Annotated in this window: 49 protein-coding genes and 1 tRNA gene (2 of these 50 only partly in view); 24 read left to right on the forward strand and 26 right to left on the reverse strand. The window is 65.9% G+C overall.

What is annotated here, in order from left to right; translation table 11 throughout:
- A protein-coding gene (locus DU502_RS09350; RefSeq protein ID WP_121919113.1) for an NUDIX hydrolase crosses the window boundary here: on the forward strand, positions 1-367 show its 3' portion. Its footprint begins 110 nt before the window's first position; only the last 367 of its 477 coding nucleotides appear in the window; the start codon falls outside the window, past its left edge; it ends in the stop codon at positions 365-367.
- On the opposite strand, the gene DU502_RS09355 is transcribed toward DU502_RS09350, so the two are convergent.
- A complete protein-coding gene (locus DU502_RS09355; protein WP_121919471.1) occupies positions 364-1,434 on the reverse strand; it encodes an asparagine synthase C-terminal domain-containing protein in 1,071 nt (356 codons plus the stop codon). The genes DU502_RS09350 and DU502_RS09355 overlap by 4 nt on opposite strands.
- Positions 1,435-1,439: 5 nt before the next feature.
- Positions 1,440-2,123 (reverse strand): PHP domain-containing protein, encoded by a 684-nt coding sequence (locus DU502_RS09360; RefSeq protein ID WP_121919114.1) that lies wholly within the window; start codon positions 2,121-2,123, stop codon positions 1,440-1,442.
- A 42-nt stretch (positions 2,124-2,165) separates the two neighbouring features.
- Here DU502_RS09360 and purL point away from each other — a divergent pair, with 42 nt between their 5' ends.
- Positions 2,166-4,343, forward strand: coding sequence for a phosphoribosylformylglycinamidine synthase subunit PurL (gene purL / locus DU502_RS09365; RefSeq protein ID WP_394338913.1), 2,178 nt, complete (start codon positions 2,166-2,168; stop codon positions 4,341-4,343).
- A 71-nt stretch (positions 4,344-4,414) separates the two neighbouring features.
- On the opposite strand, the gene DU502_RS18260 is transcribed toward purL, so the two are convergent.
- Positions 4,415-4,588 carry a DUF7550 family protein gene (locus tag DU502_RS18260; protein ID WP_166033660.1) on the reverse strand — a complete coding sequence of 58 codons (174 nt, stop codon included), beginning with the start codon at positions 4,586-4,588 and terminating at the stop codon, positions 4,415-4,417.
- Between the two features lie 437 nt (positions 4,589-5,025).
- Here DU502_RS18260 and hisF point away from each other — a divergent pair, with 437 nt between their 5' ends.
- Both hisF and DU502_RS09375 read left to right on the forward strand, forming a co-directional pair.
- The gene (hisF, locus tag DU502_RS09370; protein ID WP_121919116.1) at positions 5,026-5,841 is read left to right on the forward strand and encodes an imidazole glycerol phosphate synthase subunit HisF; all 816 of its coding nucleotides are present in this window, start codon (positions 5,026-5,028) and stop codon (positions 5,839-5,841) included.
- Positions 5,842-5,887: 46 nt separating this feature from the next.
- Positions 5,888-6,736: a carotenoid biosynthesis protein gene (locus DU502_RS09375; RefSeq protein WP_121919117.1), complete on the forward strand. Its 849-nt coding sequence runs from the start codon at positions 5,888-5,890 to the stop codon at positions 6,734-6,736.
- Here DU502_RS09375 and DU502_RS09380 read toward each other — a convergent pair.
- The 4 genes from DU502_RS09380 to DU502_RS09395 all read right to left on the reverse strand — a co-directional run bounded on the left by DU502_RS09380 (position 6,708) and on the right by DU502_RS09395 (position 9,476).
- Positions 6,708-6,992, reverse strand: coding sequence for a DNA-directed RNA polymerase subunit L (locus tag DU502_RS09380; protein ID WP_121919118.1), 285 nt, complete (start codon positions 6,990-6,992; stop codon positions 6,708-6,710). The two genes, DU502_RS09375 and DU502_RS09380, sit on opposite strands and share 29 nt — an antisense overlap.
- A gap of 365 nt (positions 6,993-7,357) precedes the next feature.
- Positions 7,358-7,984 carry a uracil-DNA glycosylase family protein gene (locus DU502_RS09385; RefSeq protein WP_121919119.1) on the reverse strand — a complete coding sequence of 209 codons (627 nt, stop codon included), beginning with the start codon at positions 7,982-7,984 and terminating at the stop codon, positions 7,358-7,360.
- A gap of 6 nt (positions 7,985-7,990) precedes the next feature.
- Entirely contained in the window at positions 7,991-8,464 is a 474-nt protein-coding gene (locus DU502_RS09390) for a DUF5793 family protein (protein ID WP_121919120.1), read from the reverse strand.
- 130 nt (positions 8,465-8,594) lie between these two features.
- Entirely contained in the window at positions 8,595-9,476 is an 882-nt protein-coding gene (locus DU502_RS09395) for a CheF family chemotaxis protein (protein WP_121919121.1), read from the reverse strand.
- 303 nt (positions 9,477-9,779) lie between these two features.
- Between DU502_RS09395 and DU502_RS09400 the strand changes: the two genes are divergently transcribed.
- From DU502_RS09400 to psmA, 11 genes are all read left to right on the forward strand, one after another.
- Positions 9,780-10,283, forward strand: coding sequence for a DUF7549 family protein (locus DU502_RS09400; protein ID WP_121919122.1), 504 nt, complete (start codon positions 9,780-9,782; stop codon positions 10,281-10,283).
- Between the two features lie 248 nt (positions 10,284-10,531).
- Positions 10,532-11,434 carry a 4-hydroxy-tetrahydrodipicolinate synthase gene (dapA, locus tag DU502_RS09405; protein ID WP_121919123.1) on the forward strand — a complete coding sequence of 301 codons (903 nt, stop codon included), beginning with the start codon at positions 10,532-10,534 and terminating at the stop codon, positions 11,432-11,434.
- Complete coding sequence (gene dapB, locus DU502_RS09410) at positions 11,431-12,189, forward strand: 4-hydroxy-tetrahydrodipicolinate reductase (protein WP_394338914.1); 759 nt, start codon at positions 11,431-11,433, stop codon at positions 12,187-12,189. Before dapA ends, dapB begins: the two co-directional genes overlap by 4 nt.
- Positions 12,186-13,064, forward strand: a complete 879-nt coding sequence (locus DU502_RS09415) for a 2,3,4,5-tetrahydropyridine-2,6-dicarboxylate N-succinyltransferase (protein WP_121919124.1) — start codon at positions 12,186-12,188, stop codon at positions 13,062-13,064. Before dapB ends, DU502_RS09415 begins: the two co-directional genes overlap by 4 nt.
- Positions 13,061-14,308 (forward strand): diaminopimelate decarboxylase, encoded by a 1,248-nt coding sequence (gene lysA / locus DU502_RS09420; RefSeq protein WP_121919125.1) that lies wholly within the window; start codon positions 13,061-13,063, stop codon positions 14,306-14,308. The genes DU502_RS09415 and lysA overlap by 4 nt, the downstream gene beginning before the upstream one ends.
- Entirely contained in the window at positions 14,305-15,192 is an 888-nt protein-coding gene (gene dapF, locus DU502_RS09425; RefSeq protein WP_121919126.1) for a diaminopimelate epimerase, read from the forward strand. The genes lysA and dapF overlap by 4 nt, the downstream gene beginning before the upstream one ends.
- Positions 15,189-16,316, forward strand: coding sequence for a M20 family metallopeptidase (locus tag DU502_RS09430; RefSeq protein WP_121919127.1), 1,128 nt, complete (start codon positions 15,189-15,191; stop codon positions 16,314-16,316). The genes dapF and DU502_RS09430 overlap by 4 nt, the downstream gene beginning before the upstream one ends.
- Before the next feature lie 33 nt (positions 16,317-16,349).
- Positions 16,350-16,718 carry a hypothetical protein gene (locus DU502_RS09435; protein WP_121919128.1) on the forward strand — a complete coding sequence of 123 codons (369 nt, stop codon included), beginning with the start codon at positions 16,350-16,352 and terminating at the stop codon, positions 16,716-16,718.
- Between the two features lie 41 nt (positions 16,719-16,759).
- Entirely contained in the window at positions 16,760-17,449 is a 690-nt protein-coding gene (locus tag DU502_RS09440; RefSeq protein WP_121919129.1) for an RNase P subunit p30 family protein, read from the forward strand.
- Positions 17,446-17,937, forward strand: a complete 492-nt coding sequence (locus DU502_RS09445; protein WP_121919130.1) for an Rpp14/Pop5 family protein — start codon at positions 17,446-17,448, stop codon at positions 17,935-17,937. Before DU502_RS09440 ends, DU502_RS09445 begins: the two co-directional genes overlap by 4 nt.
- 4 nt (positions 17,938-17,941) lie before the next feature.
- Positions 17,942-18,703 (forward strand): archaeal proteasome endopeptidase complex subunit alpha, encoded by a 762-nt coding sequence (gene psmA / locus DU502_RS09450; RefSeq protein ID WP_121919131.1) that lies wholly within the window; start codon positions 17,942-17,944, stop codon positions 18,701-18,703.
- Between the two features lie 217 nt (positions 18,704-18,920).
- Here the strand turns inward: psmA and DU502_RS09455 are convergent, their stop codons facing one another.
- From DU502_RS09455 to DU502_RS09475, 5 genes are all read right to left on the reverse strand, one after another.
- Complete coding sequence (locus DU502_RS09455) at positions 18,921-19,271, reverse strand: helix-turn-helix transcriptional regulator (RefSeq protein WP_199722648.1); 351 nt, start codon at positions 19,269-19,271, stop codon at positions 18,921-18,923.
- Positions 19,272-19,328: 57 nt separating this feature from the next.
- Complete coding sequence (locus tag DU502_RS09460; protein ID WP_121919133.1) at positions 19,329-20,102, reverse strand: NRDE family protein; 774 nt, start codon at positions 20,100-20,102, stop codon at positions 19,329-19,331.
- Positions 20,103-20,141: 39 nt separating this feature from the next.
- Positions 20,142-22,616 (reverse strand): dihydropteroate synthase, encoded by a 2,475-nt coding sequence (folP, locus tag DU502_RS09465; RefSeq protein WP_121919134.1) that lies wholly within the window; start codon positions 22,614-22,616, stop codon positions 20,142-20,144.
- A 52-nt stretch (positions 22,617-22,668) separates the two neighbouring features.
- Entirely contained in the window at positions 22,669-24,477 is a 1,809-nt protein-coding gene (locus DU502_RS09470; protein ID WP_121919135.1) for a flippase activity-associated protein Agl23, read from the reverse strand.
- Positions 24,478-24,622: 145 nt separating this feature from the next.
- The gene (locus DU502_RS09475; RefSeq protein ID WP_121919473.1) at positions 24,623-26,446 is read right to left on the reverse strand and encodes a cation:proton antiporter domain-containing protein; all 1,824 of its coding nucleotides are present in this window, start codon (positions 26,444-26,446) and stop codon (positions 24,623-24,625) included.
- Positions 26,447-26,620: 174 nt separating this feature from the next.
- Here DU502_RS09475 and ribH point away from each other — a divergent pair, with 174 nt between their 5' ends.
- Genes ribH through DU502_RS09490 form a run of 3 tightly spaced genes read left to right on the forward strand, consistent with a single transcriptional unit; the run spans position 26,621 to position 30,111 of the window.
- A complete protein-coding gene (gene ribH / locus DU502_RS09480; RefSeq protein ID WP_121919136.1) occupies positions 26,621-27,025 on the forward strand; it encodes a 6,7-dimethyl-8-ribityllumazine synthase in 405 nt (134 codons plus the stop codon).
- A complete protein-coding gene (locus DU502_RS09485) occupies positions 27,022-28,173 on the forward strand; it encodes a pyridoxal phosphate-dependent aminotransferase (protein ID WP_121919137.1) in 1,152 nt (383 codons plus the stop codon). The genes ribH and DU502_RS09485 overlap by 4 nt, the downstream gene beginning before the upstream one ends.
- A 45-nt stretch (positions 28,174-28,218) precedes the next feature.
- Positions 28,219-30,111, forward strand: coding sequence for a DEAD/DEAH box helicase (locus DU502_RS09490; RefSeq protein WP_121919138.1), 1,893 nt, complete (start codon positions 28,219-28,221; stop codon positions 30,109-30,111).
- Here DU502_RS09490 and DU502_RS09495 read toward each other — a convergent pair.
- The 4 genes from DU502_RS09495 to DU502_RS09510 form a co-directional block, all read right to left on the reverse strand.
- Positions 30,108-31,313: an outer membrane protein assembly factor BamB family protein gene (locus tag DU502_RS09495; protein WP_121919139.1), complete on the reverse strand. Its 1,206-nt coding sequence runs from the start codon at positions 31,311-31,313 to the stop codon at positions 30,108-30,110. The two genes, DU502_RS09490 and DU502_RS09495, sit on opposite strands and share 4 nt — an antisense overlap.
- Before the next feature lie 47 nt (positions 31,314-31,360).
- Entirely contained in the window at positions 31,361-31,774 is a 414-nt protein-coding gene (gene trxA, locus DU502_RS09500; protein ID WP_121919474.1) for a thioredoxin, read from the reverse strand.
- Between the two features lie 118 nt (positions 31,775-31,892).
- Entirely contained in the window at positions 31,893-33,185 is a 1,293-nt protein-coding gene (locus tag DU502_RS09505; RefSeq protein WP_121919140.1) for an oxidoreductase, read from the reverse strand.
- 30 nt (positions 33,186-33,215) lie between these two features.
- Entirely contained in the window at positions 33,216-34,160 is a 945-nt protein-coding gene (locus DU502_RS09510; protein ID WP_121919141.1) for a DUF4349 domain-containing protein, read from the reverse strand.
- 278 nt (positions 34,161-34,438) lie between these two features.
- Here DU502_RS09510 and DU502_RS09515 point away from each other — a divergent pair, with 278 nt between their 5' ends.
- The 4 genes from DU502_RS09515 (at position 34,439) to DU502_RS09530 (ending at position 38,496) form a co-directional block, all read left to right on the forward strand.
- Complete coding sequence (locus DU502_RS09515) at positions 34,439-35,182, forward strand: DUF7260 family protein (RefSeq protein ID WP_121919142.1); 744 nt, start codon at positions 34,439-34,441, stop codon at positions 35,180-35,182.
- A 36-nt stretch (positions 35,183-35,218) separates the two neighbouring features.
- On the forward strand, positions 35,219-36,325 hold the full coding sequence (locus tag DU502_RS09520) for an aminotransferase class V-fold PLP-dependent enzyme (RefSeq protein ID WP_121919143.1): 1,107 nt from the start codon (positions 35,219-35,221) through the stop codon (positions 36,323-36,325).
- A 73-nt stretch (positions 36,326-36,398) separates the two neighbouring features.
- Positions 36,399-36,860: a PH domain-containing protein gene (locus DU502_RS09525; protein ID WP_121919475.1), complete on the forward strand. Its 462-nt coding sequence runs from the start codon at positions 36,399-36,401 to the stop codon at positions 36,858-36,860.
- 70 nt (positions 36,861-36,930) lie between these two features.
- Positions 36,931-38,496, forward strand: a complete 1,566-nt coding sequence (locus tag DU502_RS09530; protein WP_121919144.1) for a PH domain-containing protein — start codon at positions 36,931-36,933, stop codon at positions 38,494-38,496.
- A gap of 4 nt (positions 38,497-38,500) precedes the next feature.
- On the opposite strand, the gene DU502_RS09535 is transcribed toward DU502_RS09530, so the two are convergent.
- From DU502_RS09535 to DU502_RS09545, 3 genes are all read right to left on the reverse strand, one after another.
- Complete coding sequence (locus DU502_RS09535; RefSeq protein WP_121919145.1) at positions 38,501-39,253, reverse strand: ABC transporter permease; 753 nt, start codon at positions 39,251-39,253, stop codon at positions 38,501-38,503.
- A complete protein-coding gene (locus DU502_RS09540; RefSeq protein WP_121919146.1) occupies positions 39,250-40,182 on the reverse strand; it encodes an ABC transporter ATP-binding protein in 933 nt (310 codons plus the stop codon). Before DU502_RS09540 ends, DU502_RS09535 begins: the two co-directional genes overlap by 4 nt.
- Before the next feature lie 123 nt (positions 40,183-40,305).
- Complete coding sequence (locus DU502_RS09545) at positions 40,306-40,551, reverse strand: SelT/SelW/SelH family protein (protein ID WP_121919147.1); 246 nt, start codon at positions 40,549-40,551, stop codon at positions 40,306-40,308.
- 95 nt (positions 40,552-40,646) lie between these two features.
- Between DU502_RS09545 and DU502_RS09550 the strand changes: the two genes are divergently transcribed.
- Together DU502_RS09550 and DU502_RS09560 are read left to right on the forward strand one after the other, a co-directional pair.
- A tRNA-Arg gene (locus DU502_RS09550) sits at positions 40,647-40,721 on the forward strand.
- A gap of 975 nt (positions 40,722-41,696) precedes the next feature.
- Positions 41,697-42,110: a PIN domain-containing protein gene (locus DU502_RS09560; protein WP_121919149.1), complete on the forward strand. Its 414-nt coding sequence runs from the start codon at positions 41,697-41,699 to the stop codon at positions 42,108-42,110.
- Positions 42,111-43,321: 1,211 nt separating this feature from the next.
- Here the strand turns inward: DU502_RS09560 and DU502_RS09570 are convergent.
- From DU502_RS09570 to DU502_RS09600, 7 genes are all read right to left on the reverse strand, one after another.
- On the reverse strand, positions 43,322-43,609 hold the full coding sequence (locus DU502_RS09570) for a hypothetical protein (RefSeq protein ID WP_241966756.1): 288 nt from the start codon (positions 43,607-43,609) through the stop codon (positions 43,322-43,324).
- A 552-nt stretch (positions 43,610-44,161) separates the two neighbouring features.
- Positions 44,162-44,563, reverse strand: a complete 402-nt coding sequence (locus DU502_RS09575; RefSeq protein WP_124897054.1) for a hypothetical protein — start codon at positions 44,561-44,563, stop codon at positions 44,162-44,164.
- Positions 44,564-44,968: 405 nt separating this feature from the next.
- A complete protein-coding gene (locus DU502_RS09580) occupies positions 44,969-46,360 on the reverse strand; it encodes an ATP-binding protein (protein ID WP_121919152.1) in 1,392 nt (463 codons plus the stop codon).
- A gap of 171 nt (positions 46,361-46,531) precedes the next feature.
- Positions 46,532-49,987, reverse strand: a complete 3,456-nt coding sequence (locus tag DU502_RS09585; protein ID WP_121919153.1) for an ATP-dependent helicase — start codon at positions 49,985-49,987, stop codon at positions 46,532-46,534.
- Positions 49,984-50,889, reverse strand: a complete 906-nt coding sequence (locus DU502_RS09590; protein ID WP_121919154.1) for a RecB family exonuclease — start codon at positions 50,887-50,889, stop codon at positions 49,984-49,986. The genes DU502_RS09585 and DU502_RS09590 overlap by 4 nt, the downstream gene beginning before the upstream one ends.
- Positions 50,886-52,946 carry a PD-(D/E)XK nuclease family protein gene (locus tag DU502_RS09595; RefSeq protein WP_121919155.1) on the reverse strand — a complete coding sequence of 687 codons (2,061 nt, stop codon included), beginning with the start codon at positions 52,944-52,946 and terminating at the stop codon, positions 50,886-50,888. Before DU502_RS09595 ends, DU502_RS09590 begins: the two co-directional genes overlap by 4 nt.
- A protein-coding gene (locus tag DU502_RS09600; protein ID WP_121919156.1) for a sacsin N-terminal ATP-binding-like domain-containing protein crosses the window boundary here: on the reverse strand, positions 52,939-57,671 show its 3' portion. 148 nt of this gene lie beyond the right edge of the window; 4,733 of the gene's 4,881 nt are visible here — the last part of the coding sequence; its start codon lies off the right edge, out of view; the stop codon is at positions 52,939-52,941. The genes DU502_RS09595 and DU502_RS09600 overlap by 8 nt, the downstream gene beginning before the upstream one ends.

A 57,671-nucleotide genomic window follows, 5' to 3' on the forward strand; every position in this document is an offset into this window, starting at 1 on the left:
CGACCGCGCCGAACTCCCCCACGAGGCGGCGCTCCGCGAGGCCCGCGAGGAGACCGGATTGGAGCCGACGCTCCTGACCGACCACGACGACGTGCGCTCCGATACTGCGCGGGCCATCCCCCGTCCGCGGCACCTGATGCTCGCGGACGTGAACATCTGTGGTGACGAGGTGGGCCACCAGCACATCGACCACGTCTTCTACGCCACCGTCGAACGCCGCGACATCGACCCCGCACCGGACGAACCGGGCGCAGACGCGTGGGCGTGGTACGATCCCGACGCGCTCCGTGCCGCCGACGTGGACCCCGACGTGCGGGAGCTAGGGATCGAAGCCATCGAGACGGCCGTCGAGGCGGCGAGCGACTAGCAGAGCGACCGGATGTACTGCCCAAGGTGGTCGTCCATCCGGCGCTTGTAGCCGGCCTGCCGGGCGAGGCGGTCGAGTTCGCGCGAGACCAGACTGCCGTACTGCACGGCCTTCTTGTCCGCCGTGACGACCGATTCGGGGAGGCGGTCACGGGCTGCCAGCCGGAGCGCGACCTTGCGTTCCGTCCCCGTCGCGAGGAGGTGATCCGGGAGTGGCAGCGCCGCCGTGACGACGGCGTCGGTGAGGAAGGGGGTGATCGGCTCGACGCCCGCTGCCCGGAGCACGAGCGTATCGCGCTCCAACTGACTGGGGAGGCTCCCGATCACCTCCCGGGTCGCACCGCGGACCGTCGTCGCGTCCACCCGGTCGTCGTCGGCCGGATCGACCACCTTCGCGTAGCCGCCGAAGAGTTCGTCGGCCCCCTGCCCGACGGCGAGGCGGTCGAAACCGTCCGCCGCGGCGCGTTCCGCGACGAGATAGAGGGGAAGTGCGATGCACACGTCCATCGCGTTGGTCCGGCCCGTCGCGGTCACCACCTCGGGAACGGCCCGTTCAAGGTCGGCGTGGTCGAGGTCGACAATGCGGAGGTCGCGGTCCATCGCGTCGGCCGCTGCCCGTGCCGCTTCCACGTCGTGCGAGTCGGGAAAGCCGACGACGTAGCAAGGGGCGTCGGGCGCGCCTGTGGCGACGAGTCCTGAGTCGACGCCGCCGGAGAAGGCGATAGCGAGGCCGTCGCCACCGAGGTCGGTCAGCGAGTCGTCGAGGGCGTCGCGGAGGGCGTCGACGGCGGCCGCGTCGTCCGTCGCGACCGGCGGATCGGGTAGCGACCAGACGCGGCGGTCGGTGCCGTCGGAATTGCGGACGTGGCCCGCGGGCACCGGAGACGGGTCGCCGTCTACGTCGGCCGGTGCGAAGCCCCAGTCGTTGGGCGTGCCGAAGACTGGCTGGCGGCCGAGTACGTCACGGACGAGACGCCCTTCGAGTTCGCCGGCGAAGCCGCTCGTACCGGGGAGTGAATCTCCGGAGTCGAGAGCGCGGCGAACCGTCGCCACGTCGGCGCCGCGAATCCGGGTCACAGCAAGTCGCCGAGTGCGCGCACGAGTCGGCGTTTCGCGCCGCCCGCGGCCTGTCGGAAGCTGATCCGCCACGGCGTGCGACGCCCGACGACGCTCGTTCGACCGGCGGCGATGGCGTCGAGGATGCTCTCGGCCGTCCGCTCGTCGGCGTCGACTTCGGTGATCGCCTGCCCGACCATCTCCGCGATGTGCGCGTCGCTGCCGGCGGTCATCGGGAGGTCGTGGAAGGCGGCGAAGCGTTCCGCTTTCCGGTTGGCACGGCCGGTGAGGAGGCGGGAGTTGTACACCTCGATGGCGTCGGCGCTCGCGAGCGTCGCCGCCGAGATGTGGGGCGCGACGCCGTGGCGGGAGGACTGGAACGGGTGGGGAACGACGGCGATGCCTCCCTGTTCGTGGATGCGGTCGAGCGTCGCCTCGAAGGAGAGACCGGCCGGAATCGCCTCACGGACGCCGAACGCGAGGACGTGACCGACGGCGGTCGTGATCTCCATGCCCGGGATGCCGATCAGGCCGTACTCCGGGGCCTGCTCGACCGCGTCGAGGCTGGCGTCGATCTCGTCGTGGTCAGTGACGGCGATGGCGTCGAGACCCACGGAAGCCGCCTGTTCGAGCAGGTGGTCGACCGGGTCCCGGCCGTCGTGTGACAGCGACGAGTGCGTGTGCAACTCGACCGATAACACACGCGGACGGTCGGTACGGGCAGTAAAAAGCGCGCCGATCCTGTGAAGCCGATAGCGGCCGATGGAAAGACATTACCTCCACAGCGTGAAAGACGGAGACGAATGAGCCTGTCCGATCCGGACCACGACCTCGTCGCCGCCGAACTCGGGCGGGACCCCACGCCCGCCGAGGCGGCGCTCTTCGAGAACCTCTGGAGCGAACACTGCGCCTACCGGTCGTCCCGCCCACTGCTGTCGGCGTTCGACAGCGAGGCCGAACAGGTCGTCATCGGTCCCGGCGACGACGCCGCCGTCGTCGCCTTGCCGACCTACGACGACGGCGAGGAGACGTACGTCGCCATGGGTATCGAGAGCCACAACCACCCCTCCTACGTCGACCCGTACGACGGCGCCGCGACCGGCGTCGGCGGCATCGTCCGCGACATCCTCTCGATGGGTGCCTACCCCATCGCGCTGACCGATTCCCTCTATTTCGGCGGATTCGATCGTGAACACTCCCGCTACCTGTTCGAAGGAGTGGTGGAAGGCATCGCGGACTACGGCAACGCCATCGGCGTGCCCACGGTGGGTGGCAGCGTCGAGTTCCACGACGACTACGAGGGCAACCCGCTGGTGAACGTCGCCTGCGTCGGCCTCGTCACGCCGGATCGACTGGTCACCGCGGAGGCCCAGACCCCGGGCAACAAACTCGTCCTCGTCGGCAACGCCACCGGCCGCGACGGCCTCGGCGGCGCCTCCTTCGCCAGCGAGGACCTGAGCGAGGACGCCGAGACTGAGGACCGCCCCGCGGTGCAGGTGGGCGACCCCTACACGGAGAAACTCCTCATCGAGGCCAACGAGGCACTGGTCGACGAGGACCTGATCCGCGCCGCCCGCGACCTCGGTGCCGCGGGACTCGGCGGCGCCTCCAGCGAACTCGTCGCCAAGGGGGGACTGGGTGCCGAGATCGAACTCGACGCGGTCCACCAACGGGAGCCGAACATGTCCGCGCTGGAGATTCTGCTCGCCGAATCGCAGGAGCGGATGTGTTACGAGGTGCGTCCCGAGGACGTGGCACGTGTCGAGGAAATTGCCGAGCGCTACGACCTCGGTTGTTCGGTCATCGGCGAGGTGCGAGAGGGCAACTACGTCTGTACCTTTGAAGGTGAGACGGTCGTCGACGTGCCCGCGCACTTCCTCGCGGAGGGCGCGCCGATGAACGACCTGCCGATGGAGGAACCGGTCGAGGCGAGCCGCGACCTCCCCGACGCGGACCTGGAGGCGGCGTTCGACACCGTCGTGAGCAGTCCGAACACCGCGAGCAAGGAGTGGGTCTACCGCCAGTACGACCACGAGGTCGGCGCGCGGACGGCGCGCCGACCTGGCGACGACGCCGCGATCATGGCGATCCGCGAAGCCGGCACGGGACTGGCACTCTCGGCCGGCGCGATTCCGGCGTGGACGGACGCGAACCCCTACGACGGCGCCCGCGCGGTGGCGCTGGAGAACGCGACCAACCTCGCGGCGAAGGGCGCGAGTCCCCACGCCGCAGTCGACTGCCTCAACGGTGGCAACCCGGAGAAACCGGACGTGTACGGCGGCTTCGGCGCCATCGTCGACGGTCTCGCGGACATGTGCCGCGACCTCTCGGTGCCCGTCGTCGGCGGCAACGTCTCCCTGTACAACGACTCCGCCGCCGGCCCCATCCCGCCGACGCCGACGGTGGCGATGATCGGCGTCCGCGAGGGCTACGACGCGCCGCCGCTGACCGTCTCGGGCGAGGGATCGCTCCTCGAAGTCGGCGCACGCGGTAGTGCGCTCGGCGGGTCGACGTATCTCGCCACGCAGGGCGGCAGCGACGGCTTCCCGGACCTCCCCGCCGATCCGACGGCGACGGTCGACGCCGTCCGAGCGGTCGCCAATCTCGACTCGACGCTCGCTACCCACGACGTGAGCCACGGCGGCCTCGCGGTGACGCTGGCCGAGATGGTCGGCGAGGCCGGGATCAGTGCGACGGTCGAGAGCGTCGAGGTGCTGTTCGACGAGACGCCCGGGCGGATCGTCGTCGAGACGACCGATCCCGAAGCGGTACAGGACGCCGCCGGCGACGTGCCCGTCCGTGACCTCGGTGCAGCGACGGCCGACGGCGAACTGACGCTCTCGGTCGGCGAGGAGCGACTCACGCGGGACGCGGGGACGATCCGCGACCTGCGCGACGTGATCGAGCGGGAATTAGAGTAGCGTTCGAAAGTCATCCCACACCCGTTCGCGAGACTGTGTGCGAGGGTGTGCGGGCAGTTTCGAACGCTACTCTAGAACAGGAGCGGCAGCCCGAACGTTACGGCGAGACCGACGAGGAGGACGACGAAACCGATCCCGACTTGGCTGGTCGTGAAGTCCTGCATCGGCGAGGTGACGCGCCCCTCTTCCTCGTCGCCGTGGGGGTAGTCTTCGTGGTCCGCGTGGTCGTCGTGTGAATCGTCCATACGCGTCCCTGACGTGCGGCGTTACAAAAAGACTCCTGAATGGGGCGAGCGTGCCTGCGCCGGCGACTCGCCGTGGGCGCTGCCCGGGTCGCGTCGGCGGACGCGGTCGCCCCACCGAGACGGCCCGTCGGTGGTCCATGGCTTCGGCCCCCTCGTCGATGCGGAACGAACGGGCGGTGTCGTCTCGGTGAGGCGGCCGGGTACGATGCCCGGTGGTCGCGCCTCGGGGTTGTCTCGGCTCTCGGTAGCGTGATCGGGGTCGTTCGTGTGACCGCGCTCGACCGCGCGTCGATATCCGCACGGATCGACGCGGTCGTGTGCCGATCGGTGCCCACTCGAAAGAGTCTACGCTCGAACGCGTTCGTGACGGGACCTCCATCCACCCACCGTCGTGTCGGACCGCTTTTGGGCGACGACGGTGTACGAACCGACATCGCATGGCCGTAACCAAGCGCATCATCCCCTGTATCGACGTGGATATCGACGAGGACGGCAACGCGGCGGTGTACACCGGCGTCAACTTCGAAAATCTGGAGTACACGGGTGATCCGGTCGAGATGGCCCGCGAGTACAACGAGGCGGGCGCCGACGAGTTCGTCTTCCTCGACATCACGGCCAGTGCCGAGGGGCGCGAGACGATGCTCCACGTCGTCGAGCAGATTGCGGACGAGGTGTTCATCCCCCTCACTGTCGGCGGCGGCATCCGCACCCGCGACGACATCAAGGAGACGCTCCGCGCTGGCGCGGACAAGGTGTCCATCAACACGGCGGCCATCGAGAATCCGGACCTCGTCGACGCCGGCGCCGCCGCGTTCGGAAGCCAGTGCATCGTCATCAGCGTCGACGCCCGGCGGCGCTACGACGAGGACGGCGAGTATTACGAGCAGGTCGACGGCGAGTCCTGCTGGTTCGAGTGTACGATCAAGGGCGGCCGCGAGGGCACCGGTGTCGACGTGGTGGAGTGGGCACGGGAGGTCGAATCCCGCGGCGCGGGCGAACTGTTCGTCAACTCCATCGACGCCGACGGGACGAAAGACGGCTACGACATCCCGCTCACCCGGGCGGTGTGTGAAAACGTCTCGACGCCCGTCATCGCCTCGTCGGGGTGTGGCGGCCCCGAGGACACCTACGAGGTGTTCACCGAGGCCGGCGCGGACGCGGCGCTCGCGGCCTCCATCTTCCACTTCGACGAGTACACCATCCGCGAAGTGAAAGAGTACCTCGACGAACGCGGCGTGCCGGTTCGGCTGTAGGGGTCCGACCGACAGAGTTTACGGCCCCGCGTCGACAGTCGCTCCCGTGCAACCCATCTACCTTCTCTTCACGGGCGTGATGGTGCTCGCGTCGCTCGGCTGTCTGTGGGACGCGTGGGGCGACCGCGAGGGACTGACCCTCTACGCCACCGCCGTCGTCTACGGCCTCATCCTCGAGAAACTGGTCATCGTCGCCTTCGGCGCCTACACCTACCCCGCCGAAGCGTATCTCTTCGACGTGCTGGGGATTCCGCTGGCCATCGCCTTCGGGTGGTCGGCGGTCATCTACGCCGGGACGACCACCGCGCGGGCCTACGGCGTGCCCCTCCGGTCGCTCCCGGGCTTCGTCGCGCTCTACGCCCTCCACATCGACCTGTCGATGGACGCCATCGCCATCCGGGTGCCGTTCTGGACGTGGACGCCGCCGGGGCCGTGGTTCGGCGTCCCCCTCGGCAACTTCTTCGGGTGGTTCTGTGTTGCCTTCCTGTTCGCCGGCTGGTTCGAACTCCTGCGTCGGCGGATTTCGAACCCCCTCGCGCTCGGCGGCGGGACGCTCGTCGCCGCGCTGGCGACGCTGCTCGTCTTGCTCGAACTCTGGACGACGTTCGTCGAGTCGGTGGCGCTCGGGGCCGGCATCCTGATCGGTCTCGGCGTTCTGTCGGCCCTCGCGCTCCTCCGCTGGCCGCCCACGTTCGCCGACAGACCGGCGCGGACGGCGGTGGCCGCGACGCTGCTCTTTCACGGCTTCTTCATCGCGATGTTCGTCGTGACGGGGACCTACCGGACGCTCCCGGTGCTTGGCGTCGTGAGTGTGGCGGCGCTGGGCGTCGGGGTCGGCGTGCACGCCCTGCCGGAGCGAGGAAAGCTTACGCGGCGGCGTCGAACGCGGCCATGAAGTCGTCGGTGAGGTCCTGCACGCGGCGGGAGGCGTCGGCCACGGCGTCGAGGGGGTCGGTGCCCGATTCGGTCTTGACCGAGAGAATGGGGTCGGTCTGGCCGCCCGACTGCTCGGGATTCATGTCGTAGGTCGCCGCGGCGACGCCCGCCGTCTCCAGCAACGCCCCCTTGAGGACGTTCATGAACGTGTGATCCTCGCCCGCAATCTCCATGCGAAGTTCCTCGTCGGTTTTCTCGATGACCCGCAGTTCCATACCCTCCGGTACCGGTGGTTCGCGTTTCAACCTTTCGTAATAAGCGCTCTCCGAACGAACGGGCGACGCCTGAGTGGCGTCCCCCGAACGGAGAACGTACGGGACCACACGAGGTGGTCGTCCGACTGACCAAGCCACTGCGAGGAGCACCTGACTCGCAATGTGCTATGCGATACTATGACGCGCCCGGTGAAACACCGACCACGTCGGTTCCTAGGTTTACGTATGTGCTAAAAAGCCTGTTGGCTAGACCAATATATTCCACAATTTGAACTCTCGGTGTTCGTATGTCTGTATTTCTTGCCGATGGAGGGACATCTACGCATTCGAAGGTTACATCGATTGGCCGACTGGACGTTCGGCCATCAGCGAACGAGATAGGGCTCGTTGCCCGCGACGAATCGGCCGAGGTCGCTCTCGCGACGGTAGTCGGTCGCGCGGAGGCGGTCGAGGGCGGCGACGAGGCTACTCGCGTCGTCGGAGTCCCACGCCGTCGGCTCGCGGATCGGGACGACGAGCCACCCGCTCCCCAGCACTTCCGTCGCGTGCAGGCTGTCGACGTCGAGGTCGGTCGTATCGTGGGCGGTACACGTCTCGAGGACGTGGCGGATCGCCCGTTCGCCTACGGGGAGGAGGACGTGCGCGGCGATGGCGCGGAGTTCGGCGTCGAAGAAGGGTTCCATGGCGGCGTAGTCGTCGTCGGTCGGCTCCCCCTCCGAAACGCACGTGTGGAGGTAGGAGAGGTAGGTCTTGTCCACCTCGGGGTCGTCGCCGGTCGTTTCCAGGAGGTCGGCATCGTGGAGGGCACGCTGGAGTCGCCGGCCGGCGGCGCATCCAGTGAACGGGACGCCCGTCTCGGCGCCCCCGTGGATGCCCGGATGATCACCGATCACGTGAAAGTGAGCGTTGGCGTCGCCGTAGCCCGGGACGAACCGCTCACAGGGAGGCTGCATCCCGAACGGGTTACTGACGCGGTCGGTGACGTTTCGCACGGATATCTAGAGTTCGACGCCGGACGGGATGAGACTCTTGGACCGGAGGAGGCTCCCGTTGGCGTCGTAGACGAGGAACGTACTCTTCGAGTAGGTGGCGACTGTCTCGCCGTCGATGCGGATGACGACGCTGTATCGGCCGCCGTCGTCGTCGGTCGACTGACCGTACTCGCGCGCGGCGCGAACGAACCGCAACACGTCGTCGGCGTCCTCGTTGAGTTCGAGGAGGAAGTCGCCGGTGATGCGGTCGGTGACGCTGACGACGCCTGCCGCGTCCGGATCGTCCAGCGGATCCTGGAGCCGGAAAGTTACGTCCGTCTCGGACGCCTCCAGCAGGTTGCCCTCCGGATCGGTCAGGCGGTCGGTGAGCGTGTCTTTCGGTCCGTCGAAGTCGATAACGACTCGGGGCTCGGCCGGTGGGTCCCCGGTCTCCACCCAGTCGATGTTGTGTACCGCCAACTCGAAGTGGTCGCGCCTCATTCCCTACGCCCTCCTTTGAGTTCAGACGGTATGAACGTAACGCCCCGCGTCAGACACGGATCGTCGCCAGACGCTGGGCGCTCGTCGCGCCCCGCCGTCGCACACAGAAGCCGAGGCGACGCCCACGATTTCAGTCGCTGGTAACTGACTCGTGACTCGCCGTCGTGTCGACGTGTTCGGTGACGAGGATCCAGCCCCGGGAGGTGAGTTCCACTTCGCCATCCGAGAGTCGGACGAGGTCAGCCCTCGAGAGGCCACGGAGGACCGCCAGCGATTCGGTCGGCGACCCGTCGAACAGCGTCGACGGCGTGGCGGTGCCGCGAAGCGAGTAGAGTTTATACAGCGCCTGAACGGCCACGGTGGGGAGGTCCAGCGTCCGAACCGACCGTCGAATCTCGTCGTACTCCTGTCGGAGGTGGCGACCCAGCAGGTGCTGTTTTCGCGGCGGGTCGAGCGACAGTTCCAGCGTGACCGCTCGGCCATCTTTCACGTACTGCACGGAGACCATCGTCCGCCGATCTCCGAGTAGTTCGCCCTCGGACTGCGAGAGGTGGACGATCCGGTCGAGGTTGACCCCGAACGGGTACGTGATTCCCGTACAGCCGACCTTTCCGGGCGTCACCCGCAAGGTGCCGATGTCGAACGTCTCGCCAGTCACGCGACCACCCACCTCCGCCGGGTGGCGGATCGCGACCTCGGTGTCGTCGAGTAACCACCGATAGAGGAGGCCAGCGTACTTCTCGATCGAGCGTCGACTCCCGTCGACGAACAGCACCTCTCGGCGGCCGTCGAGTTCGAACCCGATGGTCAGGACCGTTCCGGTGAAAAATTCCGTGGCCGCCCGTGGCGAGGAGCCGATTTTCACGTCGAACACGGCCGACCGGTCGATGGCGAGCGAACACGCCTCGTTGTCCACGCGGAGGTCGTCGCCGAGCGTGAGGCTGGTCGTGAGGGGCTCCGTCTGGGCGCACTCACAGAACGCCGTCGCCGAAAGCTCGATTGGCGTCGACATACTCAGCCCGCCGTCTCGGTGTCGTGCCCGGAGTCGACCCGTCGATTCATCGCCCCTCCGGCTGTCCGGTCACGTCACGGCGAGAGAACGCACCGAGCGAGTCGTCGCCGTCCGGAGACACAACTGTACAGGAACCGTCGTCGAAGTCGGTCACTTCGCCCCCCATCGCGTCAGTGGATCGTGGATAGGACTATAATCGTTGGGCCACAATTATCAGATATAATATTGTTTGGTCGGCCGATCGGAGTACTGCCGCGTGGATGCCGGTGGGTTTTATCCTACCGCCAGTCGTCGGCCACGCGTATGTGGGTCCGGTCGGAGTACGCCGGCGAACTGGCCGTCCTCCTGACGTGGCTGTCCGCGCTCCTTCCGTGGAACGTGACGTACTCGTCGGGAATCGGCCGCGGCGCCCTCCTGTTCGTCCGCTTTCCACTCGTCCAGATTCGGTACAGTTTCGGCGTCCCACTCGCTCGGGGTACCCGGATCAGCGATCCGCTGTCGGCCACGGCCTTCCAACGGGGACAGTCGCTCGAACTCGTCTATCAGGTCTGGACGGTCGGTGCCGCCATCTTCGCCGTCGCCCTCGTCGTCTCGATTCTCTACTACCGGAAGGAAGCGTGGGCGGAGTCGTGGCCGGTCGATCCGGTCCGCATCCTCGGCGGCCTCCTGTTCGGCACGGGCGCCGCGTTCGCGGGGGCGACGTATCTCCTCCTCTCTCGGGGCTTCCCCGGCCTGCCGATCCCCATCGGCGTGGTCTTCCTGCTTCTGTTCGGCGGTCTCCTGTTGACCGTGGATCGGACGGAGTGACCGAGACGCAAGCTATAAATCCGACGCGCACCCGTGTTTCGGTGTGAACACGCCGCGCGTCGGTTCCGGTGCTCGCTTCTCACCAGCGACGCGTGGCTTCGCGACTCTCCTCGAAAAACGCGGCCGGTAACTTCGCTCGTTGCGGGAGTGGCATCCCCGTCTCGGGCGGCTTTCGGCCGGTAACGACTTACGACGGTCCTCTGGATCGTTCCGACACGACTAACAGCGCAGACGACACCCATCCAACAATGACGCTATCCGAGTTCCGCGGGGTCTACCCCGCCATGACCACGCCGTTCCACGAGGACGGCAGTATCGACTTCGAAACGCTTCGCGCCGATGCCCAGCGACTCACCGACGCCGGCGTCGACGGCCTCGTTCCCGTCGGCTCCACCGGCGAGAGCGCGACCCTCTCCCACGACGAACACATCGAGGTGGTCGAGGCCGTCATCGACGCCGTCGGTGACGACGTGCCCGTCGTCGCCGGGTCCGGGTCGAACAACACCGCCGAAGCCCTCTCGCTCTCCCGGCGCTCCGCCGACGCCGGCGCCGACGGTCTCCTCCTCATCTCGCCGTACTACAACAAGCCCGAACCGCAGGGGATGTACGAACACTACCGGACCATCGCGGACGAGGTGGACCTGCCACAGATCGTCTACAACGTCCCCGGACGGACGGGCCAGAACATCAGCGTCGACACGACGGTCGACCTCGCGTCCCACCCCAACATCATGGGGTACAAGGCGGCCAGCGGCGACCTGAATCAGGTCTCGGAGATCATCGAGCGCACGCAGGACGAGGAGTTCGCGGTCCTCGCCGGCGACGACGGCCTCATCCTCCCGACCCTCTCCGTCGGCGGCATGGGGACGATCAGCGTCGTCGCCAACATCGAGCCAGAACGGACGGTCGATATGGTCCACTCGGCGCTCGACGGCGACTACGAACACGCCCGCGAGCGTCACCACGAACTCGGGCCGCTGATGCGCGCCCTGTTCTGGGAGACCAACCCCATCCCGGTCAACGAGGCGATGGCGATCCGCGGCTACGGTCCCGGTCACGTCCGCCTGCCGCTCACTCGCCTCTCCGAGAACCTGCGTGACGACCTCGAAGCCGTCCTCGCGGACCTCGACCCGGTGGAGGCCGAAGCGTGATTCAGGTCGCCGTCACGGGCGCCGGCGGCCACATGGGCCGCGAGGTGATCGAAGCGGCGACCGATCGTCAGGGGATGGAGGTCGTCCTCGCGATCAACCGCACCGACGTGGGGCCGGTCGCCGGGCACACGGTCGAAGACGAGGCCGAGTTGCCCCGCCTGCTGGACGACCGCGACCCCGACGTGCTGGTCGATTTTACCCTCCCCGATCCGAGCACGCGGTACGTCGAGGCCTGCGCCGACGCTGGCGTCGCCGCCGTCATCGGAACGACGGGGTTCTCCGAGTCGCAACTGGAGGTCATCGCCGACGCCGCCGAGTCCGTGCCCGTCCTCCGCGCGTCGAACTTCGCCCGCGGCGTGATGGCGCTCCGGCGGGTGATCCGCGAGGCCGTCGAAACCCTCCCCGAGTACGACATCGAACTCACCGAAACCCACCACAACCGCAAGCGCGACGCCCCCTCGGGGACGGCGCTGACGATTCTGGACGACATCGACTCGGTTCGGGACGAGGCTGCCGACCGCGTCCACGGCCGCGAGGGTGAACAGCCCCGCGAGGACGGAGAGGTGGGCGTCCACGCGCGCCGTGCCGGCGACGTTACCGGGGAACACGAACTACTACTTGCAGGGAATCACGAGATACTGACGCTCACGCATCGCGCCGAATCCCGCGGCGTCTTCGCCGCGGGGGCGCTCGATGCCGCCGACTGGCTCGTCGGCCGACCCGCCGGCGAGTACGACTTCGAGGACACGATATGACACTGGAATCCGACGTATCCGATCTGTGGCAGCGCTACGACGATAACGACGTCGACGCCGAGACGGCCTCGACCGACGACTACGACACGCTCGATGCCTTCCTCGACGCCCTGGAGGCGGGCGAGATTCGCGCCGCGGAGAAACGCGGCAGCGCCGAGGGAACCTCGGCTGGCTCCCGGCCGTCGGCCGGGAAGGGCGAGTGGGAGGCCAACGAGTGGGTGAAGCAGGGCATCCTGCTCAACTTCGGCCTCCGAGCGACGGAGGCCCGTTCCTACGGGGGCGTCGACTACCACGACGTGCTCCCCCTGCGCGAGACGAGCGATCTGGGCGAGCGCGGCACCCGCAACACGCCCGACGGCACCACGATTCGCCGCGGCGCCTACCTCGGCTCCGACTGCATCATGATGAGCCCCTCCTTCGTCAACGTGGGCGCGTACGTCGGCGACGGCACCCTCGTCGACTCCTGTGACACCGTCGGCTCGTGTGCGCAGATCGGCGAGAACGTCAAATTGGGTGCGAACACGCTCATCGGCGGCGTCCTCGAACCCGTCGAGGACGCGCCGGTCATCGTCGAGGACGGCGTCTCGCTCGGCGCCGGCTGCCGGGTCACGTCCGGCTTCGTCGTCGGGGAAAACACCGTGGTCGGGGAGAACACGCTCCTCTCGCCGCGCATCCCCGTCTACGACCTCGTCGAGGAGGAAGTCCTCTACGGCCACCTGCCGCCGGAGCGCCGCGCCTTCACCCGGATGGTGGAGTCCTCCATCGGCGACCACGACCTGTTCGCGGGCGGCGCCTACAAGCCCGCCGTCGTGGCGATGGACATCGAGGCCGACACGCTGGACGCCACGAAGCGCGAGGAGGCGCTTCGGGAATGAGCGAGGCGGCGGCCGGCCCCGCGATCCGACGCCTCGCCGACTGGTCGGCCGCCGACCTCACGGAGTTGGCCGATGAGTACGGCACGCCCCTGTACGTCACCGACCTCGACCGGGTCCGGGAGAACGCGACGCGCCTCCAGTCGGCGTTCCCCGACGCCGACGTGCGCTACGCCGTCAAGGCACATACGGGCCGGGCGGTCCTCGAAACCGTCCGCGACGCCGGTCTCGGCGCCGAGTGCGCCTCGGCTGGTGAGGTCGTTCGCGCCCTCGATGCGGGGTACGACGAAGTCCAGTACACGGCGGTCATGCCGCCGGCGGAGGACCTCGATATCGTCCTCGACCGCTGGCGCGACGGCGCCGACCTGACCGTCGTCGCCGGCGCGGGCGACACCGTCACCCGCCTCCGCGACCGCGGCTTCGACGGTCGACTCGCCATCCGCGTCGATCCCGGCGTCGGCGCCGGCCACCACGAGAAGGTGACGACCGGCGGCCACGCCAAGTTCGGCGTGCCCTACGACCGCGCGGCGGAACTCGTCAACGACGCCCGCGCCGACTTCGACGTGGTCGGCATCCACGCCCACGCGGGCAGCGGGATCAGCGGAGACGACCTCGCGGCCCACCGCGAACTCGTCTCCCGGATGGGCGACCTCGCTCGTTCCGTCGGCCCGCTGGAGTTCGTCGACGTGGGCGGCGGGTTCGGCGTCCCCTACCACGAGGACGAACCGCCACTGGATCTGGAGGCCGTCGCCGAGGCGACCCGCGAGTCGCTGGGCGACGTGGACGCCGAACTGGCTATCGAACCCGGTCGCTACGTCGTCGCCGACGCGGGCGTCCTCCTGACGCGGGTGAACACGGTGAAGGCCGTCGACGACGCGGGCGCGACGGGCAAGGTGCCGGTCGTCGCCGGTGTCGACGCCGGTATGACCACCCTGCTTCGCCCGGCGATGTACGACGCTTACCACGCCATCCGCAACCTGACCGACGAGCGTCCGGCGCGCCCGGTCACCGTCGCCGGTCCCGTCTGCGAGACGTCGGACCTGTTCTGCGAGGAGCGATCCATGCCGGCCCCGCGCCGCGGCGACCTCCTCGCCATCGGCAACGCCGGCGCCTACGGCTACGAGATGGCCAGTACGTACAACTCCCGGCCCCGACCGGCGGAAATCGTGCTGGCGGGTGAGGAAGCCCGCATTGCCCGCGAACGCGAGACCATCGACGACGTGACCGCGCTGGAGGTGGAGCGATGACGGGGACGACCGTCACCGCCGAGAAGTACCACGGGACCGAGAACGACTTCCTCGTCCTCCCGGCCGACGCGCCGGTCCCCGACCGCGCGGCGTTCGCGAAGACGCACTGCGACCGCGAGACGGGCGTCGGCGGCGAGCGAACCGGCGCCGACGGCGTCCTCTTTCTGGACCTCGATCCCTCGGCGTCCCCCGTCCGGGTGACGATGACGCTCGTCCAGCCGGACGGCTCTATCGCCGAGATGTGCGGCAACGGTGCGCGCGTCACCGCCGTCTGGGCGGCCCGCGCCACCGGCGCCAGCGAGGTGGTCATCGAGACGCCAGCGGGCGACCGCCACGCCGTCGTTCAGAGCGAGGGCGTCACCGTCGAGATGGGTCGCCCCTCGTTCGACCCCGCGGACGTGCCTCTCGCACACGACGCCGACGGCCCGCTGATCGAGACGGACGTGGAGGGGCTGACCGTCACGGCCGTCAACACGGGCGTCCCTCACGCCGTCGCGTTCGTCGACGACGTGGACGCCGTGGACCTCGAAACCGTCGCCCCGCCGGTCCGTCACGCCGACGTGTTCCCCGAGGGGGCGAACGTCACGCTCGCCTCGCGGGCCAGCCTCGGCGACGCCCGCGAGGGTGCGCCCGGCGCCCCGGCCGCCTTCCGCCAGCGCACCTTCGAGCGCGGCGTCGAGGGCGAGACGCTGGCCTGCGGGACGGGCGCCGTCGCCGTCGTCGCCGCCGCGAAGCGCACCGGCCGTCTCGACACCGAGGGCCCGGTTCGGGTGTCGCCACCGGGCGGCGACCTCGTCATCGTCGTCCCCGACGACGGCCCCGCGACGCTCACCGGTCCGGTCGAACGCGAGTTCGAGGTCGATCTGGAGGTGCCGGCGTCGTGACGGCCGCGTCGTCGGCGTTCGACCCTATCGACTTCCTCGATTCGGCCGTTCGCATCCAGTCCCACGAGGACGTGACCGAGATGCGCGACGTGTTGGTCGAGACGCTCTCGGACCACGGCGTCGACCCCCTCGTCGACGACGCGGGCAACACGCTCGCCACGAAGGGGTCGGGGTCGCCCCACGTCGTGCTCAACACCCACATCGACACCGTGTCGCCGCACGTCCCCTACGACCGCGAGGACGGCGTAATCCACGGCCGCGGCTCCTGTGACGCGAAAGGCCCGCTCGCGGCCATCCTGTCGGCGTTTCTCGCGTTCGACGCCGACGCCCACGACGGCCGCCTCACCCTCGCGATCACCCCCGACGAAGAGGTGTACTCCACCGGCGCGGCGGCGCTCGACCTCACCACTCTCTCCGGTGTCTCCGATCCCACCGCCGACGCCTACATCGTCGGCGAGCCGACCGGATTGGACGTGTGCACCGCGGCGAAGGGCCGGTTCGAGGGAACGATCGACCTCTCGGGGCGGAACGCTCACGCCGCCGAACCCGAGTCGGGAGTCAACGCCGTCGCCGCGGCGGAGGGCGCCCTCGAAGCGATCCGCACCTTCGACGCCGACCGCGACCCACACCCGGACCTCGGCCCGGCGACGCTCACACCGACGGTGATCGAGGGCGGCGAGGCGACGAATCAGGTGCCCGCCGACTGCGCGATCACGGTCGACCGCCGGAGCGTTCCGCCGGAGTCCGCGGACGGCTTTCGCGCCGGTCTGGAGACGGCCGTCGACGACGCCACGCCCGAGTCCGTCGGCGTCGATTTCGAGCTGACCGAGCGTCCGACGCCCTTCCTCGAAGCCTTCGCCACGGACGCGGACGAACCGGTCGTCCGGCACCTCGCCGCGGCGGCAGAGCGCGTGACCGACGGCGCGGCCGGCACCGTCCGCCCCTTCACCGCCGCCACCGAGGCCTCCTACTTCGCGCCCGCGCCGACCGTCGTCTTCGGACCGGGCGTCCTCGCGGACGACGCCGGGCCGGTCGCTCACGCCGACCGCGAGTACGTCCGGGTCGCGGAGGTGGAGCGCGCGGCGACGGCACTCTCCGACGCCCTCTCGGCCCTGTTCGGCTGAGCTTTTTCCGACTGGATGGTGTTGTCCGGGTGTATGGTCCTCACGCGCCGCGCGGCCCTGTCGGCCTGTGCGACGATGCCACTCGCCGGCTGTCTCGACGCCTTCCGGTCCGGGCAGGTCGGCGTCCGCGTCGACAATCGCGACGACCGGCGACACGCCGTGGATGTCGAATTCCTGTCGGAGGGCGAACTCGTCGCCGAGAAGCGGTTCACCGTCGATGCCGGGACGGAACGGGCGGCCGAGAACGTCGTCGCCGCCGGCGAATACACCGTGGACGTGACGCTGGACGGCGCGGCGAGTACGAGCGTCGAGTTCACCATGCAGGGCTGTACCGACAACACACTCTTCGTCTCGGTGAGCGAGGAGGCCGCCGTCGAGGCCGGCGTACTGGACGAGTGCTGACAATCGCAACCCCCAAGCAACCGGGGCCACTCTCCCGACCCATGTACGAGGCGGTCCACGCCCACCCCGACGGCGAGAGTACGGCGGCGCGGTTCGCCGCGACGGCGGCCCGCATGGGCTACGAGGGCGTCGTGGTCCGGGCGCGGGACGCGACGCCGGACTACGCGGCGGTCCGCGAGGCGTCGGGCATCGACGTGGTCGACGCCGTCGAAATCGTTGCGTCCGACCCCGAACGCGCCAGCGGCGCCGTCGGCGGCCTCCGCCCCGACCACACCGTCCTCTGTGTCCGCGGCGGGACGAACCGCCTCAACCGCTTCGCCGTCGAGAACGAACGCGTCGACGTGCTCACACGGCCGATGGCCGACGAGGGCGACGTGAACCACGTCCTCGCCAACCGCGCTGCGGCGAACGGCGTCCGCATCGAGTTCGACTTCGGGCCGGTCCTTCGCGCGACGGGCGGCGAACGCGTGCAGGCGCTTCGCCACCTCCGCAAACTCCGCGAACTCGTCGCGGACGCGGACGCCCCCTTCGTCGTCAGCGCGAACCCGCACTCGCACCTGCAACTCCGGGCACCCCGCGAACTGATCGCCGTGGGCGAGGCGGTGGGGTTCGACCCCGACACCGTGCGGGACGGGTTACGGGAGTGGGGTGACCTCGCGGCGCGCAACCGCCACCGACAGTCCGAGTCGTTCATCGGTCCGGGCGTCGAACGGGGTCGATACGAGGAATGAAACACCTGCCCAAACATCTCCGGCCGCGGTGGCGCTACCTCGCCGTGGGACTGGAGGCGTGGCCCGACGCCGACTGCTCCCGGGGCGCGTTCCAGCGGGCGGTGTGGTACGCGGCGGGGAACCTCCTCGGCGACGCCGGGAGTGCGGACGCCGACCTTCGCGTCCTGCAGTTCTCCTTTGCCGGCGGCACGGGCGAGGCCATCGTGCGCGTCCGTCGCGGCGAGGTGGGGCCGGCCCGGGCGGCGCTCGCGTGCGTGAGCGAGGTGGAGGGCCACCCGATCGGCCTCCGCGTCCGCGGCGTCTCCGGAACGATCCGGGCCTGTGAAGAAAGGTATTTAGGACGCCGGACCGGAGTCCCGGCCGAGAGACGCGTCGTGTTCGAGAACGACCGTCGGTGTGGCTACGTTCGCGACGGCAACGTGGACGTATCCGGGCCGGCGGGCTTCACGGGCGCGACCGAACTCGATCTCGAGTCAGAGTCAACGTGATACAATGCAGGGACAAGCCCAACAGCAGGCATACGACCGCGGGATAACGATCTTCTCGCCCGATGGCCGCCTCTACCAGGTCGAATACGCCCGAGAGGCCGTCAAGCGAGGGACAGCGAGTATCGGCATCCGAACCGAAGACGGCGTGGTACTGGCGGCCGATAAGCGCTCCCGGTCGCCGCTGATGGAGCCGACAAGCGTCGAAAAGATCCACAAGGCCGACGACCACGCGGGCATCGCCTCGGCGGGCCACGTCGCGGACGCCCGTCAGCTGATCGACTTCGCCCGCCGGCAGGCCCAGATCAACCGCCTCCGGTACAGCGAACCGATCGGCATCGAGACGCTCACGAAGGAAGTCACCGACCACATCCAGCAGTACACGCAGGTCGGTGGCGCCCGCCCCTTCGGTGTCGCCCTCCTCATCGGCGGCATCGAGGACGGCGAGCCCCGTCTCTACGAGACCGACCCCTCGGGGACGCCCTACGAGTGGAAGGCCGTCTCCATCGGCGCCAACCGCGGCGACCTTCAGGAGTACCTCGAAGAGAACTACGAGGACGACCTCGACCTCGACAGCGGCATCGCGCTCGCACTTCGCGCGCTCGCCTCGACGAACGAGGACACGCTCGAACCCGCCGGCGTGGACGTGGCGACCGTCGACGTCGAGAGCGAGGAGTTCCACGAACTCGACAACGACGAGATCGAGACCCACCTCACCGACCTCGACCTCCTGCCGAGCGAGGACGAGGACGAGGGCGACGAGGAGTAATCGGGTCGGCACCGCGAATCTATCGCGGCTTCTGCCGATTCATAGGGTCCGTAGATTCTCGTCGAACCGTCCCGGCGAGAATCTCTGCTGACTTCCGATAATCCCTATCAGACGACTCTTCCGTCCTGCGGTCACATCCAAACTGTCGTACGTCCGTTCTCGGCCGCTCGGGTCCACACCGGTTCGTCGACGACGTAGTGACCGCGGTCGCCGTCACTCAGTACTCTTCGTACGCGAGATTCATCAGCCACTGCGAGAAGGCGTCGCTCCGGGGATCGACCTCCTCCTCGCCGATGAATGGCGAGAGCATGTCGCCGGCCATCAGCAGGGAGAAGTCGAGGTCGCGGGCCGTGGGCATCAGGAAGTAGGTGTTGTGGCCCTCGTAGACGGTCTCTTCGCGCTGGATCAGGTCCTTCTCGACGAGCGATTCGGCGAGCCGACTCCCCTTTCGCGACGAGACGTCGAGTTCCTTCCACAGTTCGCTCTGGTGGATACCCCGCGTTTCGAGGATGAGTTCCAGCGCTGCGCGCTCGTCCTCCGACAGGTCGACCTCGTCGGCGGCGCTCATCGGCACACCCCCCAGTCTACGATCCGGAACATACAGTCACGAACTGGCGGGGCAGGTTTAAACCTGACTTTCGGCTACCCACTGGTACGCCGTCTCGCAGGGCGGGCCGGGCGCGAACCGGTACGCCGTCTCGCCGTCGGCGCTCAACCGGATCAGCGACGACGACCGGGTGCCGTAGCCGTTCTCGTGGATACAGACGCCGTACTCGTGGTCCGCGAGGACCGTCCCCGCGCGGTCGAGCCACGCCGTCACGTCCTCGCCGGGTTCGGGCGTCAGCGCCGTGCGCACCGCGCGGGCGTTCTCGGCCTGCTCCGTCGCCCGGTCGGCGCGTTCGGGGTCGTCGGGCACGACGAACGTGTCGGTGACCGCGCCGCCGCCACCCAGCGCCGCCCCCGTGTTGACGACGACGTGGACGCCCGGTTCGAGCTGATTCACCCGGAACTGGCCGCCCCACTCGAACAGGAAGGCGGCGTTCTCGTCGGCGACGACGAGGTTGAAGCCGTCGTACTCGTGGGCGTCGACCGACCGCTCGACGAGACGAGCGGCCGACAGCGCGTCGGGTTCCCGGAGGGCGTCCGCGACGAGGAGGCCGCGGGAGCGCTCGGCGTCGAGGCCGTCGACCCAGCGGTTCGTGATGCCGACGAACAGGCCGGCCTCGTTGTAGCCGATCCACGTCCCGCCGGCGCGGGTGTCGCGCGGGGCGACGACGACTGGATCGGCTTCCGTCCGCTGGGGGGACTCCGAGGGGCGGTCACGCCGCTCGTCGCGGTTGGCGGCGACGACGACCGGATCGTCCGGGAACACCTGCCACGCGAGAGTCAGGGTACACACGGGGGTCGATAGGAGAGCGAGGCGGTTAAACTCGGCGCGCTAGGCTCGCCACTCGTCGGGGACGCCCGCGGCGTCGCCGGTGGCGACGGCCGTCCGCACGGCCGCCACGTTCTCGGGCACGTCGTGGACGCGGACGATGTCGGCGCCGCGGTCCACGGCGAGTGCCGTCGCCGCAATCGTCGCGGGGAGGCGCTCGCCCGCCTCCTGTCCCACGTGGGCGTACATCGACTTGTGGGAGTGGCCGACGAGGATCGGACAGCCGAGCGCCCGGAACTCGTCGAGGCGGTCGAGGAGTTCGAAGTTCTCGACGGCGTCTTTCCCGAAGCCGAGGCCGGGGTCGACGATGACGTTGTCACGGCTCAGGCCGGCCCGCTCCGCCAGCGCCACCCGCTCTGCCAGTTCGTCGATCACGTCCGACACCACGTCGTCGTAGGTGACGGTCTTGCCGGGGACGACCGGCGCGTCGATGCTGTGCATCACGACGACCGGCACGTCGAACTCGGCGGCGAGGAATCGCATCTCGGGGTCTGCGAGGCCGGTCACGTCGTTGAGGATGTCGGCGCCTGCCTCCAGTGCCGCCCGACCCACCTCCGCTTTCCGCGTGTCGATCGACACCAGTACGTCGAGGTCGGCGAGTGCCTCGATCACCGGGCGGACGCGCTCGATTTCCTCGGCCGGCGGCACGGGGTCGGCGCCGGGACGCGTACTCTCGCCGCCCACGTCGATCACGTCCGCCCCGGCCTCGACCATCGCCTCGGCGCGTTCGACGGCCGCCGACTCGTCGAAGAAGTCGCCGCCGTCGTGGAAACTGTCCGGCGTGACGTTCAGGATGCTCATGACGGCGGGCGACTCGGTCCACGGGTAGGCGTGGGTGTCGCCGTCCGGTGCGTCACCGTCGCCGTCCGGTGCGTCACCGTCGCCGATCTGTCGGCGGAGCGTGTCGGCCACGTTCCCCAGTCCGCGACCGTCGAGCGCCGCCAGCAACGCCTGCAGGTCGGCGTCCGTCCCCGCAATCACCGCATCTCGGAGCTCTCGGCCGGTGCGGTAGTCGGCGGTGACGGCGGTGGCGCCCACCTGTCCCGCAGCGCGGTCGAGCGCTCGCGCCTCCCGTCGGTCGAGTCGCGTCGTCACGAGGCGGTGGACGCTCTCCCCCACCACGTCGGCGTCTGCGGCGTGGGCGTGGTCGAGGACTGCCCGCGCGTCGTCGGCGTCGTCGATCCGTCGGCCGATGGCGAGTCGGGACCACGTCCGTCGCGCCTCCGCGACGGCGAACAGCGACCCGACGACGAGGACGCAGTCCTCCGGGCCGGCGGCGTTACGGGCGTCGTCGAGTGCGGCGGCGACGGATGTGGCTGTCTCCACGACGTCGGCGTCGCCGGCCGCCTCGAACGCGGCCGCGAGGACCGCGGGGTCGGAGGCGCGTTCGTGCGCCGGTGCGCAAGTTCGCACCGACGCGGCCGGCGGCAACGCCGCGGCCATCGACCGATGGTCCTTGTCGTGCATCGCGCCGAAGACGAGGTGGAGGTCGCCGTAGTCGTACTCCCCGAGCGTCGTCGCCAGCGCCTCGCAGGCGCCGGGGTTGTGCGCGCCGTCGAGGACGACCAGCGGATCGTACTCGACCACCTCGAACCGGCCGGGCCAGTGGGCGTTCCGCAGGCCGCGCGCGAGGGCGGGTTCGGTCACGTGGTCATCACCCACCTGCCGGGCGAGGACGGACGCGACGCCCGCGTTTCGGGCCTGATACGCGCCGGCCATCGGGACGCGTGTCTCGACGCCCCAGTCGTCCCCCTCGACGGCGATTCCCGCCTCGGTGTGGTTGACTAGCCCGTCGTAGCGGACGGTCACGTCCGGCGACTCGTCGGCGAAGCCGACGGACAGGGCGTCGGGTGCGTGCCGGCGGACGGCGCGGAGCGACTCGTCGGTCGCGCCCGTCACCAGCGGCGCGTCGTCCGGGGCGACAGTCACCTTCTCGGCCGCAATCTCGTCCAACGTGTCGCCGAGGATGTCGGTGTGTTCGAGGCTCACCGCCGTCACCGCGGCGGCGACGGGATCGACGACGCTCGTCGCGTCGAGGCGACCGCCCATGCCGACTTCGAGCACCGCCACGTCCACGTCCGAGCGGCCGAAGTACCAGAGACTCATCGCGGTGAGCGTCTCGAACGAGGTGAGCGGGTCACCCTCGACCGCTCGGTCGACGAGGAACGGCCGGACTTCCTCGACGAACTCGATGACGGCGGACTCGGTGATCTTCCGGCCGTCGACGCGGATGCGTTCGCGCAGGTCGTCGAAATGGGGCGAGGTGTAGAGGCCGACCCGGTAGCCCGCTTCCCGGAGGATCGACTCGGTCATTCGCGCCGTGCTTCCTTTGCCGTTCGATCCGGCGACTTGGACGAACGCCACGTCCTCGTGGGGGTCACCGAGATGGGCTAGTAGCTCTCGGGTCGACCCCGTGCCCGGATCGAGCGCGAATCGGCGGAGATCGGAGAGAAAGTCCGCCGCGGCGTGATAATCCATGACTCACGGTTTTGCGGGCCGAGGTTTTATACTGTCGACTGCGCCCAGGCGCTCAGACGTACCCGCGCTCGCGGGCCTGCTCCAGCGCCGACTCGTCGATAAACACGACGATCTCGTCGCTCCAGAGCCGGAAGTCGTGACGGTGGCGTTCGTAGCCCGACACCTGCCGGGCCACGCGGTCCTCGTCCCACCCGGCGGCGAAAATGACCGGCGGCGGATCGTCGCTCAGGTTCGCGCCGGGGGCGATGCTCGTCACCTCCGCGTCGTAGCGTTCGAGATACCACGGGAGCGGCAGGCGGGTGTGCCACGACGGCCCGCCGGGTCGGGGCTGGCGGAGCGACGACTCGTTCTCGACGTAGAAGCGCACGTCGCTCGGGTTGTTCGGCGCGTGCGTGCCGACGAAGAGTACGTCCGTTCCGTCGTTGACGCGGACGACGCCGTGGACGAGGTGGAGGGTATCCTTGAGGTCGTTCTCGGGTTGGGCCCACTGGATGATCTGGCCGGCCTCGGCGTCGGACGTGCTGTTCGCGTACGTGGCGTTGGCGCCGACGACGCCGACGGCCGCGCCACAGAGCAGGAGTGCCGCGAGGAGGGCCGGGACCGTCCACGCCGATGAGGAGGTGATTGCGGCGAGCGGTGCCGTCTCGCTCCCACCGTCGTCCGCTTCGGTCCGAGCCTGCGAAATCGCGCCCTTGACGCGCCGGGCGAGGGCCGCGACGCCGACGGCGGCAGGGATGGCGAGGGGGAGGACGGCGTGAATCGCGGCCCACGGCGCCCGGATGTCCGTCGCGATGGGGTAGCCGAGGACGCTCACGGCGCCCCAGTACGTCGCGAAGGCGACGATGTCGCGGTAGCCACCCTCGCTCCCGTAGCCGTCCGCGACGAACCCGATGGCGGCGAACAGACAGACGAAGGGCGCGCCGTACAGCAGGGTTTCGAGGTAGTCGTAGAGGAAGGGCAGGTAGTCGTGGTTCTGGTGGCTGCCGGCCACCCAGAGGTTGTAGAAGGATTCCCACGACCCGACCGTCGCTTCCTCGACGACGCCGGGGAGTTGGCTCGGCGTCGCGAGCGCCTGCCACAACTCGGGACGCGGGGCGTAGAAGAACGTGACGACGGCGAGGAAGACGACGACGGCACCGACGGTGTGGAGGAGGGCGCGGCCGATCCCGCCACGGACGGAGCCACCCCACGTCTGGAGGCGGTACGCAGCGTCCCGCCGCCAGTCACGGGTGACGAGGTGGGGGACCGACCGATCCGAGCGGGCGGCGTGGAACAGGCGGTGATCGACTAGGAGGGCACCGGCGCCGAGGAAGCAGAGCAGGTAGACGACGGCGTTCTCCTTGGTGGTGAAGGCGAGGCCGAAGACGGCGGCGGCGGGGTAGACGAGGCGGGCGTCGCTACGGTCGATGGCGCGGACGAAGATGGCGAGGGCGGCGAAGGCGAACGCGCCCACGAGCATGTCGTTGCGCATGAATCGCGAGTAGTAGACTAGAAGCGGGTTGACCGCGAGGACGACGGCGAGGGCGACGACTTCCACGTCGTTCAGGCGGTCACGGAGCAGCCACGCCGAGAGGGGGAGGAGGCCGCCGACGAGGGCGACGATCAGGCGCGCACTGAAGTCCGAGGCGCCGAGGCCGGGGATGTCGAACACCCAGTCGTTGACGATAAAGAGGAAGGGGCCGTGAACGATGGGGCGGTAGCTGAACTGCCCCGTCTCGTGATAGCGGAGGATCCAGTAGGCGACGCGGCCTTCGTCCCAGTGGAAGATTCGCGTGCCGAGGCCGACGAGACGGACGGCGAGGGCGAGGGCGGTGATCGCGAGGACCGCCGGAAGAGTTCGGCGGCGACCGTCGAAACGCATCGCTAATCCCTGTCGCCTCGGCGGTAACAATTCTTTTGTTTTGGGGGGCGCCGACCAATCGCTGGTCGGCGGCAGGAAACACGACGTCTGTTGGGTCGGTGCCGACGGGACGGCTACGTACGTCGACTCACCCGCTCGCCCCGCCTCAGTCCGTGCAGTACGCGATGGCGTCGCGGACGGCCTCGCGTCGGCCGATGAACGTCAGGTGGTCGCCGAGTTCGATCCGGTCGTCCGGGTGTGGTAGATGGTTGGTCCCGTCGCGGCTGATCAGTGCCAGGTGACAGCTCTCCGGCAGTTCGTCGCTCAGTTCGGCCACCGTCTTGCCGGCCCGTGTCGGGTCGGACACCTCGATCTCCTGTACGTCGCCGTCGCGGTTGAGTTCCCGCATCCACTGGGAGATCCCGGGTCGTTCGATGACGTTGTCCATCGACCACGCGATAGAGGAGGAGGTAGAGATGGCCTCGACGTCCAGATCGTCGAACGCCGCGACGTTCCCCGGGTCGTTCACGCGGGCGACGACCGTCTCGACGCCGTACGCGTTTGCGAGTTGTCCGACGAGGAGGTTCAGATCGTCGTCTCGGGTCGCCGCGACGACGACTTTCGCGTTCTCGATTCCGGCCCGTTCCAGCACGTCCCGTTCCCCGCCGTCGCCGTTGTGGACGGTGAATCCTTGCTCGCGCAGGCGTTCGATCACTTCCGTGTCTTGCTCGACGATGACCACGGATTCGCCGCGCTCTTCGAGTCGCTCCGCGAGTTCCGTCCCGACTCGCCCGCCGCCGACGACGATCACACGTTTCGGAATCACGTCGAGTGCCTGAGCGATGTGACGGGCCAGCCCCCCTTCAAACACGACGGTTACGAGGATGACGAGAAAGACCGTCCCGACGAGCGTCGTCGCCGCCGCCGGATTCCGAGGCTGGAGTTCGAGCGCGAACAGCGTCGCGACGCTCGCGGGGACGATGCCGCGGGGACCGAGCGCACTGACGAACAGCCGTTCTCGGAGGGTCAGGCGCTCACCGACGGTACAGAGCAGGACGACTGCCGGCCGGACGAGTACCGCGATGGCGACGACGGCGACGAGGCCGCCGACGCCGAGGCCGAGGAGGTCGTCGACCGAGAGCAGGGAGGCGAGCGTGATGAACACGAACGCGATGACGAGCAGCGACACGTCGCCTTTGAACTGCTCGACGGTGTCGCGGTAGGGGATGTCGGCGTTGCCGAGGACGAACCCGCCCGCCGCGACGGCGGCGATGCCGGCTTCGGACGCCCCGATCCGTGCGCCAAGCACCTCCGCGATGCCGTACATCACGAGCGACGACACGAGCACCATGAGCCGGGCGTTCTGTGGTGCGTTCTCGACCGCCTGCGTGCCGTACCTGAGGATGGCCCACAGGACGGCCGCGACCGCCACCCCGACGGCGACACCGAGGCCGAACCGGAGCGCGAACTCCCGAACGAGCGTCGGCAGGCCGCGCGACCCGAGGAGGACCGTCTCGAACACGACGATGGCCAGAATCGCCGCCGTCACGTCGTTGACGACGCCTTCCGTCTCGAGCGTCGAGGCGACGCGCTCGCGGACGGGCACGACGCTCATGATCGGCGTGATCACCGTCGGCCCCGTCGCGACGAGCAGCGACCCGATCAGGAGGGCGAGATCCCACGGCGCTCCCAGCGCGTAGTGGACGACGACGGCCGTTCCGACGAGCGAGCCGACGGCCCCGACCGTGATCAGCCGGAGCGTCTCGCGGCGCGCGCTCCGTATCCGCTCGATCCGCAGGTGGAAGGCGCCCTCGAAGACGATGATGGCGACGCTCAGGCCGACGATGGCCCGGAGTGCGCCTCCGGCGACGTCGAGGGTGACGAGGCCGAGTCCCTCCGGGCCGACGACGAGGCCCGCGAGAACCAGAAACACCACGCTCGGGACTCGTAGACGATCCGCGAAAACCTGCGCGGCGACACCCAGCGCCATGATCGTGACGACGGTCCGGATGATATCGACGGCGGCGGCGCTCACGCGACGACCACGCCCCACTGACGGTCCGTATCCATCGTCTGCGAGAACGTGTGGGAGGGGACTACAAAGTGACTTCCCAATCCTACCCGGACAGTAAGGTCTTTGCCACCCCGCGCCGACCCGCCGGATATGGTTACACTGGGGCTGGTGGTGGCGCAGTTCAACGCGTCGGTCACCGAGCCGATGGCGGAGGAAGCGCGGGCGGCGGCCGCGGAGGCGGACGCCGACATCGCCGAGACGGTCGAGGTGCCGGGGTCGTACGACGCGCCGCTGGCGGCGGATCGACTCGCCCGCCGGGACGACATCGACGCCGTGGCGGTCGTCGGCGCCATCGTCACCGGCGACACGGCACACGACCGGGTGATCGGCGACGCGACGGCGCAGGCGCTGACGCAGGTGAGCCTCGACCGCGACACGCCGGTCACGTTCGGCGTCTCCGGCCCGGGCATGAGCGGGGCGGAAGCGCGGGAGCGCGTCGAGAAAGGAGCGGAAGCGGTAAACGCGGCGGTCGAGATGGTACGCACGTTACCATGACGGACTTCGACTTCGCGGCGCGTGTCGAACGGGTCGAACCGAGTGCGACCCTCGCGATCAGCAACCTCGCCAACGAACTGGAGGCCGAGGGGATCGACGTGGTCGACCTCTCGGTCGGTGAACCCGACTTCGACACGCCGGCGAACATCAAGGAGGCCGCCAAGGCCTCGCTCGACGCCGGCGACACCAGCTACACTTCCTCCAACGGCGTCCCCGAACTCCGCGAGGCCATCGCGGCAAAACTGCAGGCCGACGGCATCGACTGCACGGCGGACAACGTGATCGTCACGCCCGGCGGCAAGCAGGCGCTCTACGAAATCTTTCACACCCTGATCGATCAGGGCGACGAGGTGGCCCTCCTCGACCCGGCGTGGGTATCCTACGAGGCGCAGGCGAAGATGGCCGGCGCCGACCTCGCTCGCGTCGACCTCTCGCCCTACGGCTTCCAGCTCGAACCGGCGCTCGACGACCTCGCGGAGACCGTCTCCGACGACACCGAACTCCTCGTCGTCAACTCGCCGTCGAACCCCACCGGCGCCGTCTACTCCGACGCCGCCCTCGAAGGAGTCCGTGACCTCGCCGTCGACCACGATATCACCGTCATCTCCGACGAGATGTACCAGGACATCACGTACGGCGTCGAGCCGACGAGCCTCGCCACGTTCGAGGGCATGGAAGACCGCACGATCACGGTCAACGGCTTCTCGAAGGCCTACGCGATGACCGGGTGGCGGCTGGGCTACTTCTGTGCGCCCGAGGACTTCGTCTCGCAGGCGGGCAAGATCCAGTCCCACTCCGTCTCCTGTGCGGTCAACTTCGTCCAGCACGCCGGCATCGAGGCGATTCGCAACACCGACGACGCGGTCGTCGAAATGCGCGACGCTTTCCGCGAGCGACGCGACATGCTCGCCGACCTCTTCGCCGACCACGGCGTCGACGTGCCCGTCGGCGACGGCGCGTTCTACATGATGCTGCCTGTCGACGACGACGATCAGGCGTGGTGTGAGGGCGCCATCGAGGACGCCCACGTCGCCACGGTTCCGGGCAGCGCGTTCGGCACGCCCGGCTACGCCCGCATCTCCTACGCGGCGAGTCAGGAGCGACTGCGGGAGGGCGTCGAGCGACTGGCCGACCACGACTACATCTGAATTCGGACCGCACGTTTAGGTACGAAGCCGCCCCACGACTACTCGATGCGCGTCCGGGACCTCCCGCTGTCGAGGACGACGATCGATCATTTCGAGTCGCGGGGGATCGACGAACTGTATCCGCCACAGGCCGCGGCGGTCGAGGCCGGCGTGACCGAAGGTCGCCGCCTCGTCGCCGCGGTCCCCACCGCCAGCGGCAAGACGTTCGTCGCCACGCTGGCGATGCTGACCGCCGACGGGCCGGGACTGTACATCGTCCCGCTCCGGGCGCTCGCCCGTGAGAAGTACGAGACCTTTTCCGAGGTTCCGGACGTGAGCGTCGGCATCTCGACCGGCGACTTCGACTCCTCGGCGGCCGAACTGGGCGACAACGACATCGTGGTGGCGACGAGCGAGAAGGTGGATTCGGCCATCCGCAACGGCGCCGACTGGATTTCCGACCTCGCCTGTGTCGTCGTCGACGAGGTACATCTGGTGGGGAGCGAGGGGCGCGGGCCGACGCTGGAGGTGACGCTCGCCACCCTCCAGCGCCGGGCGCCGGGCGTCCAGATCGTCGCGCTCTCGGCGACGGTCGCCAACCCCGACGAACTCGCCGATTGGCTGGACGCCGGCCTCGTCCAGTCGACGTGGCGGCCGGTCGACCTCCGAACGGGCGTCTACGCCGGCGGCGCCGTCGGTTTTGACGACGACACCCAGCGACAGGTGTCGGTCGCCGGCGACCCCGACGACGCCACGGACGCGACCGAGGCGCTCGTCGCCGAAACGGTCGACGACGGGGGGCAGGCGCTGGCGTTCGTCCGCTCCCGCCGCGAGGCGGAGACGCTGGCGGAGCGGTTGGCGGGAGTGGGCTCGTCGCCGGAGGTGGCCGAGGAGATTCGCGACCTCGACGGCACCGAGACCGGCCGTCGTCTCGCGGACTGCGTCGAGGGCGGCGTCGCCTTCCACCACGCGGGCCTGCGGAGCGCTCACCGGATCGCCGTCGAGCGCGCCTTCCGCGACCGTCGCCTCCGCGCCATCTGCGCGACACCGACGCTCGCGGCGGGCGTGAACGTTCCCGCGCGCCGGGTCGTGATCCGTGACCAGAAACGGTACACGGGGTCGGGGATGGAGTGGCTACCGACGCTCGAAGTCCACCAGATGTGTGGCCGTGCGGGCCGGCCCCATCTCGATCCGTACGGCGAGGCGGTGCTGGTGGGCGATCCGACCATCCGCGACGAACTGTGGGAGCGCTACGTCGAGGCGGAACCGGAGCGCGTCGACTCCAAACTGGCCGATCCGAACGCGCTCCGAACGCACGTCCTCTCTATCGTTGCCTCGGACTTCGCGGCGTCGCGCGAGGGCGTCCTCGACGTACTCGATGCCACCTTCTTCGCCCACGGGACGCCGACGGACGAACTGAGCGGCGTCCTCGACACGGCCATCGCGGACCTCGTCGAGATGGAGATGATCGTGGACGAGAACGGATTGGCGGCGACGGACCTCGGCACGCAGGTGTCCCGGCAGTACGTCACGCCCGCGACGGGCGCCCGCATCGTCGACGGCCTGCGGACTGCGGCGGGAATGACCGAGGTGACGGGGCTGACCGCCCTCGAAATCGTCTGTGACACGCCGGACATGCAGGACACGTACCTTGGCAACCGCGAGCGCGCCGATATGTACCGCTTCGCGCAGGCTCACGCCGACGAGTTCACGACCCGCATGGGTGAGACGGACGACTTCGAGGGGTGGCTGACGGCGGTGAAGACGGCGCGCATCCTCCACGAGTGGACGGAAGGCGCGAGCGCGGAGGATCTGGTCGAGCAGTTCCGCATCGGGCCGGGGGATCTGGAGTCGCGGATCGAACGCGCCGAGTGGTTGCTCGGCGCGGCCGACGCCATCGCCGGCATCGTCGACGTGGCGGCCGACGTGCCCTTCCGCGACCGGCGGGCGCGACTCTAGAACGAGAGTTCGTACAGCGTCGCTCCGACCGTGACGAGCACGCGGTCCTCGACGAGGGCCAGTCCGCCCGCCCCACCCGTTCCCGCCTCGAACGCGTGCGTCCACAGCACGTCGCCGCCGGCGTCGTAGGCGCGGACCGTGGCCGTCCCGTCCGCACGCTCCCCGGCGACGACGAGCGTCTCGCCGGCGACGACGGGCGTGGTGGCGGCCCACTCGACGTCGTCACGCCAGCGCGTCTCGCCGGTCGTGAGGTCGAGGGCGACGACGGCGCCGCTCCCGTCGGCCGTCTCGACCGCCGTGTAGCCGCGGTCCCCGACGATGGCGGGGGTCGCCACGTCCCGGCCGAGCGGTCGCGGCTCCCAGAGCCGGTCGCCCGAGTCGGTGTCGAGGGCGACGACCACGCCGCCACCCTCCGCGTAGGTGCCGAGGACGAGGCGACCCTCGGCGACCGCGGGAGGGTGGGGGAAGCCGTCCGTTGGCCCGGCGCTCCAGACTCGCTCGGGGCCGACGTCGAGACGGCGGTCGAGACCCGTCCGCGGCGCGTACGCGACGGTCCCGTCGAGTGGCGCGTCCGCGGCGTACAGCCGTCCGTCAGCGAGAGCGGGCATCGCGCCGTCGACGCGCCAGCGCCGACCGCTGTCGGGGTCGAGGGATCGAACCGCGCCGCTCTCACAGCCGACGTACACCTCGCGGGTGCTGACGGTCAGCCCCTGCGGATTGTCGTCGCGGAGGGGGGTGCGATAGGCCTCGCGCAGATCGGTGTCGTAGCCGACGACGGTCGCCGGCCGATCCGCGTCGACCGTATGGAGGTGACCGTCCGGCCCGAAGCCGGCGAGCGGGATCGAAGTGTCGCGTTCCAGCGCCAGTTGCTCGCCGCCGCGCGGGACGGCCACCAGACCCGACCCGTGCGTGACGAGGTGGTCGGCACCGACGAGCGGGGCGAATCGGGGCTGTCTGGCGGTCGTCGCGGCCGACACGACGGTGCGATCCGGCGGCGACTCGCGAGGTGGGGTCGCGTTCGGGTTGTGTGCGGTGTTCGCGGGGTCGTACCGACGGAGCGGCCACGTGCCGGGGGTGGGCGTCCACGGGGCGAACGTCGCGTCCGTCGCGCCGCGATGGAGGCGGTAGGCGCCGTAGGTGCCGGCGGCTAGGGTGGCGACGACACCGCTGCCGAGGAGGCGGCGGCGGGTGATGGAGGGCATCACCCGGAGATTCGCACGTCCCGTAAAAAGTGTGGTGACCGCGATGACTACTGGGCCGCGCCGGGCGCGTGCTGTTCGATCAGACCAGCCAGCCGCTCTTTGTCCTGGACGCCGACGATGCGCTCGACGGGTTCGCCGTCGGCAAACAGCACGAGTGTCGGCACGCCGCGAACACCGTACTTCGAGGCGAGCCCTTGGTTCGCGTCGACGTCGACTTTCGCGATGGCCGCCGGCGTTTCCGCCGCCAGCGACGCCACGATGGGTTCGAGCATCTGACAGGGTCCACACCAGTCGGCGTAGAAGTCTACGAGCACTACGTCGTACTCGCTCGTCAGGTCGTCGAGATGGGCGGCGTCCTCGACGTGGACGGGGTCGTCGGGGGCCGCGCCCCCGCTCGTCTGCTGTTCGAGCTGTTCGCGCTTCTGTTCCCGGATCCGTTCGATGTCGTCGGTGTCGCTCATCAGCATCGTGTTCGTGCCGGACCGATTTAACAGTTTTGTAGGTTTTGTCCAATACTATTTCGGCGAAACGACGTGCAAGGCGTCCAAGGAAGGTTCTATATTGCCCGATTTCCTCACTTCACTCCCGGTCGTACGCCCCGGACTTGCGGAGTTTCCCCACTTCGTCGAGCACTGCCGGCGTCCGGCAGACGCCGGGGGCGCCAGTCACCTGCGGCACCGCGCAGTTGTTACAGGAGGCACAGACGGCGCTCGCCTCGCCGTCGGCGAGCAAGCGCGCGGGGAGTTCGGGTTCGGCGTAGAACGGCCGGGCCATGCCCACGGCGTCGCAGGCATCGTTGAGGAGGCGGTCGATACGCGGGCGTTCGCGGATGCCGCCCTCGCAGAGGACGGGCACCGACACCGCGTCGCGGACGGTCCGGCAGAGGTCGGCGTTCCACGCCGGTTCGAAGTCGTACCAGTGGGACTGGATGCGATTGGCGAGGGCGACCAGTCCGGCGCGGAGACGGCCGCCGAACGCCTCGGCGTAGCCCTCGCGGAAGCCTTCGTCGCGCCACGCTCGCGCCGGGAACTGGCCGCGGACGATGCTCATATCCCAGAAGACGGAGCCGGAGACGGGAACGAGGGCGTCGTAGCCGATCCGGTCGAGGCGACGGCAGATGTCCACGGCGTCGGCGCGGGTGAGGCGGCGCCGGATCACGGGCGGTGCCGCCGTCTCCGCCGGCACCTTCGTCATCAGGGGCACGTCGCCGGCGTGGTCGCGGACGGCGTCGTGGACGGCTTCCAGAAAACGCACGCCGTCCCCGAACTCGTCGTCGCGGCGGTTGTAGAAGGGGGAGAGAAACTGGTGGACGATGCCCATGTTGGCACCGGCGAGGTGGACGATGTCGTAGTCGGCATCGACGGCGCGGCCCGCGGCACGGCCGAAGTCGTCCGCGAGGTCGTACACCTCCGCGGTGGTGAGGACGTGCGAATCGTAGTGGAGGAAGCCGAGGCGGTCGAGGGTTCGAAGGAGGGCTGGCGGGCGGGAGACGGCGAGTTGCTGGAGGTCGGGGTGGTCGTCACGGTAGCCAGCGTGCCACGTCTCCATGCTCCGCAGGCCGCCGTGTTCGAGTTGGATGGCGACGGCGGCGTCGTACTCGTGGAGGCGGTCGGTCAGGCGGCCGAGTCGGGCGACGAAGTCGGGGTCGTGGACGCGCGTCATGCCGGGGGCGGCACAGCCACCCTCGCCGCGGACGATGGTCGCCCCCTGACACACCAGCCCTGCGCCCGCGGCCGCAGCGGGTTCGAGGTGGTCGATCAGACGGTCGACCGCGTCCTCGCCGTTGCCCGCACACTCGAGGAGGGGCGCGCGGTAGAGCCGATTGGGAAGCGTCACGTCACCGATCCGGAGGGGATCGGAGAGTCGGGCCATGGGCGGGGTAGGGCCGCTCGACGCAAAACCCTAGGTCTCGTCGTCGGTGCTGTCGCCGCCACCGTCGCCACCGAGAATCCGACCCCGGTAGCGGTAGAGGAGGCCGCCAGCGATGGCGAAGGGGGTGAGGAAGACGACGAGGTAGGGGGCGGCGTAGGCGGCGGCGACGACCGTCGCCCGGAGGACGACGCCGACGCCGTGGACGGAGTCGAGGAAGGCCGCGAGGACGGGCGTGTCGTACCACTGGTCGGGCGCGGGGCGGTCGGGTCGCGGTTCGGTCATCTCGACGGTGATGGTCGAGTAGGCGACCCGGCGCTGGAGGCTCTGGAGGCGCGCCTCCGTGCGTTCGATTTCGGTCTGGACCTCCGAGAGCCGGCGCTCCACCGCGAGGACGTCTTCGGTGTCGTTGGCGCGCTGGTAGAGTTCCCGAAGTCGGTCGCGCTCGGCGCGGAGGTTCTCCAGTCGCGCCTGCAGGTCGACCACCTGATCCGTCACGTCCTGAGTCGACGTGCTCGATTCGAGGACGCGGCCTTCACCCTCGACGTCGGCCATCATCCCCGAGAAGTCCTCGGCGGGTACTCGGAGGACGACTCGGCCCGAGGTCCACGACTCCTCCCCTCGGTCGTGGACCTGCTGGGAAGAGTCGCTGACGTAGCCGCCACGGGCCTCGACGGCGGCGGTCAGGTTCCTTCGCGCCGCCTCGTAGTCGTCGACCCGGAGGCGAACCTCGCCAGTTCGGATGATCGACCGGCCGGTTGCGACCGTCTGGGCCGCGCTGCCGTCACCGCCCCCGTTTCCGCCGCCATCGCCGGCTTCGGCGTCGCGTTCGACAGCCTGCGAGGCGGTCTGCTCGGCGAGATCCGCCGAGTCGGCGCCACCACCGCCGCTCACTTCCGCGCCGCCGGCCGACCCGCCACACCCGGCGAGCAACACCACCACCACGAGTACTGCGCTGATCGTTCGTCCTCGGTTCATACGGTCGCCTACTCGACGCCGCCCCTAAACCCCTCTCAAGGCACAAAGGACCGTTTGACCGACCTTCCCACGAGTCTATTGCTCACAGCAACGACCCGAGCAAATCATATATTATATACGTTATTTTTATTTTTGACACAACGAATGGGTCGTGATATGACACTCGATCACGCGGGCCGTGAGTCCCGTTCGTGTACTCTCGGGGTACCGGGACGGATCGCGGCCGGTACGCGGACGGCGTGCGTGGAGCGACGCGGCCCAGCGAGTAGTGTGGCCGGATGACGGCACGGATCGACGACGCACTCGGTGCGGTCGCCGAGGAACGGGTGTCCGTGCAGGCCGAGTACGACGCGCTGGAAACGTTCGACCGCCGGGTCGCCGAACTCTCGACGGTCACCGTTTCGCCGGGATCGCCACTCGTGGCCGATCCGCAACCCTCCGGACAGTCGCTGGAGCGCGCCCGGACGGCGTACGCGGAGACGATGATGAGCGTTCCTCACTACGAGGCTGAGTACGGCGACACCGTCGCGGAGAGTCTGGCCGCCGAGTTCGGCGACGATCTCGCGGCCGCGTTGCTCGGCGGGACGGCGCTGACGCCGGAACTTCGCGACGCCGTTCGCGCGGCGGCGACGGCGGCCCGACACGAACGCGAGGAGTTTCTCGATGTCCTGGATCGCGAGGCCGACTCGCTCGCGACGGCGGAAGACGATGTCGCCACCCTGCGAGCCGATCTCGACGCCCTCGACGACCGCCCACTCTCGGGCCGGAGCTTCGACGACCTGCACGACCTGTGGTCGACGTTTCGGGAGTTCCAGAGCCGTGTCGACGGCATCGCGCTCCATCGGCAGGAGACGATTCGGGGCCACCGGAGCGACCTGCCGGGCGTGCCCACCGATCTGTGTGAGTACCTCTACGCCGACCTGTCGGTCTCGTATCCCGTCCTCGCCACGCTGGCGGACCTCGGCGACGACCTAGAGCGTGCCCGCGGGCGGGTCGCTCGCGCCCTCGCCTCGACCGCCTAGGAAACGTTCAGGTGGCCGCCGACCGCACGGTGGGGCATGGAACCCGAGGACCTCCGGGCGTCGATTCCCGTCTGTGAGCGCGGTATCTACTTCAACACCGGCGCGTCGGGGCCTGCACCCCGGCACGTGATCGAGGCGACGACCGATTTCCTCGAACACCACGAGTCCGTCGCGCCGGTCGAGGAAGGGGCCTACCCCGCTGCCTACGAGACGTTCGACGAGACGCGCAACGTCGTCGCCGACTTCGTCGGTGCCGACTCGCGGGAAATCGCGCTGACGAACAGCACGGCCGACGGCATCGCCCGCGTCGCCGCCGCGGTCGACTGGTCGTCCGGCGACACCGTCGTCCGGACCGACCTCGAACACTCCGCGGGCGTGATCCCGTGGTGGAACCTCCGTGAACGAGGTGTGGACGTGCGAGTGCTGGAGACTGACGCCGGCCGGGTCGACCTCGATGCCCTCACCGACGCCGTCGCAGATCCCGACACCCGTTTGCTCTGTCTCAACTCGATCACCTGGAACTACGGGACGCGACTGCCGATCGCCGAGATCGTGGAGATCGCCCACGACCACGACACGCTCGTTCTCGTCGACGCCGTCCAGTCGCCGGGGCAGGTCCCCGTCGACGTACGCGAGTGGGGCGCCGACTTCGTCGCCGCCGCGGGGCACAAGTGGTTGCTCGGGCCGTGGGGCGCCGGCTTCCTCTACGTCGACCGCGAGGTGGCCGACGGGCTGACCCCCGGCGTCGCGGGCTACCGGAGCGTCGTCGATCCCGGTGCCGAGGAACTGGAACTCGCCGCCGGCGCGCCCCGCCTCGAAGTGGGGACGACCTCGCCGGCCCCCTACCGCGGGCTGATCGCCGCCATCGACACCGTCGAAGCCCTCGGCTACGACACCATCACCGCCCACATCGAGCGCCTGACCGACCGCCTGAAAGTCGGACTCGGTGACCGTCTTCTGAGTCCCCACGCGTACGAGTCGGGGCTGGTGACGTTCACCGCCGACGACCCGGAGGGACTGGTCGACCGCCTCGCCGACGAGGGAATCCACATCCGGTCGCTCCCGTACCCCGACGCGGTCCGGGCGTCGGTTCACGTCTTCAACACTGCCGGCGACGTGGACGCGCTGTTGGACGCGCTGTGATCCCGCCCAGCACCTATTTGGGCCGCCGACGGGAAGCCGTTAGCATGGTCGCCTCTCGCGGCTGGTGGTCTCGATGAACCGACTCCACCCGCGTATTCGCGTCGTCTGGGCTGGACAAGCGGCCGTCACGGCCGTCGTCCTCACTGTCGTCGTCATCGTTGTGGACCAACTCGCTGTCGACCTGCCCATCTGGGTGCCGCCGCTCGTCTTCCTCCTCTTTCTCGTCGGCGGCGTCGGCCTCGCGCTGGCGCGCTATCGCGTCTGGCGCTACGAAGTTCGGGACGACGCGCTGTATCTCGAACGCGGCGTCTTCACCCGCGTCCGTACGGTCGTCCCCTTCGTCCGTATCCAGCACGTCGACTCCTCGCGCGGCCCGCTGGAGCGGTTGATCGGCCTCGCCAACACCGTCGTCTACACCGCCGGCTCCCGCGGGGCCGACGTGACGGTTCCGGGGCTGACGCCCGGCGGCGCCGACGACCTGCGCGAGCGGCTGAAACGACTCGCCATCCGCGCCGAGGGCGAGGACGCCGTATGAGTGGAACAGTCGTCAGTCAGTATCGGCGGGGGAGTCCACGATCCACCGAGACACCGTTACGACGATCCGTATGAATCGGACACTCTCTCCGCTCTCCGTTCCCTACCGCGTCGTCGAACGCGGCGGGAGCATCGTCTTCACCGCGATCATCCTCTTCTCCGGCGCGTCGGCGGCGTTCGGGCCGACCGGCGGTCTCGTCGGCATCGTCCTCGTGGGCTTCGTCCTCCTCGCGCTGGTCGCCTACGAGGTGGCCTACTACCGCCGCTTCGAGTACGACCTCGATGCCGACACCCTCGACATCCGCTCGGGCGTGATCTCGCGACGCAACCGCGAAATCCCCATCCGCCGGGTCCAGAACGTCGACATCAGTCGGAACGTCGTGCAGCGGCTTCTCGGTATCGCGGCCGTCGACTTCGAGACGGCGGGCGGGAGCGAGACGGAGGCCTCGCTCCGCTTCGTCGAGTTCGAGGAAGCCAAACGGCTCCAGCGCGAGATCGGTCGGCTGAAACGCGAAGGCGGCGAGGCGGAGGGGGACGACGAGACGGAGACCGGCGAGTACGAACAGCCGACCGCCGACGAACTCTTCACGCTCTCGTCCCGCGAACTCGCACTCGTCGGGGCTCTGTCCTTCGACGTGCGGATTCCGGGCCTCCTGTTCGTCCTCCTCTCCGGGAGCGTGCCCGCGATGTCGTCGGTCGTTCCCCCGGGTGCAGGGCCGATCCTCGTCGCCGTCGGCTTGCTGACCGCCGCCCTTGGCATCCTCCTCGTCTCGTGGCTCGGCGGCGCCGCCGTGGCCGTCCTCAACTACTACGACTTCCGACTGACGCAGGTTGAGGACGAACTCCAGTACGAGCGCGGACTGTTGCGCCGGTACGACGGGTCGATCCCGCTCGACAAGGTGCAGACGCTGACGGTCGTCGACGACCCGCTGAAACGCTACTTCGGCTACGCGTCACTCCACATCGAGACGGCGGGGTACGCCCCGGGCGACAGCGGCTCCGAGGCGGCCGTCCCGCTCGCGGACCGGGAACGGGTGTTCGCCCTCGCCAACCGGATCGACCCCGTCGGCTCGCCGTCGTTCTCACGCCCGCCGAAGCGAGTGCGCCGCCGCTACGCCATCCGCTACCTCCTCGCGCTCGGCGGCGTCGTCGCACTACTCTACGGCGCCGACTGGGTCACCGGGGGCGCGCTCCCCTGGCCGCCCTACGCGCCAGTTCCGCTCGCCCTCCTCGCGCCGGTCGCCGCCCACTACAAGTGGCGCCACCGCGGCTACTGGCTCGGTTCGAATCACGCCGTCACCCGCAACGGCTTCCTCCGTCGGCAGATCAAGATCGTCCCGTACTACCGGATTCAGACGGTCATCGACTCGCGGACGGTCTTCCAGCGACGGTGGGACGTGGCGACTGTGACCGCCGATACCGCGGGGTCGCGCTCGCTCGTCGGTAACGACGCCGCCGCGGTCGACGTGGACGAGTCGGTCGCGGACGACCTGCGGGCCATCCTCCCGACGCGGCTCAGGGAGTCGTTGGCGACGCGCCGGGGCTGGGTCGACGAGGCGGGCGACGCGCGAGACGACGTGCCCACGGACGAACGCGACGACCCGCCGAGCGGCTCCGACAGCGCGCCGTCGACGTGACTCCTCACTCCGTCTTCGGCACGGCGGCCGCACCGGCGACGAAGAAGCCGAGTGCGACGACCCCGAGGACGAGGAGCGCGACGGTCGGATCCTCGCCCGCGGTGGCAGCCCGGACGCCTCGTGAGAAGTAGGTCAGCGGCGAGAGCGCCGTCACCGACTGGAACCACGCCGGGAGCATCGACGGCGGGACGAACGTCTCCGAGAGCACCCAGACGGGGAAGGCGACGGCGTTGCTGGCGGCGATGACGCCGTCCTGTGAGTCCGCGACGCGACCGATGATCGACCCCAATCCACAGAATAGCGCGACGCCCGCGACGACCAGCGGTACGAGGACGAGCAGTCCCGGGCCGGCGACCACGCTCGCGCCCGTCACGAGCAGGACGAGGACGAACAGGAGCAGGGCTGCGAGGCCGATGATGGCGACGTTGACGAGCGTGTGCGCGAGCAGCCACTCCCAGCGGCGGAGCGGTGTCGTCGCCAGTTTCTCGAAGCGATTGCCGTCGCGGTGGCGCGCGATGGTGCTCCCGACCCGCGACAGCGGCGTGAACACCACCACCACCCCGAGATAGCCGGGGATGTAGTACGCCGGCGGACGGGCGAACAGGCCGCCGCCGGTCGGCTGGGTCTGCACCAGCGCCCCGAAGATCAGGATGATCAGGATGGGGAAGAAGAAGGTGAAGAAGACGGCCGTCTTCCGGCGGAGGAAGGCGAAGAGGGCGGCGACGAAGGCGGCCCGGATGCGCCGAGGGCGGCTCATCGGCGACCCTCCCCAGTCTCCAGCGCCTCACCGGTCAACTGGAGATACACGTCCTCCAGACTTGGCTCGGCCCACGTGAACGAGTCGAAGTCGACGCCCCCATCCTCCAGGTCGGCGACGACGCGCCCCACGTCCGCGAGGGCGACGTCGTGGACGACGAGTTGGCCGTCACGTTCGTCAACTTCGGCGTCGAGTGCCGCGGCGACGGCGTCGGCGTCGACGCCCACGCCGTCGAGGAGCAGGTGACTGTCGCCGCCGTGTTCCGCGATCAGTTCGTCGGGCGAGCCGACGGCGACCACTTGCCCGTCCCGGAGCAAGCCGACCCGATCCGCGAGGCGTTCGACCTCCGTCATCGAGTGGCTGGTGAGCAACACGGTCGTCCCGCCGGCCGCCAGGTCGTCGATCAGCGACCACAGCGCCCGCCGGCCCGCCGGATCGATGCCGGTCGTCGGTTCGTCCAGAAAGAGGACGTCGGGGTCGTTGACGAGCGCCGTGCCCACGCAGGCGCGTCGTTGCTGCCCGCCCGAGAGGTTCTCGTACCAGGTGTCGGCGTCGTCGGCGAGTCCAACGTCGTCGAGGACGGCGCCGACGGCGCGAGCGTCGTCGTAGAGGCCGGCGTAGTAGTCGATCAGTTCGCGCGCGGTGAGGCGATCCGCGGGATGAAAGGACTGCGGGAGGAGTCCGATCCGGTGGGGATCAACGGCGTCCGGCGCCGCACCGAGGACGCTCACCGTCCCCTCACACGGCGTCGTCCCCGTGAGCGCGCGGACGAGCGTCGTCTTGCCCGCGCCGTTCGGGCCGACGAGCCCGAACACTTCGCCGGCGGGAATCGACAGCGACACGCCGTCGAGCGCCACCGTGTCGCCGTAGCGTTTGCGGACGTCGTCGGCGACGAGCACCGCGTCGGCCCGCGTTTCGGCCTCGGCCATACCCGACGCTGGCGCCGGTGTGACAGTAAGGGTTCTGTTTTCTCATACGGCTCGTCGTAACTGTTTCCCGACGGTCGCCACCCGTGGTCGGCGACTGCCGAGACTGACGTGCAACGGTCCGTCTCAGGCGGTCGCGCCGATCCGATCCCGAACCGTCGCCACGAGGTCGTCGACGTCGTAGTCGCCGTCCTCGTCCTTGTCGTAGATGGTCTCGCCGTCGACGTGGACCCGGAAGACGCCTTTGTCGCCGGTCACGAGCGCCACCGAGTCCAGATCCTCGCCGAGCGTGGTGAGCAAGGCGTGCTGTACGGTTTCCGCGCGGTCGAGGAAGCCACACGGGACGCAGTATTCGATTTCAACATCCATCATGATCGTTCGTTGGGGAAGCGGCGAGTTAAATCCCCGGCCCGGACTCGCTCGAATCGGTTAATTTATCCCCCGGCGGCGTTCGAATACGGGTGACAGGGCGCTTAGCTCAGCCTGGACAGAGTGTCTGGCTTCGGACCAGATTGTCGCGGGTTCAAATCCTGCAGCGCCCATCGCCGATTTCTCGTTCGTAATCGCACGACAGCGTCGGGGTGATCGTCGATATCATCGTCTCTGAGTGCACTGTCGTTGATTTCGTTCGGTCACTGAACGATTCCGATTGACGGCGGTTTCGTCCTCTGGTTCGCTGCCTCTACGGCGTGACGCATGGCTGCTAATCATTGGGTCGTTGAACGTCACTCGGGCACGAGCAACTGAGCCTAACAATATCGAGAGCTGGGAGTGGTTACGAGACCTCGTACTGTGACTGAGTGGGAGTTCCGACGTAGCGTATCCGAGATATCTCGGATAGTACCTGAAACCGAAGTACCAATGTCGTGATTCGATCGTCGGGTCTACTGGTAGTTGTTAATTACGGACGTTCCACATCGAGAACCTACTAGTAGACACCCGTCTGCGGTAGATTAGTAATCAGAGCCGAGTCTTCGGATAGAATCCCTCGATGTCTGAGATGATTTTGGAGGGCTGCTGAATACAGAGCGCTTATTCAGAGCTCGATCCCACTGAATTTGGGGATCACGCAGGCGCTGGTTCTTCGCACGACTCGCCGCCAACGAGGTCAACATCCAACAGTACTGCGTAACGACTCCCGAACGATCATTCGAAGCCGAGACTGTATTCAGAGCCTCCCTTGGTTGCTGTTCACTCCGTCAACACCGTATAGAGCAACTTCCGAAGTGATCATACCCACTGTCCACAAACCTAGTTAGAACATTTGCCGGCAGGGAGTCGTTTCAACGACTGGGAAATGTTTATACAATCGTATAGACTATGTTGCAGTATGAGCAGTGACCGACATTCTGTTCCGGTCTCTCTCCCACCGGAACTCGTTAACCGTCTCGACAGGCTCGTTGAGGATGGTGTCTTCGGGTCACGGTCGGAGGCGCTCCGATATGGCGCTCGGCTCGTCGTTCGCGAAGAGCATCTAGAACGCCTCCACGAACAGGCCGACAGCAAAGCGCGGGACGATGTCGAAGAGCGACTGGATCGAAAACGTGTATCTTGATCTCGACGTCATCCTCGCGGAGTTGAAAGCCGATGACTGGCTCGCGAGTGACATCGATATCGGTTCTCTCGATGAACCGAAGACGTCAGTCGCGACGGGTATCGAACTCCAGTACGTGATGGAAGACGAGTGGGATCGAGGTCGCGTCATCCGGGCGCATCAAGAGATCGCGAGTCAAAATATCGAGCTGGTACCACTGACCAGCGATGCATTGGATGCCGCTGCCGACCTCCGATCACAGTACGAAGCCCTGAACGTATTCGATGGGGTGCATCTTGGCAGTGCGGCTGTCCTCGACGAGCCGATCGTCTCAACGGATACGCTGTTCCCCGAGATCCCCGAAGTCGAGCACATCGATCCGCGCGATCTCGAATAGTGGTCGAGTAGGTCCCCTCGGCACGTGGGCACGGGATCAACGTCTGAGTCGCGCTTGGTTGGATTGGTTGAGCGCAGAGGACGCGATAGAGGCTTTCCAAGGATGAATTTAATTCTCTTTACGATTCCCAGTGTCGCTTCCGGGACTCGAGAGACCACGCAAGTGCGACCCGCGTCACCCTTACCTGCCACGCTTCTCCAGCGCCAACTCTACTCGGTAAACAACCTGCTTCCCAAAAGCGATTCAGTAACAGTTTGAGAGTTAATTCCGAACTCCGTGTGGTTCCATTCTTCCCATAACTTACCTGTATGGCGACTCAACCGTTCCGTATACCTCTCAGTATGCCTCCAGTAGATGCTACTCGGCCGGCTCCCAATGACGTCCAAGGCCATCCACCCATCCAGTGTGAGGACTGTGAGTCTGCTCTCCACAGCCGCGACGACAGTGTTTCATTCCTGCTTCTGGATCAGCTTACCATCCCTATCATCGGTTGCGGCAACCACGTCGACCAGTTCGTTTCGATCTGCGAACTCACCACTACTGGTAGAGTAGACGTCATAGAGCATCGACCGGCTGGAGGTATCCGCTGTCCCAGCTGTCAGCTCGCACATTACAATCTCCATCAGCCAGTAATCCCGATCCAAACCGGAGCAGTCGCCCTCATGGCCTGCTCACAGCACCAAACAGAAGTCCTCAACCGCTTCCAATCAGGGCTGGAAACACAGCAACAGCTGACATCCTCCATCGACACATCACTATAGGCTGAGAAACTCAATCGCCCAGTATAATTTGAGTTTATTGGTGCGATTGTGATGGTTTGTCCTGTCAAACGCGCGTGTCGTAAAGAACATTTTATACTCGAATGCGAAAGGCCAAACGTCGCTCTCCCGTACTATCAGTTAATGAGTGAGTCAGAAGACACTGCCACTCAGGCGGAACGGATTCGACGTGTGAACTAATCCACTATCGATCGGCTGTCGTGTCTGACCAAGGCTTCCTCACGGAGTTCTCATATCAGGTTGTGCTTGAGAATGGCGATGAGGTGATCATCGGTACGCAGTCGGGCGAAATCACAGACCTCGGATCCACTGATGTGCGCGAACCGAGGTGGCTTGTTGATGCCCGTGCCGCCACGAACTAACAGCTAATCTCTCTTCGATATCTGCTTTCTCGGGAGCACTACTTGTGGCTCTTGCAGTGCAGTCCAGGCCTCACACTTCGGTGTTGGCCTCGCTCTTCCCTGTCTGCTCTGCCTCGTCATCGTCGACTGCCACCTCAAAGTCATCAATCGTGTGGTCCCGCCGACTGAGCCGTTCGGCGATCAGAAATTTCCGGAGGCGGTCAAGTTGCTCCCAGTGGAGATGTGGAGGTGGATCCGCATCCAACTCATTGAACCGCTCGATAACCACAGTATTGACGAACCGATCGAACTCTCCGCAAACGCCGCACGTGCGGGAAAGATGTGAAACGTCGAATTCACGCGTGACGGTCTCGTCCATACAGGTGATACAGCGGTACTTCGAGGAGTGGCTCACATCTATTCTTTGAGGAGAGTCGCCTTGTATTCACGGATCGAACCCGGTGCGATGGAAACGGATCCTCGATCTGCGATATGCGAGTCGTCTCTCGGAGTGTCAGCGACCGAGACCAACATATCCTTCTCAACGGTGTATTCAGCACCCCGATTTCGACCGGTTCAGGCCCAACAAGGGACGTCGTTCACCGAGCGACCGAGCGCCTGCAGCGCCCATCATTCTGCGTGACGGGCAACATTTGGCAGACTGCGGTACGGCGTTTATAAAGGAACCCCTCTTCGGCCGTTTTGATTTCATCACGTTTCGGAACGGGGGTCGCCAGTGTCATGCGATTTGCTTGCATTTGAATGACAGTGTGGGTACATAATACTAGGGAATCATGAGGCGACTAGGAGCGCGAACTAGGGGGAATCCACCTCTAGGTGGCGCCGTTAGGTTAGAGAATCTTTGGAGAGCGACTCTCCGAAGAGATAATGATGTTAGGATGGCAATTACGGTGTATGACTGACGGGGGGATCAAGTCATGGACTGACGGGCTCTCCCCGAGAACGCCGCAGCTTCGAGTTCGTGGGCTGGCGGCCACCGCGGATCTTGGACGTCGGGGTGATACTGATTGACTGCTTCCGGGCTTGCCTCAACGGCGACGACGTCCGGCTTGTATCGAGTGATCGCTCCGACAACTCGGGCGATAGCGATCGGATGGCTGTGCAGAACGCCCAAGACGTGAATTCCGTCGATTCGGCCCGCGGCGTCGCATTTGCTGATCCCTGTGGGCTGGATTTCTCTCTCATGATCACCGGGGTGTGGTGGATCCCCAGCGGCTATAATTGCGATATCTTGGTCAGTCGGCGTAGGGTCGTTTGTACTTGCGCTCCACTGTTCCTGCCCTCTCTCAGACGATGAATCGTACTTATCCATGACTAAACAGGCCTCATGAATCAGTCGCTTAAAAAGGTCTGCCCGCGAACGGGCCCCACACGACTGTCTCCCGTATGGAATTTCGGTGGCTGCTACTTAGCTCCTAATCGCCGCTTCCCTGCTAGGCCGACGATTTCTCGGTTAGGACAGATACTTCAATGATTCCCTCGGTGTGGAGTCTTGACTAACAGCACGGGGAGGTAACTAGCTGCACGACCATATCGTCGATAGCGGACATAGTTCGGATTGCCCCCGCGATCGTCATTGATGGTTGTTTAGGGACGGACCTTTGGGATGCTGTACTATCCAGAACTGACCAAATCGCCCCATTCGATAATTTGACGGATCATACTGGGGCGCGGCGACACACGTATCGAAGATTCGTCCGCGATCAGCTACCACTCTTCAGGACGGTGTGAGGAGATCATCTATTTCTGTAAGGCTACACAGCGACCAGTGTTCGTCAAGTTGGTCTTCGAGTCCGTCGACGAACCCACTTTTCGAGAACAGCGCGAAGTACTCCTCCCGGTCATCTGGTCCCCATCTAACGTTCCCTGCTTTTGTTCGTAGATTCTCGGCGAGCGACGTACCGACTGGTTCCGACGTCCACTTGCACTCGGCGAACAGGATCCGATCGTCGTTCGGTGCGAGCCCGACAATGTCGATCTCGTCTTCCCTGTACCACCAGCGGCCGACTTCCGAGTACGGCTCGAAGTCACCGCGCCGAACTGCTTCCCAGACGGCCTCCTGACATACCTCCTCGAACGTGGTTGCGACGTGCGTCGGGAGGTCAGGCGCGATCGTTCCGTCGTACACGATGTCCGGTGCTTCTTCGATACTGGAGCGGTTCGGCTCGACGTACCGGAACCAGAACCGAAGGAACTCATCGGCTACCCGGTACCGCGACCGCTTTGATTTCTTCCCCGTGGCCGTAACTGGTACGTCCCGTTGGATGAGCCTGAGTCGGCGAAGTGTCTGGAGGTACTTCGAGAGTGGTCCCGAGTCGATCCCCGTTGCGCCGGAGATCTCGTTCGGTGTCGTATGGCCCAGCGCGACCGCTTCGAGGATGCTCATATACCGGGCCGGGTTTCGGAGCTCGGTTCGCAGGAGGAACTCTGGTTCGTTATACAGCACCGCAGACGGTGACAGCATGTGCGACCGAATATTCGCCGCAAGCGACTGCGTGTAGTCGAACAGCGTGAGGTACATCGGGGTACCGCCCGTGACGGCATACGAGCGAATCGCATCCTGGATGTCGTACGAGATGACTTCTCGGGCCTGTCGAAACGAAAACGGCGTCACGTCGAGTTGTGCCGTTCGTCGCCCGTATAGTGGGCTCTCGTGTCCTAGGATCTCTGACTCCATCGTACTCACGCTCGACCCACAGAGTACGAGCATCGAATCCGTCCCATCGAGTTCCTGGTCGACGAACCCTTGCACGTACGACGGGAGCGAGTCGTTCTCTGCGACGAGATGCGGGAACTCGTCGATGACGACGACGAGATCCTCACGCTGGAGTTGCTCCCCGAGGTACTCGAACACCCCGTCCCAACTGTCGATTCGCGGGACGCGCTCGTCGAAGTGGTCCGCGATCTGGTCGAGGAACTTCTCTCGCTGTCTATGCTCGGCCTCCTGCGCGGCGAGGAAGTAAATATGGGGACGGTTGGCACAGAATTCTTTGAGGAGCTCTGTCTTCCCGACTCGACGTCGCCCGTAAACAACGATGAAGTCCGAACCAGGGGACTCCACCGCGGCGGTGAGGGTATCGAGTTCCGCCTCCCGGTCGTAGAAGGTCATACTCTAGATAATGATTACTGTGATAATGACTTAAGCATTCGGTCAACCAGACCTACCCGGGAGATGCTCAGGCTGCGAGCAGAGTACCGAACCAAGCCCGGCGAAAGATTCAGGCGAAACAGGGCTGGAGAGACGGGTATACCGTCCGTCCAATAACGCGGGTTCGACTGGTCACTCCTCGAATCCTGGACCGACGGTGAATGAGTCCGGTGCGCAGGTCAGTTGGTTGTGTTGGCACCACTGGCAGTGCTCGCCAGCAGTATACCGGCTGAACGAGAACTCAGCAATGCGGTTCATTGACTCTGTCACGTCGTCCCTGACTCCTTCTAGGTCGCCATTGCTGAACGTTCGGGATTCGACCTTCGGCCCTATCTCCCCGACATAGGCGTATCCCGCACGTGCTACAGGCTCATCGTACAGGTCACGACACGCTAACAGGTAGATCGGGAGTTGCTTATCGTCCTCCAAGTCGCGGTGACGTTCGGTGGCCTTGTAGTCGATGACGAGGAGCTCATCGTCCGGGGTCCGGTAGACGGCGTCGATGTAGCCGACGAGTTCGTGCCCGGCGATGTCCAGTGCGAACTCCCGCTCCGCGTCGATGATCTCGTAACTGGGAAGATCTAACTCGAAGTGTCGGTCAATACACTGCTTTGCCGCCGGGAGCGCGTCCTCGGAACGGCGCTGGCTGGCGAGCCGGTCACAAATCTCGTACCAGCTCTCACGGTCGCTCACACCTTGATTCGCGGCTTGCTCTGCAGTGTCGTGGAACAGCAACCCGATTTCACGCTGAGACACGCCATCCCCGGACCCGTTCGTGGCCGCTATCTCCTGATAATCGGGGAACGCGTTGACCACGTAGTCCAGGTAGTGACTCCGCGGGCACTCCTCGTAGGTCGCCAGCGACGTGTAGCTGTGCGACAGCGACGGCGACGGTGTCGACGGGCCGGTTAGCGACGTAACTTGGAGTGTCTCCCGCTCGACTCTCGGAGAGAGATCTCCGTTGAGAGTGGCTGTTGCGAGGTCTATCACGCGGTCACGCGCTGCCTCAACCGCGAGTTCTTCTCCATCGTGATTGACAGTACCACCAACGTGCCCGACAGTCTCGCTTGCCAGCGTGTTAGTCCAGTCTACCGCGTCATCCGGGAGACACTCCTGCACGTCGGTCCAGAGCGGGAGCTGCCCTCGCTCAGGCTGCCACGGGGTTCGGGATGGGAGAATCTCGTCAACAATCTCTGAAACCGGGTGCACGTCCGCAGCATCGTCGTCCTCGCTGCCGCCCTGAAGCACGAGGACGTCTTCGGCGCGCGTGATGCCGACGTGGAACACGCGGCGAGTCTCACGGGCGTCACGCTCGACGAAGTCCTCGGCAAACGCAGCCTCTGGGCCATCCGAGAGGCCGGTTTCGAGCGCGTCGTAGGTGCGTGAACTCGGTACCCACTCGTCGGCCGTGACTTGCGGGATGAGGACGACCGGGAAGTCTAGGCCCTTGCTTTTGTGGATGGTCATCACGTTGACCGCGTCGTCGGCGATGTCCGGCTGACTCGTCGGGGAAGAGCCGCTCTCATCGAACAGGGAGTCATAGTGTTCGAGCGAGTCGATGAACTCCGGCGTGAGCGGTGGTTGGACAGCACTATCCCCGTACTGTTCGATGACATCCTCCAGCTGGGCGAGGTCCCGGCGCTCCTGCTCGCTGAGATACCACTCGATATTCGTGAGGTCTGTAAGTTCGCGGTACATGTGGCTGAGCGACGCCGAATTTCGGAGGTTGAGGAGTTCAGTGACGTGCTCGCGGGCCTCTGCGACGCGGTCGGGTTCCTCGAACTCGTCGAGCGGCGTTTCGCGCAGTGTGTCTACGAGCGGGTCGTCGCCTGCATTGAGCGTGCGGAGGTCTGCGTCGCACAGACGGTACCGCATCAGGAGGACGCGGTTCCAGCTCACCTCGTCGTCCGGCCGCGCGAGTGCCTTCAGGTAGGCAGTCACGGTGCCGACGCCGACTGATTCCGTGGCCAGATCGCCAGCAACTTGGTACGGGATGCCGGCGTCTTCGAATTCCTCGATGACAGGTGTCGCGTGGTCGTTTTTCCGGACAAGTAACGCGATGTCGCCCGGATCGTACGCCTCATCGAGGCTCGCTGCTGCACCGCTCAATAAATTCTGCACGACGGTTCGAAGTTGGATAGCGCCGTCCGCATCGTCCTCGTCCGGCAGTTCGACGGTAGCGACAGTGTCCCCGTCGTACGCAGGTTCGTCGACTCGTTTCAGTGTCTTGTGTCGTTCGCGGTGATCGAGCTTCTGTATCGCCTCGTTTGCCAGGTCGAGAATCGGCTGTCGGGAGCGGAAGTTCTCCTCCAACGGCTCATCTTCGAGCGCGGCGAACGCGCGGTCGAGTTCGTCGGTGATGTTGGCGACGTGTGCGCCACGCCACTCGTAGATCGCCTGATCGTCGTCACCGACGACGAACAGGTTGTCGTCGGTGACGAGTGACGTGACGAGGTCGAACTGGAGGCGGTCGGTATCCTGGAACTCGTCGCAGAACACGTAGTCCCACCGGTCAGCGATTTCCTCGCCAACCGGCGACTCCATCAGTGCAGCCGTCTCAACGACGAGACCGTCGAAGTCGATGAGATTCCGCTCGTCGAGCTCACGCTCGTACGCGGCGTACCCCGCAGTCAGGTCACGGGCAGTGAGACAGTCCGAGAGGAACGAGTCGAGATGGTCCGTGAGTTCGAGGTCGAGATTATCCGGAATCCCTTTCGGCGCACCGCTCGCGTACCCACCGAACAGGTACTTCGGGAGCTTGTACGCGTTGTCCGGTAACTCTTGGTCGCCTACCTCATGGGCTTCGAACGCTGCTTCCAGCGCATCGCAAAGATCCACAAGTCGGTCGAGGAAGTCGCGTACGCTGGCCTCCATTCCGTCCGTCCCGAGCGCGTCGCGTTCAGCGACGAGGTCCGCACGCGCGTTTGGGAGCGAGTTCAGTACGCTCGACACGGACCGGCCGCCCAGATGGTCGCTGGCAATAGCCTCGACGCGCTCCGAGAGGTCAGCGAGTTCGTAGACTCGGTCAGCAGGGCCGAGGAAGGCGTCGATGTCGCCGGGCGTGATGCCGCTGCGCTTCATCGACCCGATGAAGTTGAGCAGCTTCGACGCGGCCCCCGACGCGTACCCGTCGCTCCCGTACACGTTGGGTTTCACAGACCGGTACTCGATATCGTCCAGAACGTCCAGCACGATGGCGTACTTCTCGGCATCCGTGGCGACTTCGAAGTCCGGATCGATTCCGGCTTCGTAGGCGTAGTCGGTGAGGATCTCGTTACAGATCGAGTGGTACGTGTATGCGTCGATGTCGTACCCGGCTGTGCCGAGTTTCGCGTTGAGTTTCTCCCGCATCGAGTCCGCAGCGTTGTTCGTGAACGTCAACGCGAGAATCCGGTCCGGGGACACGTCCTCCTCGTCGATGAGGTGCTCGATCTTCCGCACCATCGTGAACGTCTTCCCGGTCCCAGCCCCGGCGAGCACACGCATCGGGTACGCGTCGGAGTCGATAATCGCCCGCTGCTGGGGTTCCGGGGACACATCTTCTTCCGGGACCGGGAACCACGACGGATACTCAGGCTCTTCGCTCATCGCCGCACCTCCATCGACAGTCGGTCAGCACACATCCCTCGATAGTCACAATCCGGGCACGCCTCCTCGTTGAGGAGATCGAACGGTTCTGGCTCGTGAGTTCCGTTCGTGATGCCGTCGTGTGCGGCGCGAATGAGCCCCCAAATTGTCTCGTAGTGGTCTTCGTAGATCTCCGTAGTTTCCCGTGGCCACCCGCGCGCAGACACGTTGTATCCAGTGGGAGTGCTCTCGAACGACGTTTTGTTGAGGAGGCCGTAGAAACTGAACCGGACCTCCATTCCGTCCTCGTAGAACGGTTCGTTCTTCACGCCCTCGATGTACGTCGCCGTCTGGAACGCGTTCCGCACACGCTTCGGCTCGTGGGCCTCCCCGTCGAGGTGGTCGCCGAGGTACTCGGCTGTCCCGTCGGAGAGCATCCCGTGTGTTTTCCGCTTGTAGTCGAAGATGTGGAGCCCGTCGTCCGTCCGGATGACGTTGTCTGCTTTCCCGTGGAGCCCTCGCCCATCTACTTCGCATTCTACCCAGCATTCGGTTGTGATGGAGCGGCGTGCGTGTTCGATGCCGACGCCGCCGTCAGGATCGAAGAACGACTCGATGGCAGCCCGGTTCTCAGCACGCTGGTACTCTTGATGCGCAGCAGATTCGTAATCATCCGAGGTGCTGTGTTCGTCCCACTTCGCATCGAAAATCCGCAGCGCCCGGTCGTGAATCACCTCTGGTGGATCGTCGCGGCCGGTCGCCTCACACACGTCCTCGATAGTCTCGTGGTAAATCGTTCCTTGGTTGAGATACAGTTCTGTACGGTCCGGCGCGTTCACGTCCTGTACGTATCGATAATCGTACAGCCGCGGGCACGTCGCATAGTTCGCCAGCCGCGACGGTGAGAGCGACTCCTGGCTCATCGTCGCACCTCCCCGTTAGCGAACTCGACACGCGCACGCAACGCCTTCCGGAGTTCCTCGCCACGCGCCCCGCTCTTATCGAGCAGGTCCTGAATCTCGCCGAGTTCCACTTCCACCTCGTCGAGCGACACCGTCACGTCCTGACTGTTCGCGCGACGAACCGCGGCGAGCGCGTCGTCAACCCGCGACAACAGGAAGTCCTCCGCCGCTTGCTCGCTCGTGATGTGTGGCTCGTCGGCTTCGGTGACCCACGGCAGGCGGTCGTACGCGTCTGTGAGAAACCGCGACGCCTGCGCACGCTCTTCCAACGCGGTGTCCTCGAACTCGTACAGACAACAGTACAGGTGCTCGTCCGCTGCGCCAGCTCCAATCGCCAGGCGTCGCCGCGCGTGTTCCGTGTGGTACCGCGCGAACGGCCGACTCGACGCCGTAGACGTCGTCGGGAACGTCGCATCCACGTCCGGCTCGTCGAGGTCCGTAACACCAGGGTAGTCCGGCATCGACGCGACCCGTTCAGTGGGGAACAACCGCGTCAGGAACGGATCACCCGGGTACTCGCTATCGACGAGGTTCACGAGAAACACCGCGCGGAACGACTCGTTCTTGATCGCCTGCAGGTGGTCCACGCGGACACCGCCGTCAAGATCCGTCGCACTCGTCTGATTCTGTTGCGGTGCGTACTCGTGGGCCCGTTCGAGCATCTCCTCGAAGGACTCCCACGTCGCATCCACGAACTCGGTCTCTTCGAGGAACTCGGCCATCCGGAACGCCCGCCGGACGTTCCCGAACTGCGCCCGTGCGTCCAGCGGCGTCGCGCGCTCCGCGATCCGCTCTTTCAACCCTGCGTCTGTCGCCAACCAGCGAATCCCATCTTCGAGGTTGTCAATCTCGCGGACTCGGTCTAAGCGCTCCGTATCGAGGTCTGGGCCGTGGTCGGGTACCCCGTCCTCGTCGTCGGCAGCAAGATGCCGAACGACAGCGAGGAGTTCCCGAATCGCGGGGTCGTCTCCGAAACCAGTGACTGTTGTCGATTCCGTCGGGATTCCAGTGCGCTCGAACGCCTCGATGACGTCCGTAACCGTACTCCCACTTTGCTTCGTGGCGACAGCGATGTCGTCGTAGTTCCAGTCCAGCTGCGCGACGAGTTCTTCAATCTCGTTGGTGATTTCGGCGAGTTGTTCGTCACTGGAGTCCGTAGCGAGGACGGACACCGACCCTGTTTCCGGGTCTTCCGGGGCCGTCTCGTCGGCGAAGTACGCTGCAGTTGCAGCCGGGCGTGTCGACGGCGTCTCTGACGCGCCGTGTTGGGACTCGCTGAACGAGACGTAGTCCGTGACAGGCCCTGTCTCGACCCACGTGCGGCGCACACTCGCGTTCTCTTCGGCGATACAGACGAGGTCACAGTCCCCTACGAGCGCGTCGAGATACGCGCGGTCGAGCGGAAAGAACTCCTCAAACTCGACCACGAGCACCGCCTCGAAATCGACGACATCGCCGCGGGCATCGCCGGTGAGGACATCGAGCGCTTCCGAGATGAGTTGCCCACGTTCCATGTGGCCGTGCTCGGCCAGCCACTCGTGGAACGCGTCGAGCGCAGCCGTGAGGTCACGAAGTTCCGGGGTTTCGTCCGGCGTGACCGTCTGCCAGGATATCGTACTCATTACGGCGTCCACGTCCTCGATGAACGACGGCTGTTCAGACGCCCGTTGAAGATACTCTGTTTCCCACTCGTAGTCTTCGAGAAATCGGTGGAGGAGTTCTCGCCGCAGCGCGTCGGAGAGAATGACGCGGTCATCGGTCTGGTTGAGGACATCGGTCGCGTGCACCACGAGCGAGGTCACGTACGGCGTCGCCGCACCCGGCAGTTCCTCACCTAAGGTCTCCCGGAACGTGTCTGCGCTCGTCGGCGCACCCGTGACGACGAGCACATCCTCAGAATCGTGCTCGTCGAGGAGCGTTCGGTATTCGTTCCGCGCTGTCCTCTCGACGTTTTCGCCCCCGAAGGGTGCCGTGACTAACGTCCCGTTGTAGTCGCGTCTCACAGTGTGACTACTCATCAATGTCTGTCTCCGTTTCGACAGGGATTTCGACAACTGGGTCCGGATCTGCGACGCCGTCCACACCTGCCTTCGAGAAGGCGTCGATATCGACCTGGATAGATCGTGTAACGCTCACATCGTGCTCGACTTGCGCATCAAGTAGGCGGAAGGGATTTGCAATTGTTCGGATGTATGGGTCCGGATTGGTTGTCTTCGAAAGGTGACCAATTACATACAGGTAGTAGAGTGGGGTGTCTCGCTGCTGTACCCATTCATTGCGAGCGGTTGTCCATTCATTCCATGACACGGAGGGTTTGCGACGACGACACGTGGCAGCCTTTAATTCAATCAGACGATCTGCCTCACCCGTCTCCGGGTTCACAGTCAATAGATCGAAACCCGGGAAATGCTCCGGAATACCGGCGTTCTCCTCCAGTTGCTGTAGCGCCGTCGCAGCATTCCCTTGTCGTGCCTCCTCGACGAGATGCCGCTCGTCCACTCGGAATACGTACTCCTGTGGATTCGAACAATCGTAGTCTCGTCGTAACCGCGTGGCTTCCCAGGCTTCGGCAAGCGCCACCCCGAGGTCCTCAACATCGTACGTAGACTGATCGCGGGTTCGGCTACTGGATGCCGTTTCCGTTAGGACGCGTTCGTCCTTGCCCGACACGACGTCATCTATCTCGTCGAGGTCACTGGTCTCCTCATCCTCGCTGTCCGTCGTCGGGGTCGGTTCGACCGAGATCGTTTCGTTCCCGACACGGAGTTCGGCCGCGTCGTATAACCGCGTTGTCGATGACTGCTCTGTGGAAGGCTCCGGATCGTCGTCTCCGGTTGCGTCAGCGGAGGTAGACTCCGTGTCTTCCTCAAGCCCGCCTGCGTCCTCGTTCACCTCATCACTTGTCGAGTGATTCATTGGGGAGGGAGTTCCAAACTGGCGGCGTTCAGTTTCCTCATCATTGTGTAGACGTTGTCGTTTGTGCGCTAATGCGTGTGATCCAGCAGGTGCGTTCGCATACTGGAGATATCGGCGACGCTCTTCCGTCGACGACGCCGACAGGAGCGCATCGATTCCTTCGAACTGGGTGACATCAAGATACGCACATAACGCGCGGGCAACGAGCTGCCATTGTTCGCGTTCGTGCTCCCGATAGGCTATATACGGGTAGCGCTCTTCGACAGAGCCTCGATATTGTGATTGCAAATAGAACGGAGTTGTCGTCGTTTCCTCAAGCACTTCGTCTGCGTCAATCGGATTCAGGGTGTACGTCACCTCAATCTCATCTACGACCGTGACGCGATCCAGGAAGGCTTCCATCCGCGTAAGATCTTGATCGATGAGGCGTTGTGAGGGACGTTCAGCTTCAAGCCGGCAGAGAATTGCCGGAGCACACTCGGAAACGTGTTCGACTAACGTCGTCGTCCGCCCGGCACGCTCATCAATAGGCTCACCATCGACCGTAATGACGGCGGTAAAGTCCGTTAACCCGAAGTATTCGCCGATTCGTGCCGCGCGCTGCTCTTCAAGCACAAAAAACGGTAGCTGATCGAAGGGATAGTCCGCGCGAACACTCGGCGACCGTGCGAAATACACAGTTCCAGCAGCCCGGAACTCGAATGAATCACCGACCCGACACAACAGCTCCGTATCCTCTAGTTCCTGCCGGGCGTCTGTCCACGGACTCTCGTCGGGTACGTCCTCATCAACAGGTGGGGCTAAATCCTGTATCTGCCGGTAAACCGGCTGAATATCTCGTAAGGAGTCTGCGATATCAACATCTCCTGACGTACACACGTCAACGACGCCGTCACAAACAGTTCGCGCGTCCTTCGGAGTGAAGGTCTCCGCCGACAAGTGCTGGCGAATACCGAGTTCTTCTAGGAACGGTTGTGCCTCGTAGACTGCAGGATCATGATCCCGTCGCAGAATCGGGAGAAGTGATTGACCGCCTAGCTCGAAAGGGTTCGCTTGTGCACCCGGTGGATCCCAGGCATTAGCCGGCGTCACGGTACCCCGCGTACTCGGGCACCAGCGACTCGTCTGAAGCTGCCAGAGCCACAGATTCGTGCCAACCTCACGGAATTCACCATCGGATTGCGAGCTTGAATTCCGCCCGCCGAAGCCACTTACACTATGCGTGGCCAGCGTGGCTTCCCGATATTCGTTAAATATCGGGTCCCACCACTCGATCAAATGATTCAACACTGCCTCACCGACCGGCGTCTGCGTCGTCTCGTCTCGTGCCGCCTGCCGAAGTTCCGGCCAGTACTCGAAACCGTTCACTGCGTATATCGAATCGTACTTTTGCCGGCCAGCGTCCATCTCGTCAAGCGCGGCTTCGAGATGCGTTTGATAGCGATCCCACTCATCCTCATCAAGCTCTCCGAGTACTGACGCGCCATTCTGTGGTCGAGCAACGCCGCCTTCCGCGACTGTCTCCGAGAACTGACGCTGTTCGTCTGGCGCGAAAAACGATTGTAACCGCAAATGCGGCGACACGCCGAGCCACTGGAGGAACTCTTTCCACGCGTCCGAGTTCAGGCCCTCGTCCCACTCAAACCCCGCCGCAGCTAACCGGTTTTCTAACTCGTCCGGACCAACGAGCAACGGTGCATCGATATCCGCGGCCTCGAAGACCCCTTGTACGCTGCTGGATTCTAATTCCGCGGCCCATTCCTTGCCAAAGTACACGCGATACGCGGGACACAATCCGTAGTTCTGTGTTGGGACACGAACCTGGCAGAGCCGATAGAGCGGCTGACTCTCATATCGATCCTGAAGCGGCAGCGGCGCATCAGGCGTTGCTGTTTCCCGGCCTAACTCCTCAAGTACACCCAACAACCGAATCTCCAGTTCGGCGTTCCGCTCTGTAGGTTCAGTTTCGGTTACACGTGGTGTGACCGTCGTACGGACTAACTCCTCGAACTGGAAGGAATCCGGTCGCCACACCTGCTTGATTACATTCTGTCGTTGCTGTACTGCCTGCGGCAACGCCTGATTGCCGAGCCGACCACGCGGCCGATACACGTACTCCAACACGAACTCCACGCTCGGGATCTCCACTGGAAGCTCACTGTCCTCCGGTGGGATGTATAGCTCAGTTTCAGCCGCACAGACCCGTGTTACCGTTCCGCCATCCGTTGAGACTGAAACCGGAACGAGTGGATGGTTTCGCGCGTTCACTCTGAACCGCTCTTGTTCGTCGTCATCAAGCTGCAGCCAAACCGCTGTAAGTAACTCGACGACTGGATCCGTCGCCGTTCGTTGCGGGCCTGGTGGGTACCGGTCGATATCTCTCCACGTCTCCGGTAACTGTGGAATTAACTCTGGAAGGTGAACGACCGATAATTCAGTCGCACCAAGCGTATGCAGCACCGCCGGCACGTGATTGTGCTCCTTGCTTAATAACGAGGCTGCCGGGAAATACCCGTATACATCTCCGTCAGCGACATCCACCGGTGAGCCATCCCAGTGCGCAACGAAATCTACGAGCGCCTCACGCGCCTGCGCAAGGTGCGACGGAAGTAGAATATCCTCTGGAGCCACATACACTGATTCACTGTCTCTTCCTGCTAAGGGAACACACGATACCTCGGCAAACTCCGCTTGAATCGCACGAATAAGCTCATCTCGGAAGGTATGCTCCTCCCGCGTTGCAGGATCAGCCCATGCTGTGAAATCAATACATGATAACAACTCAGACGCCGTCGTCGCTGTATTACGCGCCACGGCCGCAGCATCCGACGCAAGGATATTCGCAGCTTCACGAATCAAGAACCGGTTATAGTCCATCTCCCGATTCGTCAGCTCAATCGCCGTCCGCGACAAGTTCGAATCGAATGCCCCGTTGATCAACACTGGTACGGGCGAGCGTTCCTCCGTCGGTAAGAACACATGCGCATACGGGTCTCCTGCAACTGGCCGCAGGTGTAACCCGTCCTCACGTCGCTCTGCGCGCAACGCAACACTCACCTGTGTCTCTGTGACCTCCCCCCACGTATTGTTCGAAATCCCCGCTGTATGCTCCCCCAGCGGTAACTCATTCCGTGCGAACCGAAGATACGTCCGGTTATCTGTCTGTTCAGCCGTCCGTTGGATCTTCACCAGATCAACAGTCGAATTCACTGCGTCAATCGCTGTTTCATGCCGGGCCACATCCCACGCCGTCGCCGACCCATCGATAGCGATCTCTAACCGCCCGAGGTTCTGCAAGAACAGCACTGTTTGGGCATCTAGATCTTCGAGTGACTGTCGAACACTCGTGACAGCGTCCGTCCGTAGCGGGAAATAAAACACAGTTTCATACTCACCTGTCAGCAGGGTCTCCACACGCTCCGGGTACTGATCCGGTGCGAACGGCAACCGCATCAGCGGAATCCCTGGAAGATCATCCATCGACCACTCGTCTACCTCCGCGATTACCTCACTGATGCACTCACGTGACCGTTCCCGGTCGAACATAAACGAAACATCTGTCGAGAACACGTACGGCTGCTCCGTAATCTCAAGTACTGCACTGAATCCTCGACCCTTATGCCCGATAGTTGCTTTCCGCTCGGCGTCACGCTTTGTCGTATCCCCAATCGCAGTCAATGCCCGCGTATCGTCCGCATCAACCGGCATCCCAGAATTCGCAACAATCAGATACGGGTCATCCCCAGTCTGTAACTCGAACCGAGCTGTGCGTGGATTCTCCCCGTCTACCTTGCCTACCGCATCGTCAGCGTTCTGAATCAGCTCAT

This window comes from Haloplanus aerogenes (assembly GCF_003856835.1).
GTDB lineage: Archaea > Halobacteriota > Halobacteria > Halobacteriales > Haloferacaceae > Haloplanus > Haloplanus aerogenes.

Coding starts and splice junctions, on each gene's coding strand:
- DU502_RS09485 (WP_121919137.1), top strand. CDS start 27,022: ATGACGGACTTCGACTTCGCGGCGCGTGTCGAACGGGTCGAACCGAGT.
- DU502_RS09380 (WP_121919118.1), bottom strand. CDS start 6,992: ATGGAACTGCGGGTCATCGAGAAAACCGACGAGGAACTTCGCATGGAG.
- DU502_RS09570 (WP_241966756.1), bottom strand. CDS start 43,609: ATGGACGAGACCGTCACGCGTGAATTCGACGTTTCACATCTTTCCCGC.
- hisF (WP_121919116.1), top strand. CDS start 5,026: ATGGCCGTAACCAAGCGCATCATCCCCTGTATCGACGTGGATATCGAC.
- DU502_RS09440 (WP_121919129.1), top strand. CDS start 16,760: ATGTACGAGGCGGTCCACGCCCACCCCGACGGCGAGAGTACGGCGGCG.
- folP (WP_121919134.1), bottom strand. CDS start 22,616: ATGGATTATCACGCCGCGGCGGACTTTCTCTCCGATCTCCGCCGATTC.
- DU502_RS09395 (WP_121919121.1), bottom strand. CDS start 9,476: ATGTCGACGCCAATCGAGCTTTCGGCGACGGCGTTCTGTGAGTGCGCC.
- DU502_RS09455 (WP_199722648.1), bottom strand. CDS start 19,271: ATGAGCGCCGCCGACGAGGTCGACCTGTCGGAGGACGAGCGCGCAGCG.
- DU502_RS09520 (WP_121919143.1), top strand. CDS start 35,219: ATGGAACCCGAGGACCTCCGGGCGTCGATTCCCGTCTGTGAGCGCGGT.
- DU502_RS09415 (WP_121919124.1), top strand. CDS start 12,186: ATGACACTGGAATCCGACGTATCCGATCTGTGGCAGCGCTACGACGAT.
- psmA (WP_121919131.1), top strand. CDS start 17,942: ATGCAGGGACAAGCCCAACAGCAGGCATACGACCGCGGGATAACGATC.
- DU502_RS09585 (WP_121919153.1), bottom strand. CDS start 49,987: ATGAGCGAAGAGCCTGAGTATCCGTCGTGGTTCCCGGTCCCGGAAGAA.
- lysA (WP_121919125.1), top strand. CDS start 13,061: ATGAGCGAGGCGGCGGCCGGCCCCGCGATCCGACGCCTCGCCGACTGG.
- DU502_RS18260 (WP_166033660.1), bottom strand. CDS start 4,588: ATGGACGATTCACACGACGACCACGCGGACCACGAAGACTACCCCCAC.
- DU502_RS09490 (WP_121919138.1), top strand. CDS start 28,219: ATGCGCGTCCGGGACCTCCCGCTGTCGAGGACGACGATCGATCATTTC.
- DU502_RS09435 (WP_121919128.1), top strand. CDS start 16,350: ATGGTCCTCACGCGCCGCGCGGCCCTGTCGGCCTGTGCGACGATGCCA.
- DU502_RS09575 (WP_124897054.1), bottom strand. CDS start 44,563: ATGGATAAGTACGATTCATCGTCTGAGAGAGGGCAGGAACAGTGGAGC.
- DU502_RS09400 (WP_121919122.1), top strand. CDS start 9,780: ATGTGGGTCCGGTCGGAGTACGCCGGCGAACTGGCCGTCCTCCTGACG.
- DU502_RS09580 (WP_121919152.1), bottom strand. CDS start 46,360: ATGACCTTCTACGACCGGGAGGCGGAACTCGATACCCTCACCGCCGCG.
- DU502_RS09515 (WP_121919142.1), top strand. CDS start 34,439: ATGACGGCACGGATCGACGACGCACTCGGTGCGGTCGCCGAGGAACGG.
- DU502_RS09390 (WP_121919120.1), bottom strand. CDS start 8,464: ATGAGGCGCGACCACTTCGAGTTGGCGGTACACAACATCGACTGGGTG.
- ribH (WP_121919136.1), top strand. CDS start 26,621: ATGGTTACACTGGGGCTGGTGGTGGCGCAGTTCAACGCGTCGGTCACC.
- DU502_RS09495 (WP_121919139.1), bottom strand. CDS start 31,313: ATGCCCTCCATCACCCGCCGCCGCCTCCTCGGCAGCGGTGTCGTCGCC.
- trxA (WP_121919474.1), bottom strand. CDS start 31,774: ATGAGCGACACCGACGACATCGAACGGATCCGGGAACAGAAGCGCGAA.
- DU502_RS09590 (WP_121919154.1), bottom strand. CDS start 50,889: ATGAGCCAGGAGTCGCTCTCACCGTCGCGGCTGGCGAACTATGCGACG.
- DU502_RS09470 (WP_121919135.1), bottom strand. CDS start 24,477: ATGCGTTTCGACGGTCGCCGCCGAACTCTTCCGGCGGTCCTCGCGATC.
- DU502_RS09475 (WP_121919473.1), bottom strand. CDS start 26,446: ATGGCGCTGGGTGTCGCCGCGCAGGTTTTCGCGGATCGTCTACGAGTC.
- DU502_RS09595 (WP_121919155.1), bottom strand. CDS start 52,946: ATGAGTAGTCACACTGTGAGACGCGACTACAACGGGACGTTAGTCACG.
- DU502_RS09445 (WP_121919130.1), top strand. CDS start 17,446: ATGAAACACCTGCCCAAACATCTCCGGCCGCGGTGGCGCTACCTCGCC.
- DU502_RS09525 (WP_121919475.1), top strand. CDS start 36,399: ATGAACCGACTCCACCCGCGTATTCGCGTCGTCTGGGCTGGACAAGCG.
- DU502_RS09540 (WP_121919146.1), bottom strand. CDS start 40,182: ATGGCCGAGGCCGAAACGCGGGCCGACGCGGTGCTCGTCGCCGACGAC.
- DU502_RS09510 (WP_121919141.1), bottom strand. CDS start 34,160: ATGAACCGAGGACGAACGATCAGCGCAGTACTCGTGGTGGTGGTGTTG.
- DU502_RS09560 (WP_121919149.1), top strand. CDS start 41,697: ATGTCGAAGAGCGACTGGATCGAAAACGTGTATCTTGATCTCGACGTC.
- DU502_RS09505 (WP_121919140.1), bottom strand. CDS start 33,185: ATGGCCCGACTCTCCGATCCCCTCCGGATCGGTGACGTGACGCTTCCC.
- DU502_RS09530 (WP_121919144.1), top strand. CDS start 36,931: ATGAATCGGACACTCTCTCCGCTCTCCGTTCCCTACCGCGTCGTCGAA.
- dapF (WP_121919126.1), top strand. CDS start 14,305: ATGACGGGGACGACCGTCACCGCCGAGAAGTACCACGGGACCGAGAAC.
- DU502_RS09535 (WP_121919145.1), bottom strand. CDS start 39,253: ATGAGCCGCCCTCGGCGCATCCGGGCCGCCTTCGTCGCCGCCCTCTTC.
- DU502_RS09545 (WP_121919147.1), bottom strand. CDS start 40,551: ATGATGGATGTTGAAATCGAATACTGCGTCCCGTGTGGCTTCCTCGAC.
- dapA (WP_121919123.1), top strand. CDS start 10,532: ATGACGCTATCCGAGTTCCGCGGGGTCTACCCCGCCATGACCACGCCG.